The sequence below is a fragment of the Streptomyces sp. NRRL S-1022 genome, from assembly GCF_000720135.1.
In the GTDB taxonomy this organism is placed as follows: Bacteria; Actinomycetota; Actinomycetes; order Streptomycetales; family Streptomycetaceae; genus Streptomyces.
In genome coordinates, this window is record NZ_JOIU01000031.1 from 1 (window position 1) to 55,427 (window position 55,427).

General features: G+C 71.8%; 52 protein-coding genes and 1 pseudogene (1 of these 53 running past the window's edge). 29 read left to right on the forward strand and 24 right to left on the reverse strand.

From position 1 onward, the window contains the following. Together IG05_RS49610 and IG05_RS0134750 are read right to left on the reverse strand one after the other, a co-directional pair. Positions 1-571, reverse strand: a pseudogene (locus IG05_RS49610) (hypothetical protein); the annotation flags it as partial. 59 nt (positions 572-630) lie between these two features. Then, positions 631-1,041, reverse strand: a complete 411-nt coding sequence (locus tag IG05_RS0134750; RefSeq protein WP_030348063.1) for an ATP-binding protein — start codon at positions 1,039-1,041, stop codon at positions 631-633. 203 nt (positions 1,042-1,244) lie between these two features. Between IG05_RS0134750 and IG05_RS0134755 the strand changes: the two genes are divergently transcribed. The 3 genes from IG05_RS0134755 (at position 1,245) to IG05_RS0134765 (ending at position 3,837) form a co-directional block, all read left to right on the forward strand. After that, complete coding sequence (locus tag IG05_RS0134755) at positions 1,245-2,096, forward strand: helix-turn-helix domain-containing protein (RefSeq protein ID WP_030348064.1); 852 nt, start codon at positions 1,245-1,247, stop codon at positions 2,094-2,096. Positions 2,097-2,104: 8 nt separating this feature from the next. After that, complete coding sequence (locus tag IG05_RS0134760; RefSeq protein WP_030348065.1) at positions 2,105-2,302, forward strand: DUF397 domain-containing protein; 198 nt, start codon at positions 2,105-2,107, stop codon at positions 2,300-2,302. 188 nt (positions 2,303-2,490) lie between these two features. Beyond that, positions 2,491-3,837 (forward strand): M14 family metallopeptidase, encoded by a 1,347-nt coding sequence (locus IG05_RS0134765; RefSeq protein WP_030348066.1) that lies wholly within the window; start codon positions 2,491-2,493, stop codon positions 3,835-3,837. A gap of 3 nt (positions 3,838-3,840) precedes the next feature. On the opposite strand, the gene IG05_RS0134770 is transcribed toward IG05_RS0134765, so the two are convergent. The 5 genes from IG05_RS0134770 to IG05_RS0134790 all read right to left on the reverse strand — a co-directional run bounded on the left by IG05_RS0134770 (position 3,841) and on the right by IG05_RS0134790 (position 8,329). Beyond that, positions 3,841-4,395 carry a hypothetical protein gene (locus tag IG05_RS0134770; protein ID WP_030348067.1) on the reverse strand — a complete coding sequence of 185 codons (555 nt, stop codon included), beginning with the start codon at positions 4,393-4,395 and terminating at the stop codon, positions 3,841-3,843. 37 nt (positions 4,396-4,432) lie between these two features. Further along, the gene (locus IG05_RS0134775; protein ID WP_051790567.1) at positions 4,433-5,962 is read right to left on the reverse strand and encodes a GntP family permease; all 1,530 of its coding nucleotides are present in this window, start codon (positions 5,960-5,962) and stop codon (positions 4,433-4,435) included. Between the two features lie 116 nt (positions 5,963-6,078). Further along, positions 6,079-6,489 (reverse strand): RidA family protein, encoded by a 411-nt coding sequence (locus IG05_RS0134780; RefSeq protein ID WP_030348069.1) that lies wholly within the window; start codon positions 6,487-6,489, stop codon positions 6,079-6,081. Then, positions 6,486-7,250, reverse strand: coding sequence for an IclR family transcriptional regulator (locus tag IG05_RS0134785; RefSeq protein ID WP_030348070.1), 765 nt, complete (start codon positions 7,248-7,250; stop codon positions 6,486-6,488). Before IG05_RS0134785 ends, IG05_RS0134780 begins: the two co-directional genes overlap by 4 nt. Further along, the gene (locus IG05_RS0134790) at positions 7,247-8,329 is read right to left on the reverse strand and encodes a sugar kinase (protein ID WP_037815267.1); all 1,083 of its coding nucleotides are present in this window, start codon (positions 8,327-8,329) and stop codon (positions 7,247-7,249) included. The genes IG05_RS0134785 and IG05_RS0134790 overlap by 4 nt, the downstream gene beginning before the upstream one ends. 199 nt (positions 8,330-8,528) lie before the next feature. On the opposite strand from IG05_RS0134790, the gene IG05_RS0134795 reads away from it, so the two are divergent. Together IG05_RS0134795 and IG05_RS0134800 are read left to right on the forward strand one after the other, a co-directional pair. Next, complete coding sequence (locus IG05_RS0134795) at positions 8,529-9,824, forward strand: alanine racemase (protein WP_030348072.1); 1,296 nt, start codon at positions 8,529-8,531, stop codon at positions 9,822-9,824. A gap of 9 nt (positions 9,825-9,833) precedes the next feature. Beyond that, positions 9,834-11,444 carry an N-acyl-D-amino-acid deacylase family protein gene (locus IG05_RS0134800; RefSeq protein ID WP_030348073.1) on the forward strand — a complete coding sequence of 537 codons (1,611 nt, stop codon included), beginning with the start codon at positions 9,834-9,836 and terminating at the stop codon, positions 11,442-11,444. Between the two features lie 7 nt (positions 11,445-11,451). On the opposite strand, the gene IG05_RS0134805 is transcribed toward IG05_RS0134800, so the two are convergent. The 3 genes from IG05_RS0134805 to IG05_RS0134815 all read right to left on the reverse strand — a co-directional run bounded on the left by IG05_RS0134805 (position 11,452) and on the right by IG05_RS0134815 (position 13,966). Next, positions 11,452-12,315, reverse strand: coding sequence for a S1 family peptidase (locus IG05_RS0134805; protein ID WP_030348074.1), 864 nt, complete (start codon positions 12,313-12,315; stop codon positions 11,452-11,454). Between the two features lie 140 nt (positions 12,316-12,455). Then, the gene (locus IG05_RS0134810) at positions 12,456-13,034 is read right to left on the reverse strand and encodes a DUF1707 SHOCT-like domain-containing protein (RefSeq protein ID WP_030348075.1); all 579 of its coding nucleotides are present in this window, start codon (positions 13,032-13,034) and stop codon (positions 12,456-12,458) included. Between the two features lie 218 nt (positions 13,035-13,252). Continuing rightward, positions 13,253-13,966 carry a hypothetical protein gene (locus IG05_RS0134815; RefSeq protein WP_158839078.1) on the reverse strand — a complete coding sequence of 238 codons (714 nt, stop codon included), beginning with the start codon at positions 13,964-13,966 and terminating at the stop codon, positions 13,253-13,255. Between the two features lie 126 nt (positions 13,967-14,092). Here IG05_RS0134815 and IG05_RS0134820 point away from each other — a divergent pair, with 126 nt between their 5' ends. Beyond that, positions 14,093-15,304: a pyridoxal phosphate-dependent aminotransferase gene (locus IG05_RS0134820; protein ID WP_030348077.1), complete on the forward strand. Its 1,212-nt coding sequence runs from the start codon at positions 14,093-14,095 to the stop codon at positions 15,302-15,304. An 89-nt stretch (positions 15,305-15,393) separates the two neighbouring features. Continuing rightward, the gene (locus IG05_RS0134825) at positions 15,394-15,804 is read left to right on the forward strand and encodes a hypothetical protein (RefSeq protein WP_030348078.1); all 411 of its coding nucleotides are present in this window, start codon (positions 15,394-15,396) and stop codon (positions 15,802-15,804) included. Positions 15,805-16,201: 397 nt separating this feature from the next. On the opposite strand, the gene IG05_RS0134830 is transcribed toward IG05_RS0134825, so the two are convergent. After that, positions 16,202-18,025: a phosphoenolpyruvate carboxykinase (GTP) gene (locus IG05_RS0134830; RefSeq protein WP_030348079.1), complete on the reverse strand. Its 1,824-nt coding sequence runs from the start codon at positions 18,023-18,025 to the stop codon at positions 16,202-16,204. Positions 18,026-18,315: 290 nt separating this feature from the next. Between IG05_RS0134830 and trhA the strand changes: the two genes are divergently transcribed. From trhA to IG05_RS0134845, 3 genes are all read left to right on the forward strand, one after another. Then, entirely contained in the window at positions 18,316-19,029 is a 714-nt protein-coding gene (gene trhA, locus IG05_RS0134835; protein ID WP_030348080.1) for a PAQR family membrane homeostasis protein TrhA, read from the forward strand. A 124-nt stretch (positions 19,030-19,153) separates the two neighbouring features. Next, a complete protein-coding gene (locus tag IG05_RS0134840) occupies positions 19,154-19,786 on the forward strand; it encodes a TetR/AcrR family transcriptional regulator (RefSeq protein ID WP_030348081.1) in 633 nt (210 codons plus the stop codon). A gap of 33 nt (positions 19,787-19,819) precedes the next feature. Next, a complete protein-coding gene (locus IG05_RS0134845) occupies positions 19,820-20,542 on the forward strand; it encodes a Mut7-C RNAse domain-containing protein (protein ID WP_030348082.1) in 723 nt (240 codons plus the stop codon). Between the two features lie 37 nt (positions 20,543-20,579). Here IG05_RS0134845 and IG05_RS0134850 read toward each other — a convergent pair whose 3' ends face one another. Next, complete coding sequence (locus tag IG05_RS0134850; protein ID WP_030348083.1) at positions 20,580-22,613, reverse strand: thioredoxin domain-containing protein; 2,034 nt, start codon at positions 22,611-22,613, stop codon at positions 20,580-20,582. Between the two features lie 297 nt (positions 22,614-22,910). Between IG05_RS0134850 and IG05_RS0134855 the strand changes: the two genes are divergently transcribed. The 3 genes from IG05_RS0134855 to IG05_RS43925 all read left to right on the forward strand — a co-directional run bounded on the left by IG05_RS0134855 (position 22,911) and on the right by IG05_RS43925 (position 25,485). Then, positions 22,911-23,708 carry an AfsR/SARP family transcriptional regulator gene (locus IG05_RS0134855; RefSeq protein ID WP_030348084.1) on the forward strand — a complete coding sequence of 266 codons (798 nt, stop codon included), beginning with the start codon at positions 22,911-22,913 and terminating at the stop codon, positions 23,706-23,708. Between the two features lie 395 nt (positions 23,709-24,103). After that, a complete protein-coding gene (locus IG05_RS0134860) occupies positions 24,104-24,748 on the forward strand; it encodes a lysophospholipid acyltransferase family protein (RefSeq protein ID WP_234336144.1) in 645 nt (214 codons plus the stop codon). Continuing rightward, positions 24,745-25,485, forward strand: coding sequence for a 4'-phosphopantetheinyl transferase family protein (locus tag IG05_RS43925; protein ID WP_078894685.1), 741 nt, complete (start codon positions 24,745-24,747; stop codon positions 25,483-25,485). The genes IG05_RS0134860 and IG05_RS43925 overlap by 4 nt, the downstream gene beginning before the upstream one ends. Positions 25,486-25,630: 145 nt before the next feature. Here the strand turns inward: IG05_RS43925 and IG05_RS0134870 are convergent, their stop codons facing one another. The 6 genes from IG05_RS0134870 to IG05_RS0134895 all read right to left on the reverse strand — a co-directional run bounded on the left by IG05_RS0134870 (position 25,631) and on the right by IG05_RS0134895 (position 34,344). Beyond that, positions 25,631-27,850: an FAD/NAD(P)-binding protein gene (locus IG05_RS0134870; RefSeq protein ID WP_051790575.1), complete on the reverse strand. Its 2,220-nt coding sequence runs from the start codon at positions 27,848-27,850 to the stop codon at positions 25,631-25,633. Between the two features lie 31 nt (positions 27,851-27,881). Then, complete coding sequence (locus IG05_RS0134875) at positions 27,882-28,997, reverse strand: pyridoxal-phosphate-dependent aminotransferase family protein (RefSeq protein WP_234336146.1); 1,116 nt, start codon at positions 28,995-28,997, stop codon at positions 27,882-27,884. Next, the gene (gene aepY, locus IG05_RS0134880; protein WP_234336147.1) at positions 28,994-30,124 is read right to left on the reverse strand and encodes a phosphonopyruvate decarboxylase; all 1,131 of its coding nucleotides are present in this window, start codon (positions 30,122-30,124) and stop codon (positions 28,994-28,996) included. The genes IG05_RS0134875 and aepY overlap by 4 nt, the downstream gene beginning before the upstream one ends. Beyond that, positions 30,121-31,716 (reverse strand): isocitrate lyase/phosphoenolpyruvate mutase family protein, encoded by a 1,596-nt coding sequence (locus tag IG05_RS44160; protein ID WP_063760120.1) that lies wholly within the window; start codon positions 31,714-31,716, stop codon positions 30,121-30,123. The genes aepY and IG05_RS44160 overlap by 4 nt, the downstream gene beginning before the upstream one ends. 109 nt (positions 31,717-31,825) lie before the next feature. Next, the gene (locus tag IG05_RS0134890; RefSeq protein WP_051790577.1) at positions 31,826-33,415 is read right to left on the reverse strand and encodes an MFS transporter; all 1,590 of its coding nucleotides are present in this window, start codon (positions 33,413-33,415) and stop codon (positions 31,826-31,828) included. Continuing rightward, positions 33,412-34,344: a sterol desaturase family protein gene (locus IG05_RS0134895; RefSeq protein ID WP_063760121.1), complete on the reverse strand. Its 933-nt coding sequence runs from the start codon at positions 34,342-34,344 to the stop codon at positions 33,412-33,414. Before IG05_RS0134895 ends, IG05_RS0134890 begins: the two co-directional genes overlap by 4 nt. A gap of 380 nt (positions 34,345-34,724) precedes the next feature. Between IG05_RS0134895 and IG05_RS0134900 the strand changes: the two genes are divergently transcribed. The 5 genes from IG05_RS0134900 (at position 34,725) to IG05_RS0134920 (ending at position 38,879) form a co-directional block, all read left to right on the forward strand. Beyond that, positions 34,725-35,915 (forward strand): beta-ketoacyl synthase N-terminal-like domain-containing protein, encoded by a 1,191-nt coding sequence (locus IG05_RS0134900; protein WP_030348093.1) that lies wholly within the window; start codon positions 34,725-34,727, stop codon positions 35,913-35,915. Beyond that, positions 35,912-36,913 (forward strand): beta-ketoacyl synthase N-terminal-like domain-containing protein, encoded by a 1,002-nt coding sequence (locus IG05_RS0134905; RefSeq protein WP_051790580.1) that lies wholly within the window; start codon positions 35,912-35,914, stop codon positions 36,911-36,913. The genes IG05_RS0134900 and IG05_RS0134905 overlap by 4 nt, the downstream gene beginning before the upstream one ends. Before the next feature lie 115 nt (positions 36,914-37,028). Further along, positions 37,029-37,823 (forward strand): SDR family oxidoreductase, encoded by a 795-nt coding sequence (locus IG05_RS0134910; protein WP_030348095.1) that lies wholly within the window; start codon positions 37,029-37,031, stop codon positions 37,821-37,823. A 37-nt stretch (positions 37,824-37,860) separates the two neighbouring features. Beyond that, positions 37,861-38,115, forward strand: coding sequence for an acyl carrier protein (locus IG05_RS0134915; protein WP_030348096.1), 255 nt, complete (start codon positions 37,861-37,863; stop codon positions 38,113-38,115). After that, entirely contained in the window at positions 38,115-38,879 is a 765-nt protein-coding gene (locus tag IG05_RS0134920) for an SDR family oxidoreductase (protein WP_030348097.1), read from the forward strand. The genes IG05_RS0134915 and IG05_RS0134920 overlap by 1 nt, the downstream gene beginning before the upstream one ends. A 70-nt stretch (positions 38,880-38,949) precedes the next feature. Here the strand turns inward: IG05_RS0134920 and IG05_RS0134925 are convergent, their stop codons facing one another. Beyond that, on the reverse strand, positions 38,950-39,561 hold the full coding sequence (locus tag IG05_RS0134925; protein ID WP_158839080.1) for a lysophospholipid acyltransferase family protein: 612 nt from the start codon (positions 39,559-39,561) through the stop codon (positions 38,950-38,952). Between the two features lie 297 nt (positions 39,562-39,858). On the opposite strand from IG05_RS0134925, the gene IG05_RS0134930 reads away from it, so the two are divergent. The 7 genes from IG05_RS0134930 to IG05_RS0134960 all read left to right on the forward strand — a co-directional run bounded on the left by IG05_RS0134930 (position 39,859) and on the right by IG05_RS0134960 (position 48,517). Continuing rightward, positions 39,859-40,119: an acyl carrier protein gene (locus tag IG05_RS0134930; RefSeq protein ID WP_030348099.1), complete on the forward strand. Its 261-nt coding sequence runs from the start codon at positions 39,859-39,861 to the stop codon at positions 40,117-40,119. A 4-nt stretch (positions 40,120-40,123) separates the two neighbouring features. Beyond that, a complete protein-coding gene (locus IG05_RS0134935; RefSeq protein ID WP_030348100.1) occupies positions 40,124-41,332 on the forward strand; it encodes a beta-ketoacyl-[acyl-carrier-protein] synthase family protein in 1,209 nt (402 codons plus the stop codon). Next, on the forward strand, positions 41,332-42,459 hold the full coding sequence (locus tag IG05_RS0134940) for a beta-ketoacyl synthase N-terminal-like domain-containing protein (RefSeq protein ID WP_051790586.1): 1,128 nt from the start codon (positions 41,332-41,334) through the stop codon (positions 42,457-42,459). The genes IG05_RS0134935 and IG05_RS0134940 overlap by 1 nt, the downstream gene beginning before the upstream one ends. Beyond that, on the forward strand, positions 42,449-43,306 hold the full coding sequence (locus IG05_RS43935; RefSeq protein ID WP_053710288.1) for an alpha/beta fold hydrolase: 858 nt from the start codon (positions 42,449-42,451) through the stop codon (positions 43,304-43,306). The genes IG05_RS0134940 and IG05_RS43935 overlap by 11 nt, the downstream gene beginning before the upstream one ends. Positions 43,307-43,308: 2 nt before the next feature. Then, positions 43,309-44,046, forward strand: coding sequence for a DsbA family protein (locus IG05_RS0134950; protein ID WP_030348103.1), 738 nt, complete (start codon positions 43,309-43,311; stop codon positions 44,044-44,046). 97 nt (positions 44,047-44,143) lie between these two features. Then, positions 44,144-45,139: a beta-ketoacyl-ACP synthase III gene (locus IG05_RS0134955; RefSeq protein ID WP_234336149.1), complete on the forward strand. Its 996-nt coding sequence runs from the start codon at positions 44,144-44,146 to the stop codon at positions 45,137-45,139. 171 nt (positions 45,140-45,310) lie between these two features. Beyond that, positions 45,311-48,517 (forward strand): tetratricopeptide repeat protein, encoded by a 3,207-nt coding sequence (locus IG05_RS0134960; protein WP_030348105.1) that lies wholly within the window; start codon positions 45,311-45,313, stop codon positions 48,515-48,517. Positions 48,518-48,526: 9 nt separating this feature from the next. On the opposite strand, the gene IG05_RS0134965 is transcribed toward IG05_RS0134960, so the two are convergent. After that, entirely contained in the window at positions 48,527-48,775 is a 249-nt protein-coding gene (locus tag IG05_RS0134965) for a hypothetical protein (RefSeq protein ID WP_030348106.1), read from the reverse strand. Then, positions 48,768-49,628, reverse strand: a complete 861-nt coding sequence (gene mca, locus IG05_RS0134970) for a mycothiol conjugate amidase Mca (protein ID WP_030348107.1) — start codon at positions 49,626-49,628, stop codon at positions 48,768-48,770. The genes IG05_RS0134965 and mca overlap by 8 nt, the downstream gene beginning before the upstream one ends. Before the next feature lie 123 nt (positions 49,629-49,751). On the opposite strand from mca, the gene IG05_RS0134975 reads away from it, so the two are divergent. Together IG05_RS0134975 and greA are read left to right on the forward strand one after the other, a co-directional pair. After that, the gene (locus IG05_RS0134975) at positions 49,752-50,150 is read left to right on the forward strand and encodes a DUF4307 domain-containing protein (RefSeq protein ID WP_030348108.1); all 399 of its coding nucleotides are present in this window, start codon (positions 49,752-49,754) and stop codon (positions 50,148-50,150) included. A 189-nt stretch (positions 50,151-50,339) separates the two neighbouring features. Further along, positions 50,340-50,837, forward strand: coding sequence for a transcription elongation factor GreA (gene greA / locus IG05_RS0134980; protein WP_030348109.1), 498 nt, complete (start codon positions 50,340-50,342; stop codon positions 50,835-50,837). A 100-nt stretch (positions 50,838-50,937) separates the two neighbouring features. Here greA and IG05_RS0134985 read toward each other — a convergent pair whose 3' ends face one another. The 3 genes from IG05_RS0134985 to ilvA form a co-directional block, all read right to left on the reverse strand. Beyond that, complete coding sequence (locus IG05_RS0134985; protein WP_030348110.1) at positions 50,938-51,795, reverse strand: ABC transporter permease; 858 nt, start codon at positions 51,793-51,795, stop codon at positions 50,938-50,940. Then, positions 51,792-52,823: a daunorubicin resistance protein DrrA family ABC transporter ATP-binding protein gene (locus tag IG05_RS0134990; RefSeq protein ID WP_030348111.1), complete on the reverse strand. Its 1,032-nt coding sequence runs from the start codon at positions 52,821-52,823 to the stop codon at positions 51,792-51,794. The genes IG05_RS0134985 and IG05_RS0134990 overlap by 4 nt, the downstream gene beginning before the upstream one ends. A gap of 166 nt (positions 52,824-52,989) precedes the next feature. After that, a complete protein-coding gene (ilvA, locus tag IG05_RS0134995; RefSeq protein WP_030348112.1) occupies positions 52,990-54,219 on the reverse strand; it encodes a threonine ammonia-lyase in 1,230 nt (409 codons plus the stop codon). 161 nt (positions 54,220-54,380) lie between these two features. Here ilvA and IG05_RS0135000 point away from each other — a divergent pair, with 161 nt between their 5' ends. Both IG05_RS0135000 and IG05_RS0135005 read left to right on the forward strand, forming a co-directional pair. Next, positions 54,381-54,887 (forward strand): MarR family winged helix-turn-helix transcriptional regulator, encoded by a 507-nt coding sequence (locus IG05_RS0135000; protein ID WP_030348113.1) that lies wholly within the window; start codon positions 54,381-54,383, stop codon positions 54,885-54,887. 103 nt (positions 54,888-54,990) lie between these two features. After that, positions 54,991-55,427 carry the 5' portion of a sigma factor-like helix-turn-helix DNA-binding protein gene (locus IG05_RS0135005; protein WP_030348114.1) on the forward strand. Its footprint extends 67 nt past the window's final position, so only the first 437 of its 504 coding nucleotides appear in the window; its start codon is at positions 54,991-54,993; its stop codon lies off the right edge, out of view.

Sequence of the window (55,427 nt, forward strand, 5' to 3'; positions counted from 1 at the left end):
AGACCCTGCTCCAAGCCCTGCTCCCGCCCTTCTTCCCGTACCTGCTCGGCCAGCGGGTGTCGCCAGAAGTACTGGATCGCCGTCATCAATTCCCTCCACATCTGCTTCGCCTGGGGGTCGGCCAGGCAGGAGTCGACGAACTGCACGAAGACTGCGGCACTGTCGGGGTCGATGGTCCGCAAACGCGGCGGCCAGGGATTCCAGTATGGCCGGAGCCTGCGGCCCACGCCCGTGTGTCATCGCCGACAGCACCGCAAGAGGGACATCCCGCTCGGCCTGCCGCTCGTCCGCGATCACCGGCACGTTGTCCGGCCCCAGCACCAGCGGACGCACCGTCAGCGACTCCCACCCCCGGGAAACCGAGCCGGATCGGACGCGAGGCCCACGTCGCCGTGGCACTGCTCTGCGTGATCACGATCAGCACCGGCTCACACCGGTACTTCTCGTACAGGTACGACAGGTAGTACGGCCAACTGCCCCGCTTCCGGTCGTCCACCCTGCCCTGCGACTCCACCACGAACAGGTAGGCGCCCTCGTCCGTCTCCGCCCGCAACAGCGTGTCCATTCAACGCCGCGATTTCTGATCCTTCTGGAAGATCTGGTGCAGCGCCTCATGCGACGAGCCGACCATCACGCCACCCCCAGCTCGCACCACACGTACTTCCCCCGGTCCCCGAGCCGCGCCGACGGCTGCCAGCCCCAGTCCCGGGCGCACGCCACCACCAGGCCCAGCCCGCGCCCCGCCTCCGACTCCAGCACCTGCCCCAACGGCACCGGCGGCTCCGGCGGCTCCGGGTCCGTGTCCCACGCCCCGATCCACACCACCCCCTCCCGGGAGCGCCTCACCCGCAACGCCGCCGGCCCCTTGGTGTGCCGCACCGCGTTCGACACCAACTCCGTGGCGAGGAGTTCCGCCGTCTCCACCAACCCCGCCAGGTCGTGCATCGTCAGGATCGCGCGCAGGGTGCGGCGGCAGACGGTCACCGCTCTCAGGTCGTTGGGGATGTAGAGCGTGTAGTCCCAGGGTTCGTTCTCGGGCATGGCTCAGTAACTCCAGTCGGTGAGTGTGGTTTCCGCGCGCGGTGGCATTGCCGTAGCCGTCGTGGCAGGACGGCACGGTGCACTTCCGGTACGTATTCGATCTGTCACCGACGGTAGAGCATAAATTTTTGCTGACGCAAGCCGTCGCGTAATCTGTCGCCCCAACGAGGCACTGCGTCAGAGTCGTTGAGTGTGGAGGGCACGTGTCACCGAGGAGCCAACCCACGGCACGGCAGGTGCGCCTGGGGACAGAGCTGCGCAGGCTGCGGGAGTCGGCCGGCTTGAAGGCCCGGGAAGTGGCAGCGTTGCTCAGTTCGACCTCGGCTCAGATGAGCCAGGTCGAAGCGGGCCTGGCGGGCGTCAGCGAGGAGCGGGTACGGCGTCTCGCCGCCCACTACGCCTGTGCGGATGAGGAGTTGATCGACGCGCTGGTCGCGATGGCCACCGATCGCACACACGGCTGGTGGGAGGAGTACCGGGGAGTGCTCCCTCCGGTCTTTCTGGACGTCGCCGAGACCGAGCATCACGCCACGTTCCTGCGGGAGGTCGTCACCAGCCACGTCCCGGGCCTGCTCCAGACTCCGGACTACGCCCGCGCCGTCTTCGGTTACATGGTCCCGGAGCTTCCGAAGAGCGAACTGGAGCCTCGGGTGGAGCACCGGATGAGGCGCAAATCCGTGCTGGAGCGTGACGTTCCCGTCCCCTACGAGACGGTCGTCCATGAGGCGGCGCTGCGCATCCTTGTATCGGACCGCCAAGCCGCTCGGCACCAGCTCCAGGAAGTGTTGCGAGCCATCGAGCATGGGCATGTCACTGTGCGGGTCATCCCTTTCACGAAGGAGGGGTTCGCCGGAGCCGGTATCGAGATGGTGTACGTGGGCGGGCCGCTGCCCCGGTTGGACACGGTGCTGCGCGACGCGCCCCACGGCACCGCCTTCATCGATGCCGAATCCCAGCTGGCGCGCTTCCGGGACCTGCTCAATAAGGTGACGAAGGCAGCGCTGCAGCCCGTGGAGTCGCGGGATTTCATCCACCGCATGATCAAGGAACTGTGAGGCGCCCGATGAGCCAGGCCGTCCGCTGGCAGAAGTCGTCGTACTCCGGCGGAGGCGACGGCAACACCTGCGTGGAAGTCGCCCACCTCGGCACCCACATATCCATCCGCGACTCCAAAGCCCCCGCCCGGGCCACCCTCACCTTCCCGGCCCCTGCCTTCGTCTCCTTCATCGAGGCTCTGAAGGCGCGCCCCTCCGCCGGCTGAGGGAGTCGTCGGGCCGTCGCGTCGATTCCGGTCGTTCACGCGGTTCAGGCTTGACCTGATCACGTCAAGCACTCACCATGAGCGCCAACCCGCACAGCGGTTCCACAGGAAGCCCCACCCAAGGCCCCGGTGGACCGTACTCGCACGTCGCACGCGAACACCCCACCTCCACCCCACAAGGAGAGTTCATGCGACTTCGCATCCGCGGCTCCGGTGCGCGTGGCAGCAGACGTACCGCCGCTCTCGGCGCGCTGCTGGCCCTCGCCCTCGCCGCCCCCGTGTCGGCCACCGTCGGCCAGGCCGCCCGTGCCGACGGCGTCCGGAAGGCCGTACCCACCGATGACGACATCCGGCAGTACGAGATCCAGCGGAGCACGACTCCCGTGACGCGTACGGCCATCCAGGCGGCCGGCGTCACCGTCGACCAGGCCGACGAGGAGAGCGTCGTCGTGTCCGGGCGGGCGGAGCAGATCCGCAGGCTGCGCCGCATGGGGTACGACGTCCAGCCGTTGGGCGCCGCCCCGCAGCGGTCCGGGGCGCGGCTCTACGACTTCCCCAGCGCCGACTCGAAGTACCACAACTACGCCGAGATGAACGCCGAGATCGACCAGCGGCTGGCCGCCTACCCGGGCATCATGAGCAAGCGGGTGATCGGGAAGTCGTACCAGGGCCGGGACATCGTCGCCATCAAGGTCAGTGACAACGTCGGCACCGACGAGGACGAGCCCGAGGTGCTGTTCACCGCTCACCAGCACGCACGCGAGCACCTGACGGTGGAGATGGCGCTCTATCTGTTGCGTGAACTGGGCGCGGGGTACGGGTCCGACCCGCGGATCACCAGCATCGTCAACAGTCGCGAGATCTGGATCCTCCCCGATCTGAACCCGGACGGGGGCGAGTACGACATCGCCAGCGGGTCGTACCGGTCCTGGCGCAAGAACCGGCAGCCCAACTCCGGCTCCTCGAACGTCGGTACGGACCTCAACCGGAACTGGAACTACAAGTGGGGCTGCTGCGGCGGGTCGTCGGGGTCGACGTCCTCCGAGACCTATCGCGGGGCCGCCGCCGAGTCCGCGCCCGAGGTGAAGGTCGTCTCCGACTTCGTGCGCAGCCGGGTCGTCGGGGGCAAGCAGCAGATCAAGGCCGGGATCGACTTCCACACCTACAGCGAGCTGGTGCTGTGGCCGTTCGGGTGGACGTACAACGACACCGCCACCGGAATGACCGCGGACGATGCCGCCGCCTTCAAGGCCGTGGGCCAGAAGATGGCCACCAGCAACGGGTACACGGCGGAGCAGTCGAGCGACCTGTACATCACCGACGGGTCCATCGACGACTACCTCTGGGGCGTGCACAAGATCTTCGACTACACGTTCGAGATGTATCCGACGTCCAGTTGGGACGGAGGGTTCTACCCGCCCGACGAGGTCATCGAGCGGGAGACCTCCCGGAACAAGGACGCCGTGTTGCAGCTGCTGGAGAACGCCGACTGCATGTACCGGTCGATCGGCAAGGCCGCCCAGTACTGCAGTTAGCGGTCAGGCCTCCTCGAAGTAGGCGTCGAGCACCGCGTCGAGCTGCTCGTCCCACTCCTTGAAGCGCGCCCTGGCCGCCGCCTCGATCTCGATCGGGTACCAGCGGCGGTCAGGCGTGTGCACGGTGATCGTGTAGCGCTTGCCGAAGCGGGGCGACTCCGTCTCCACGGCGGCGATCTCGTCCCAGCGGAACTCGCAGGCCTCCTCGTCCAGGCTGAGGCGGACGCCCCTGCGGTCGGCCACTATCCTCGCCCGGCGGTCGGACGCCTCGAAGACCGGGCCGTCGCCCGGGGGTTCCTCGTCGTCCGCCGGTTCTTCGGCCGTCGGCTCCTCGGCCGCCTCGGGTGCCGACTCCTCGGCCGCCGGCTCCGGCGCCCCGTCCCCCGGCTCCTTCGTGACCGCACCCGAAGGCGCCGGACCCGAGGGCGTCGGTCCCGAAGGCGCCGGCCCCGTGATCCCCGGGATGAAGGCCGGGTCGAAACCGGCGCCCGTCACGGGCTCGGCCTTCAACGGCTCGCCCTCCGACGGCTTGCTGCCTGATCCTATGCGCTGCTCCACGGCGGCAGTATGGACGACTTCCCTGTGCCGGAACCAGTCAGCTCACGAACACGCCGGCCACCGCCGCCACCGCGAACCCCGCCAGTGACAGCACCGATTCGAGGACCGTCCAGGTCCGCAGCGTGTCCCGCTCGCTGATGCCGAAGTACTTGGCCACCATCCAGAAGCCGCCGTCGTTGACGTGCGAGGCGAAAATGGAACCCGCCGAGATGGCCATGATGACGAGGGCGGCGAAGGCCTGGGAGTGGTGGCCCTCCGTCAGCAGCGGGGCCACGATGCCCGCCGTGGTCACGATCGCCACCGTCGCCGAGCCCTGGGCGACCCGCAGCACGAGCGAGATCAGGTACGACAGGACGATCACCGGCAGGCCCACGTCGTGCAAGGTGTCCGACAGGGCCTGGGCGACCCCGCCGGCCTTGAGCACGGCACCGAAGACCCCGCCCGCGCCGACCACCAGCAGGATGTTGCCGACCGGCTTGAGCGAGGAGGTCGACACCGCCTCCAGGGAGGCGCGGGACCAGCCGCGCCGGATACCGAGGAGGTAGTAGGCGAGGAGCAGGGCCAGGGTCAGGGCGACGAAGGGGCTGCCGAAGAACTCCAGGACCGAGCGGCCCGGGGACGGGCTCAGGGCGATCGAGGAGAAGGTCGCGGCGAGGATCAGCAGCAGGGGCGTACCGATGATGGCGAGGACCGTGCCGAGCGGTACCGGCTCCTCCTGCGGTGCCACGCCCTGGGCGCGCTGCTCCTCCAGCACCGCGCGCCGCGCCTCCTGGGCCGCCTCGGCCATGTCCTGCGGTACCGCGACGAAGACGCGCCGGCCGATCCACGCGGCGTACGCCCAGGCGGCGAGTACGGCGGGCAGGCCGCAGACGGCGCCCATGAGAATGACCCAGCCGAGCTGGACGTGCAGCAGTCCAGCGGCGGCGACCGGGCCGGGGTGCGGGGGCAGGAAGGCGTGGGTCATGGAGAGGCCGGCGAGGAGCGGGAGGCAGTACAGGAGGATCGAGCGGCCGGAGCGCCGGGCTGCCGCGTAGACGATCGGGGCCAGGACGAAGATGCCGACGTCGAAGAAGACGGGGATGCCGAAGACCAGGCCGGTCAGGCCCATCGCGAGGGGGGCCCGGCGCTCGCCGAACAGGGCGAGCAGGCGCGAGGCCAGGACTTCGGCGCCGCCGCTGACCTCCAGGATCGCGCCGAGCATGGTGCCGAGGCCGATGATGATCGCGACGTGGCCGAGGATGCCGCCCATGCCGGACTCGATGGTGGAGACGGCGTCGGAGCGCTGCACGGTGCCGAAGAGTTCGGTGACCGACAGGCCGGCCAGCAGGCCCACGGCCACGGAGACGGCGAGCAGGGCGACGAACGGCTGGAGCCGCACCTTGATGATCAGGAAGAGGAGCAGGGCTATGCCGAGGGCGGCGACCGTGAGGAGGCCGGCGGTGCCGTCGAGGAGGAGGAGCAGGCCTCCGGTGTGCGGGGGCGGGGCGGGAGCGGGGGCCGTCGCGGCGAGCGGGAAGGACGGCGCCGGGAAGGACGGTGCGGAGAAGGACGGTGCGGAGAAGGACATACGGGGGTCCTCTACGTAAATGCATACTGCTTTCGGGCAGGGGGGAGCGCGGCACGGCGCCCCGGAGGGTGCCGTGCCGGACAGGGTGTGCGGGGAGTGCGGGGGGTGAGGGGCCGTCAGCCGAGTACGGCGAGGGCGTCGATCTCGACGAGGAGGCCGGCCGGCAGACCGACGTAGACCGTCGTGCGGGCGGCGGGCGGCTGGGTGAGGCCCTGCTCCTCGAAGTAGGCGTTGTAGATCTCGTTCATCTCGGCGAAGTGGGCCGTGTCGGTGAGGTAGACGCGGATCATCATCACGTCGTCCCAGCCGGCGCCGCCCTCCTCCAGGATCGCCTTGACGTTGGCGAGGGTCTGGAGGGTCTGCTCGCGCAGCGAGGGGCCGGCGGGCGTCGGGGGCCTGCCCTCCTCGGCGGGCAGGAAGCCGACCTGGCCGGCGACCTGGAGGATGTTGCCCTTCTTCACGCCGTGCGAGAACTTCGCGGGCGGGGTGGTGTGGGTCTTCGGGGTGAGGGCGATCTTGTCGGTCATACGGTGGGGTCCTTCACTGGAGTTCTTCCGGAGTACTCGCCGCTGATCGCGTCCGCCGTGCGGCGTACCAGCGGGAGCAGGCTGAGGAGTTCCTCGGCGGTGACGACCACGTTCGGCGCGGACACCGACATGGCGGCGACCACGCGGCCGTCGGCGCCGCGGACGGGGGCGGCGACGCAGTTGATGGACTCCTCGTGGCCACCGAGGTCGGCGGCCCAGCCCTGTTCGCGCACCGTGGCCAGTTCCTTCAGGAAGGCGTCGGCGTTCGGGGTCGAGCGGGGCGTGTAGAGGGGGTAGTCGAGCCGCTCGGCGAGGGCGCGGCGCTCGGGTTCGGGGAGGTCGGCGAGGAGCAGCTTGGCCACGGCGGCGACGGTGATCGCGACGGGTTTGCCGATCCGGGAGTACATGCGGACCGGGTAGCGGCTGTCGACCTTGTCGATGTAGAGGACCTCGCCCTCCTCGTGGACGGCGAGGTGGACGGTGTGTCCGCAGTCTTCGTTGAGCCGTACCAGGTGGGGGTGGGCGATCTCGCGGATGTCGAGGTTCTCCATCGCCTCCTGGGCGAGGGCGAAGAGGCGGGCGCCGAGCCGGTAGCGCTGGTCGGACTGGCGGTAGACCAGGCCGTGTTCGTTCAGGGTGCGCAGGAGGCGGAGGGCCGTGGACTTGTGCACGCCGAGGCGGTCGGCGACCTGGCCGAGGTCGGCGGGGCCCTCGGCGAGCAGCGGAAGGATGCTCAGGGCGCGGTCGACGGTCTGACTCATGGGGTGTTCGCCTCCTCGTGGGCCTGCTCGTGGGCCTGCTCGGCCTGTGTCCAGCCGGGGCCGAGTCGAAGTCTCCCCCATGCGTCGTCGCCGAGGGCGGCGAGGCGGTCGGCGTGGTCGCGGGCCGGGGGCGGGGCGAGGTCTCCGGGGGTGGCGAGGGCGGCGGCGGCGAAGAGGTGGCCGTGGCGCAGCCGTGTCCTGAGGGGGAGCCCGCGCAGGGTCGCCGACAGGAACCCCGCGGCGAAGGCGTCCCCGGCGCCGGTGGTCGCCACGACGGCCGCGTGCAGCGCCGGTTCGAAGGCGGAGGGGGCTGCCGTGGGCCGGGGGCCGGCCGCCCGGCCCGGCGCCGACGGGGTGCCGCCCCCCTCCGGGACGGGCGCCGCCCCGGAGGCGCGGCTGCCGGCGGCGAACGCCGTCGCTCCCCGCGCTCCCTCTTTCACCACCAGCACGTTCGGTTCCGGCAGCAGTCGCCGGACCGCTTCCGGGCCGCCCGTGACGCCCCACGCCTGCTCCGCCTCGTCGGCGCCCACGAACACGACGTCCGCGCGGCGGGCCAGGTCCAGCAGCACCCGGGGGCCCTCGTCATCGGCCCACAGGGCCGGCCGGTGGTTGACGTCGAAGGACACCAGCGGGCGTCCGGGGACGGGGGCGGTGAGGGTGTGCAGGAGGGTGCGGCACCCGGCCGACAGCGCGGCCGTGATGCCGGTCAGGTGGAGGACGCGGGCCGCGCGGGCCGCCGTGAGGTCGACGCCGGTCACGGACATCGCCGACGCCGCCGAGCCCGCCCGGTAGTACGCCACTTCGTGAGCGCCCGTACCCCGGTCGCCGGCGGTGCGGAAGTACACGCCGGTGGGCCGGGCGGGGTCCCGGCGTACGGCGGTGACGTCGACGCCGTACCCGGCGATCCGTTCCACCAGGTGGTCGCCGAAGCCGTCCGTGCCGACCCGGCCGATCCAGCGGGCGGTGTGTCCGAAGGCGGCCAGTGCGCAGGCCACGTTGGACTCGGCGCCGCCGATGGTCCGGTCGAAGGAGGGGACGTCGGCGAGGCGGCCGGGCCGGGCGGGGAGGAAGGTGACCATGGACTCGCCGAGCGTCGCCACGTCCACGACGTCCCACGGGTGCGCAACGGCCGGGGCGTAAGCAGCGTCGTTGATGATGGCTCCTGTCGGTACCCCGGTGTCCGCTTCATTGACCCGGTGTTCGGCGAGATGCTAGACACCAGTCAGCAACGCATGCAATGACCGTTGCAGAGGATGCAACGGTCGAGAGAGGGGCTCCATGAGCACCGAACCGCTCGCCCGCCCGGCCGCGGAACGCCTCGCCCGCCTCGCCGAGGAACGCGTCGACCACCGCTTCAAGGGCCTCCCGCCGGACGCCGACGGCCTCACCGTGGCCGAGCTGGCCGCCCAGCGGCGCAACCTCTTCCGGGACGGCGACGGCTTCACCACCCCCGTGCTCGCCCTGTCCGCCGAGCGCCTGGAGCACAACCTCGCGCTGATGGAGGCGTACACCTCCCGGCACGGCCTGGCCTTCGCCCCGCACGGCAAGACCTCCATGGCCCCGCAGCTCTTCCACCGCCAGCTGGAGCACGGCGCCTGGGGGATCACGCTGGCGTTGCCCCACCAGGTGCGGGTGGCCCGGGCGTTCGGCATCCGGCGGGTGTTCCTCGCCAACGAGCTGGTGGACGCCTCCGCCCTGCGCTGGATCGCCGGCGAGCTGGCCGCCGACCCGGAGTTCCGGTTCGTCTGCTACGTCGACTCCGTGCGCGGGGTGGAGCTGATGGACGCGGCGCTCACGGGCGCCGCCCGTCCGGTGGACGTGGTGATCGAGCTGGGCGCGGGCGAGGGCGCCCGCACCGGGGTGCGCACGGAGACCGAGGCGCTGGCCGTCGCGGACGCGGTGGCCGCCGCCGGGGCGCTGCGGCTGGTCGGTGTGGCGGGGTACGAGGCACAGGTGCCGGACGCCTCCCCGGAGCGGGTGCGGCAGTGGCTGGAGCGGCTGGTGGCGCTCGCCGTGGAGTGCGACCGGGCCGGGCGTTTCGCGGGGGCGGACGAGATCGTGGTGAGCGCCGGCGGCAGCGAGTGGTTCGACGCCGTCGCCGACGTCTTCGCCGGCCTGCCCGAACTCTCCCTGCCGGTGCTGAGGCTGCTGCGCTCGGGTGCCTACGTCTCGCACGACGACGTGCACTACAGCAGGCTGACCCCGTTCAACCGGGTGCCCGAGGAGGGCGCGCTGGAGCCGGCGTTCCGGCTGTGGGCGCAGGTGGTGTCCCGGCCGTCCCCGGCGGAGGCGTTCGTCAACGCGGGCAAGCGGGACGCCGCCTACGACCTGGACCGTCCGGTGGCGCACGTGGTACGCCGGGACGGCGGCGAGCGTCCGGCGACCGGGATCGAGGTGACCGCCCTGTCCGACCAGCACCTGTGGCTGCGCACCGGGCCGGACGCCGACGTCGAGGTCGGCGACTGGATCGGTTTCGGCCTCTCCCACCCGTGCACGTCCTTCGACAAGTGGCAGCTGATCCCGGTTGCCGAGGCGGACGGCACGGTGGTCGACTACATCCGTACGTTCTTCTAGGGGGCCCGTGTGGAGGACCTGGTCATCCGGGACGCCGACGTCGTCGACGGCAGCGGCGAGCCGTCGTACCGCGCCGATGTCGTGGTCGACGGCGGGCGGATCGTCTCCATCGTCAAGGAGGCCGCCGCGGCCGGCTGCCAACGGCCGCGCGCCATGCGGGAGCTCGACGCCGAGGGCCTGGTCCTCTCCCCCGGTTTCATCGACATGCACGCCCACTCCGACCTGGCGCTGCTGCGCGATCCCGACCACGGCGCGAAGGCCGCGCAGGGGGTCACGCTGGAGGTCCTCGGGCAGGACGGGCTGTCGTACGCGCCGGTGGACGACCGCACGCTGGAGGAGGTGCGCCGGGCGATCACCGGCTGGAACGGCTACGGCGACGACGTCGACTTCGACTGGCGGACCGTCGGCGAGTACCTCGACCGGCTCGACCGCGGGATCGCGGTGAACGCGGCCTACCTGATCCCGCAGGGCACGGTCCGGGCGCTCGTCGTCGGCTGGGAGGACCGTGTGGCCACCCCCGAGGAGCTGGGCCGGATGCGGCGGCTGGTGGCCGAGGGGCTGGAGCAGGGCGCGGTCGGGCTGTCGTCCGGGCTGACGTACACACCCGGGATGTACGCCGGGGACGCCGAACTGACCGAGCTGTGCCGGGTGGTGGCGTCCTACGGCGGCTACTACTGCCCGCACCACCGCTCCTACGGCGCCGGCGCCCTCGCGGCCTACACCGAGATGGTCGCCCTGACCGGGGAGGCGGGCTGCGCGCTGCACCTGGCGCACGCGACGATGAACTTCGGCGTGAACGAGGGGCGGGCGCCGGAGCTGCTCGCGCTGCTCGACCGGGCCCTGGACGCGGGCGCGGACATCACGCTGGACACCTATCCCTACACCCCCGGCTGCACCACGCTGGCCGCGCTGCTGCCGAGCTGGGCGAGCGAGGGCGGCCCGGAGCAGGTCCTGGCCCGGCTCGCCGACCCGGCGACGGCCGAACGGATCCGGCACGACCTGGAGGTCACCGGCTCGGACGGCTGCCACGGCGTGCCGGTGGAGTGGGACACCGTAGAGATCTCCGGCGTCACCGACCCGGCCCTGGCCGGCCTGGTGGGCCGTACCGTCCGGGAGGCGGCCGGCGCGGCCGGCGAGACGCCCTGGGCCACGGCCCGCCGGCTGCTGCTCGCGGACCGGCTCGGTACGACGGTCCTGCAGCACGTCGGTCACGAGGAGAACGTCCGCGCGATCATGCGGCACCGCGCGCACACCGGCGGTTCCGACGGCATCCTCCAGGGCGCCAAGCCGCACCCGCGCGCGTACGGCACCTTCCCGCGCTACCTCGGCCACTACGTGCGGGAGTCGGGGGTGCTGACGCTGGAGGAGTGCGTCGTCCACCTCACCTCGCGGCCCGCGGCGCGGCTGCGGCTGCCGGACCGCGGGCTGGTGCGCGAGGGCTACCGGGCCGACCTGGTCCTGTTCGACCCGCGGACGGTCGCGGCCGGCGCGGACTTCGCCGAGCCGCGCCGGCTGCCGACCGGCATCCCGTACGTCCTGGTCGACGGCCGGTTCGTCATCGAGGACGGCCGGCGGACGGACGCCCTGCCGGGCCGGTCCGTCCGCCGTACGCCGCTGTGAACCGCGCTTACGGCTTGGGCAGGGTGCAGCCGGACGCGCTCAGGTTGAGCTTGTTGCCCGTGGTGAAGCAGGCCGGGATGTTGTAGATCTCCTGCGCGTAGTTGATGCCCTGGCGGACGGTGACGTTGCCGTTCGCGTCGACCTCGCACGGGTTGTTCACCGTGCACCGCTCGCCGTCCTCGTTGCCGGTGTTGTTGACGGCGACGACCTTGCCCGTGGTGGTGTCGACGACCGGGGAGCCGGACGTGCCGCCGATGGTGTTGCAGGCGGAGGTGTAGCGGACCGAGTCCTTGAAGGTCCAGTCGCCCTCCTTCAGCCGGTACACGAAGCCGTCGATGTTGCAGCTGTAGATGCGCTTCCAGTAGCCGGAGACCACCTTGATGCCGGTGCCGGCGACCGGGTGGGTGTCCTGCACGGTGAGCGGGCTGATGCCGTACGTGCTCTTGATCGCCGCGTACGTGGTGGTGGTGCGGTAGATGGTGACGTCGGTGTCCGTCATGGTCGAGTAGACGACCTGGTTGGCGCGGAGGGTGCCGATCCTGCTGCCGGCGGAGTTCAGCAGGCCGAAGCTGCGGCTGGAGGACTGGCCGGTGATGACCTGGCCGGCGCTCGGCATGCCGGTCTCCAGGCAGTGGCCGTTGGTCAGCACGAGCGCCGGGTCGGTGTCGGCCGAGTTGGGGAAGCGGATGACGGAGCCGGAGCAGTTGCTGAGCGAGACGGTGCCGGCGAAGTCGACGGTCGCCTTGACGGCCTTGGTGGTGTGCGGGGAGGCGGTGTGCGGGGCGATGGTGTGCGGGGCGGCTATCGCCGGGGTCGCGCCCAGTCCGGCCAGGGCCAGGGAGGAGAGCGCGGCGACGAGAGGCTTCTTCATGTGGGGGTCCCCTCTTACGACTTGGGCGACCGGAGTGGTTCCGGCCGCCCGTTCGGTTGTCATGCGCATTGTCGGCAGCGCAGAGGGGTGGGGACAAGGAGTCGCGTCAGGTCATAGGGGTTTCCCTGTGCCGGGCGGGATCACCGCTTGCCCTGCTTCGACTTGACGACGACGGCACCGAACAGCGCGACCCCCTTCACGACGACGCGCGGCGCCCCCGGCCGACGCGTCCGGTGCGCCCCGCCCCCGCCGAACACGCCGAACAGGCCGAAGCCCCTCACCTCGACGTCGATGTCGTCCGGCACGACGATCCCGGTGCCGCCCCACAGCGCCACGGCCCGGATCACCGTCTCCTGGGCGGCGAAGCGGGCCTCGGTCAGGTCGAGCCGGCCGCCGCCCCACATCGACCAGGCGGTGAACCGGGGCGGCACCACCCACGCGCCGTCCCGCCGGAACCCGCCGAACAGGCCCAGCGCGAGACGGGAGGCGGGCGTACGGTCCACCACCAGCCGGTCCCAGGGTCCGAGTTCGGGCAGACCGTGCGCCGCGCTCCGCAACTCGCCCGGTGTCCGCGCGTCGTAGACCCGGGTGAGCCGGCCGTCCAGCTCGTCCAGCGGCAGGCTGCCGTCGGCCACGGCGGCCCGCACGCGCTCGACGACCCGCTCCCGGTCCTCTTCGGAGGCGAGGAGGTCACGGGGGGATCGGGCGAGTTCGGTCATGGCAGCACTCTCGCACGCCGGCCCCCGCCAACTACAGCAGAACACACAGGCGTTGGCCGGTCCGGCCGGTCAAGCCGGTCAGCGCGGACCCTTCGTCGCGCCGCGGACGTGGACGGGTTCGGTCAGGGCAGCGCCCCCGCACCCGGCCGGCCCGGTTCCGGTGTCCCCGCCGCACCCCGGCCCCCTCGACTCCAGGCACGCACACGAGCGTTGACCGGTCAGCGCGGTCCCTTCGTCGCGCCGTGGCCGTGTCCCCGGCCGCGCGGGCCGCCGGTCGCGGACGGACCGGCCGACGACGCCGCGGGCGTGGGCGTGGGCGAGGGCGAGGCCGTGGGCTCGGCGGGGGCCGAGGTCGTGGCCGCCGGGCCGCCGCCCGGCTCGGACGGGCCGGCGCCGGCGGGCGCGGCGCCGGACGGCGGGGCGGCCGCGCTGGACGGGGCTGCGGCGGCGGAGCGTACGGCGGCGGTGGCCGGAGCGGTCGTGGCCGGGCTCGCGGTGCCGCTCTCCGGGGCGGCGCTGCCGGTGCCGGGACCGCCGGCGACCCGGCCGCCGTCCGCCGGGCGGGACCCGCCCGGGGAGCCCGAGCCGGCCAGGGCGGCGATCACCGCGACGGTCCCGGCCACGCCGAGGACGCCGGCGGCGACCGCCACCCTGCGCCGGCCGCCCACGCGCCGCGCGGCCCGCCGGCGGCCGGACCGGCCCTCGCCGGGCTCGCGCGGCCCGGGACCGGCCGGACCGGCCGGCAGCGGGGGCAGCTCGCGCGTGGCGTCGTAGGCGTCCTGCCAGCCGTGCGCGGCGGCGGGGTCGGCGTACTCGTCGTACGCGGGCGCCGGAGCCGGCTGCGGGTGGTACACGTACGGCCGCACCCCGGGCGCACCGCCCTCCTCGTGCATGCCGTACACCCCCGCCTCGTACTCCCGTTCCGTGGACATGCCAGCGGATTGTAGGGACGCAAGACACTCCTGAGACAGCTGACGGCGATATCCGGGCAAAACTCCGTGTCTCACGTGGCGGAAAACACGACCCATGAGGCGTTACCGAGCCGTAAGCTCACGGACATGCAGGTGATCCAGTCGACCAAGCTCGCCAACGTCTGTTACGAGATCCGGGGCCCGGTTCTCGAAGAGGCCATGCGGCTGGAGGCGGCGGGGCACCGCATCCTCAAGCTGAACACCGGCAACCCGGCCGCCTTCGGCTTCGAGTGCCCCCCGGAGATCCTGGAGGACATCCTCCGCAACGTCTCCACGGCGCACGGCTACGGCGACGCCAAGGGCCTGCTGGCCGCCCGCCGCGCGGTCGTGATGCACAACCAGACCATCGGCATCGAGACGGACGTCGAGCACGTCTTCATCGGCAACGGTGTCTCCGAGCTGATCGTGATGGCGATGCAGGGCCTGCTGGACGACGGCGACGAGGTCCTCGTGCCGGCCCCGGACTACCCGCTGTGGACGGCGGCCGTCTCCCTCTCCGGCGGTACGGCGGTGCACTACCGCTGCGACGAGCAGTCCGACTGGATGCCCGACCTCGCCGACATCGAGCGCAAGGTGACCGACCGCACCAAGGCGATCGTCGTCATCAATCCGAACAACCCCACGGGCGCGGTCTACGACGAGGCGATGCTCAAGGGGCTGACCGACATCGCCCGCCGGCACAACCTGCTGGTCTGCTCGGACGAGATCTACGACAAGATCCTGTACGACGGCGCCACGCACACCCCGACGGCCGCGATCGCCCCTGACCTGCTGACGCTGACCTTCAACGGCATGTCGAAGGCCTACCGGGTGGCCGGCTACCGCGTCGGCTGGATGTCGGTCTCCGGCCCGCGCGCGCACGCCGACTCCTACATCGAGGGTCTGACGATCCTGGCGAACATGCGGCTGTGCGCCAACATGCCCGGGCAGCACGGGGTGGTCGCCGCGCTCAGCGGGCGCCAGACCATCCAGGACCTGGTGCTGCCGGGCGGGCGGCTGAAGGAGCAGCTGGACACGGCGTACGAGCTGCTCACGCAGATCCCCGGGGTGAGCTGCGTACGCCCCAAGGGCGCGCTGTACCTGTTCCCGCGGCTGGACCCCGCGGTCTTCAAGATCAAGGACGACCGGCAGCTGGTCCTGGACCTGCTGCGGCAGGAAAAGATCATGGTCGTCCAGGGCACGGGCTTCAACTGGCCGGAGCCGGACCACTTCCGGGTGGTGACGCTGCCGTCGGTCGGGGACCTCCGGGACGCGGTGACGCGCATCGGGAACTTCCTGGACGGCTACGGCCAGCGGTAGTCGACGGATCTCATTCCGTGACCCGGCTCAACTTTAGACGAAATCCAAGCTAGGATGGTTTCCTGTCAGCGCACAGGAGGCCATCCCCCATGTACGAACCGATCCGCACCAAGTCGGTCCACAGCACGATGGCCGGCACCTCCTCCGACTTCCCGCACCGCTCGCGCGAGGAGGAGCTGGACATCCAGCTCGCCGGGCACCTCGCCGCGCTGCTCGCGGTCACCGACGAACTGCGCGCGCTGACACCGTCCGCCGACCTGGACGCGGCGGCGGAGCTCCTCGCGGCACAGGTGGCCCGGCTGCGCGGCGGACGTGCGCCGCTGCGCGCGGCACCGGCCGCGGCCGGCGACCCCGCCGCCCTGCACCGTCGCGCGCACGCCCTCGCCGGCCGCGCGCTCGTGGTCGCGGCCTCGCGCGCCGACACCTCCGCGGCGATCCTCGCGGCCGAACGCATGGACGCCCACACCAGCGCCCTGAAGCCCCTCACGGCCACCCGCTGACCCCTCTCGGGGTCCCCCGATCGGCCCCGGTCCGCGCGCACCCGCAGCGACGCGCGGACCGGGCGCCACACACTCCGGCGCCCTCGACGGTCCTCGACGGTCCCACGGCGACGGTGCTCGGATGAACATGAAGAACAGGATCAGGATCACCATCGCCACCAGCAGCCACCACCCACCCATGCCGGTGGCCGGTGCGCGGGCGGTCCTCGGGTCCGCCACCGCGGGGCCTGTCCTCCCTGCCGGCACCCGGCCCCCGCCCGCCGGGATCCCGTCAGGGCGCAGGCGAAGGGCCCCGCACGCCGTTGTGCGGGGCCCTTCGGGGTTGTGCCACGGCCGGTCGTGACGATCGCTGGTCAGGGCACATCCAGGCCGGCCGTGGGGTCTTGGGCGGGGCGGGTCAGCCCAGGCGCTCCACCAGCGCCCGGTACTGGTCCCACAGCTCCTTCGGGGTGTGGTCGCCGAAGGTTTCGAGGTGCCCGGGGATCAGGGCGGCCTCCTCGCGCCACACCTCGTTGTCGACCGTGAGCAGGAAGTCCAGGTCGGACGCGGACAGTTCCAGGCCCTTGGTGTCGAGGGCGTCCCTGGCCGGCAGGACGCCGATCGGCGTCTCGACGCCCTCGGCCTTGCCCTCCAGCCGCTCCACGATCCACTTCAGGACGCGGGAGTTCTCGCCGAAGCCCGGCCAGACGAACTTGCCCTGGTCGTTCTTGCGGAACCAGTTGACGTAGTAGATCTTCGGCAGCTTGGACTGGTCCTTGTCCTTGGCGACGTCGACCCAGTGGGCCATGTAGTCGCCCATGTTGTAGCCGCAGAACGGCAGCATCGCGAACGGGTCGCGGCGCAGCTCGCCGACCTTGCCCTCGGCCGCCGCGGTCTTCTCGGAGGCGACGTTGGCGCCGAGGAAGACGCCGTGGTTCCAGTCGAAGGACTCGGTGACCAGCGGCACCGCGGTGGCGCGGCGGCCACCGAAGAGGATCGCCGAGATCGGCACGCCCTTCGGGTCCTCCCACTCGGGCGCGATGATCGGGCACTGCGAGGCCGGCACGGTGAAGCGGGCGTTGGGGTGGGCGGCCGGGGTCTCGGAGGCCGGCGTCCAGTCGTTGCCCTTCCAGTCCGTCAGGTGGGCCGGGGCCTCCTCGGTCATGCCCTCCCACCACACGTCGCCGTCGTCGGTGAGGGCGACGTTGGTGAAGACCGCGTTGCCCCACAGGGTCTTCATCGCGTTGGCGTTGGTGTGCTCGCCGGTGCCGGGCGCGACGCCGAAGAAGCCGGCCTCGGGGTTGATCGCGTAGAGGCGGCCGTCCTCGCCGAAGCGCATCCAGGCGATGTCGTCGCCGATGGTCTCCACGGTCCAGCCGGAGATCGTGGGCTCCAGCATGGCGAGGTTGGTCTTGCCGCAGGCGGAGGGGAAGGCGGCGGCGACGTACTTGGACTCGCCCTGCGGCGGGGTCAGCTTCAGGATGAGCATGTGCTCGGCCAGCCAGCCCTCGTCACGGGCCATGACGGAGGCGATGCGCAGGGCGTAGCACTTCTTGCCGAGCAGGGCGTTGCCGCCGTAGCCGGAGCCGTAGGACCAGATCTCGCGGTCCTCGGGGAAGTGCGAGATGTACTTGGTGGAGTTGCACGGCCACGGCACGTCCTCCTGGCCCTCCTCCAGCGGGGCGCCGAGGGTGTGGACGGCCTTGACGAAGAAGCCCTCGTCGCCCAGCTCGTCCAGGACGGCCTGCCCCATGCGCGTCATCGTGCGCATCGACACGGCGACGTAGGCGGAGTCCGTGATCTCCACGCCCAGCGCGGACAGCGGGGAGCCGAGGGGGCCCATGCAGAACGGGACGACGTACATCGTCCGGCCGCGCATGGAGCCGCGGAACAGGCCCTTGTCACCGGCGAAGATCTCCCGCATCTCGGCGGGGGCCTTCCAGTGGTTGGTCGGGCCCGCGTCCTCCTCCTTCTCGGAGCAGATGAAGGTCCGGTCCTCGACGCGCGCGACGTCGGTCGGGTCGGAGGCCGCGTAGTAGGAGTGCGGGCGCTTGACCGGGTCGAGTTTCCTGAACGTTCCCTTGGCGACCAGTTCCTCGCACAGTCGCTCGTACTCGGCCTCGGAGCCGTCACACCAGACCACGCTGTCCGGCTGCGTCAGTTCGGCGATCTCGTTGACCCACGAGATCAGTTCCCGGTGGTTGGTGGGGACGACGGTGGGAGCCGCGATGTCGCGCGCCACGATTGCTCCTAAGTGAGGGATTTTGTGTTTGTCCGCCCCGTGGGGGCCGCGACCCGGATGCTTCGTAGCCCGCTCATCCGGTGCCGACCGCACTCATTTGATCATCCGAGTCTAGTGCCCATCTGTCCAGGGGGCATCACAGGTGAGCAGCGTGAGGAATCACACGATTTCCACGACTTTTTGCGTCCACGTTGGGTTCAGCTGAAGGACTTTTTGCCGGACCACCCGGTAGGACGCGGATGACCATGGGCTGACGGTCGGCACACGGCGGTCTCGGTACCATGCCCCCCATGACTGCCTCCGCCTCCGACGCGCCCACGGACTCGCCGGCCGCCGGCCGCGGTCCCGTCGCGCTCCCCCTGCCGCACCCGGTCAAACCGCACCTGCGCGGCTGGCTGCACCTCGGCATGTTCCCGGCCGTACTCGTCGCGGGCCTCGTGCTCACCGCCCTCGCCGACTCGACCAGAGGCCGCATCGCCTGCAGCGTCTACGCCCTGACGGCCTGTCTCCTGTTCGGCGTGAGCGCGCTGTACCACCGCGGTAACTGGAGCCCCCGGATGGACGGCGTGCTGCGCCGCCTCGACCACGCCAACATCTTCCTGATCATCGCGGGCACCTACACGCCGCTGACGATGCTGCTCCTGCCCGGCGCCAAGGGCCAGTGGCTGCTGTGGGGCATCTGGGCCGCCGCGGCGGCGGGCATAGTGTTCCGCGTCTTCTGGGTCGGCGCCCCGCGCTGGCTGTACACGCCGTGCTACCTGGCGATGGGCTGGGCGGCCGTCTTCTTCCTGCCCGACTTCCTGCACGCGGGCGGCGTCGCCGTCCTGGTCCTGGTGGTCGTCGGCGGGCTGCTCTACAGCGCCGGCGGCGTGATCTACGGCATCAAGCGCCCGAACCCCTCCCCGCGCTGGTTCGGCTTCCACGAGGTCTTCCACTCGTTCACGCTCGCCGCGTTCGTCGTCCACTACGTCGGCATCTCGCTGGTGGCGTACCAGCACGCGTAACCCCGCTCGATCGGCTCCCCGCGGCCACGGCTCGTCCGAGCCGTGGCCGTTTTCCGTTTCCTGCGGCCGGCGCCGCGTCGGAGCAGCCCGGTGCCGCCACGGCCGATGCCGGACAATGACCGGCATGACGCCCGCACGTTCCCCCCTCTCCCCCGCCGGCCGCCCCCAGCTGGGCCTGCGGGAACGCAAGAAGATCAAGACCCGTGAGGCGATCCGCGCCGCGACCTACGCGCTGATCAAGGAACAGGGCTACGACGCCACGACGATCGAGCAGATCGCCGACCGGGCCGAGGTGTCGCCGTCGACCGTCTTCCGCTACTTCCCGGCCAAGGAGGACATCGTCCTCACGGACGAGTACGACCCGCTGATGCTGGAGGAGCTGCGCGCCCGGCCCGCGGAGGAGTCGTGGACGGACTCGGTGCGGTACGTGATGCACAAGGCCCTCGACGCGATGACGGCCGAGGACGCCGAGGTGGTCCGGGTGCGGGCGCGCCTCGCCGTCCAGGTCCCCGCCGTGCGTTCCCGGATGGCCGAGAGCATGGCGGAGACCGGGCGCCTGCTCCGCGTGGCCCTCGCCGAGCGCTCCGGCCTGGCCCCCGACGGCCTCGACGTGCGCGTGTACGTGACGGCCCTCGTCGGCGGACTGATGGAGGCCAACCTGACCTGGGCGGAGAACGGCTGCGAGGACGACCTCGGCGCCATGGTGGACCGCGCCCTGGACGTCCTGGAGCACGGCCTCCCCCTCGGGAAACCCTGAGGCCGCGGCCCGCTCCCGTGACATCCTGACCGGGTGAACGGTCCCGAGATCCACGTCGAGTTCGCCCCCGAGCTGGCCCTGTTCGTCCCGCGTGCGCCGCACCGGACACTCGTCACGGACGGCGTCTCGTCCCTCGGCCACGTCGTCGAGTCCCTCGGGGTTCCGCTCACCGAGGTCGGCACGCTGGTCGTGAACGGCCGCGCGGTCCCGCCCTCGCACGTCCCCGCGGCGGCCGAGCGGATCGTCGTCCGGCCGGTGGAGCGGCCCCAGCGGGTGCCCGGCGCGCCCCTCCGCTTCCTCCTCGACGTCCACCTCGGCACCCTGGCCCGCCGGCTGCGGCTGCTCGGCGTGGACACGGCGTACGAGTCGACGGACATCGGCGACCCGGCGCTCGCCGCCCGCTCGGCGGCCGAGAAGCGGGTCATGCTCAGCCGGGACCGGGGCCTGCTGCGCCGCCGGGAACTGTGGGCCGGCGCGTTCGTCTACAGCACCCGCCCCGACGACCAGCTCCACGACGTCCTCGACCGCTTCGCCCCCGAACTGCGCCCCTGGACCCGCTGCACCGCCTGTAACGGCCTGCTGAAGGAGGCCACCAAGGAGGAGGTCGCCGACCAGCTCAAGGGCGGCACCCAGCGGTCGTACGACGTCTTCGCCCAGTGCACGGCCTGCGGCCGGGCGTACTGGAAGGGCGCGCACCACGACCAGCTGGAGGCGGTCGTGGAACGAGCCCTGAGCATGCGCACCCGGAGCGGCTGAGCACGCCGGTCCGGTCCTCGGCCGCGCCTGACCCGCGTCAGCGGGCGGTCAGCTTCTCCCGGAGGGCCGACGGGTCCGTCACCGGCAGGTCGCAGACGAAGCCGCGGCAGACGTACGCGGTCGGTGCACCGCCGACGAGTGTGCGGCCGGCGAGCAGCGGGAACTCGTCGCTGCCGGGGGTGCCGCAGGCGACGACGGCACCCGGGGCATCACCCAGCAGCGCCGTACGGTGCAGGGCCGCCGTCCGCTCGTCGGCCGGGTCCGGTCCGACGACCGCCACCTCGCGCGGACCGTCGAGCAGCGCCTCCGCGGCGGCCAGCCCCCACCCGATGAACCGGGGCACCCGCGGCCCGAGCGTCTTCACGATCCCCAGCGCCCGCTCGGCGGCGCTCCGGTGCGCCTCGGAGCCGGTGTGGGCCGCGTAGCCCAGCAGCGCGCCGGCCGCGGCGGTCCAGCCGGAGGGCGCCGCGTTGTCGGTGGGGTCCTGGGGCCGGCGGATGAGCTGCTCGGCGTCGGAGGCGGTGTCGAACAGGGCACCGGTCTCCGGGTCGGTGAAGCGGGCGAGGACCTGGTCGAGGAGCAGCCCGGCGAAGTCGAGCCAGACGCCCTCACCGGTCACGGAGGCGAGTGCGAGGAAGCCCTCGGCGACGTCGGCGTAGTCCTCCAGCACGCCGGCGTTGGGGCCGACCCGGCCGTCCTTGCTGGTGCGGGCGAGCCGGGCGTGTTCGTCGAGGTGGACGCGGACGAGCAGGTCGGCGGCGCCGACGGCGGCCTCGGTCAGGTCGGGCCGGCCGAAGTACGCGCCGGTCTCGGCGAGCGCGGCGACGGCGAGCCCGTTCCAGGCGGCGACGACCTTGTCGTCCCGGCCGGGCGCGGCCCGCCGCGCCCGGGCGTCGAGCAGCCTGCGCTTGACGGACTCGACCTTGTCGGCTTCGAAGACGCCTTCCGTCTGCGGGAGCTGGAGCACGGACTGCCCGTGCTCGAACGTGCCCTCGTCGGTCACCCCGAAGTACTGGGCGGCGAGTTCGGCGTCCTCGCCGAGGACCTCGCGGAGCTGTCCGGGCGTCCACGCGTAGTACGCCCCTTCCACGTGCCGTCCGGTCCCGTCGTCGCTGTCGGCGTCGAGCGCGGAGGCGAACCCTCCCTCCGGGGTGCGCAGTTCGCGGACGAGGAAGTCGGCGGTCTCCAGCGCGACGCGCCGGGCGAGATCCGATCCGGTGGCCCGCCACAGGTGCGCGTACACCCGGCACAGCAGGGCGTTGTCGTACAGCATCTTCTCGAAGTGCGGCACGATCCAGTCACGGTCGACGGAGTACCGGGCGAACCCGCCGCCGAGCTGGTCGTAGATACCGCCCCGGGCCATCCGCTCGCACGTGTCCTGGGCCATCTGCAGCGCGCCCTCGGCGCCGGTGCGGGCATGGTGCCGCAGCAGGAACTCCAGCACCATGGACGGCGGGAACTTGGGCGCGCCGCCGAATCCGCCGCGCTGCGGGTCGTACTCGCGGGTGAGGCCGAGGAGGGCCTGGGCGAGTTCCTGCTCGCCGGGCGCCTCCGCGGCCTGCCGGACGATCTCCCGCTGGGCCAGGTCGCGGACGATCTTCCCGGCGACCTCGCTGACCTCGTCGTGCCGGGTGGTCCAGGCCTGCTGGACGCCCTCCAGCACCTGCCGGAAGGACGGCATGCCGTGCCGCGGGGCGGGCGGGAAGTAGGTGCCGAAGTAGAACGGTTCCGCGTCGGGCGTGAGGAAGACGGTCATGGGCCACCCGCCCTGCCCGGTGGCGGCCTGTACGGCCTCCATGTAGACGGCGTCCACGTCGGGCCGCTCCTCGCGGTCGACCTTGACGCTGACGAAGTGCTCGTTGAGGTAGTCGGCGGTGGTCCGGTCCTCGAAGGACTCGTGCGCCATGACATGGCACCAGTGGCAGCTGCTGTACCCGACGCTCAGCAGCACGGGTTTGCCGGTCCTGCGGGCCTCCTCGAAGGCCTCGACGGACCACGGCCACCAGTCGACGGGGTTGTCGGCGTGCTGGAGCAGGTACGGGGACGTCTCATGGGCCAGTCGATTCGCCATACCCCCATCCTGCCGCAGCCCGGCGCACCGGGGACGTCAGGCCCGGACGGCGACCTCGCGTTTCGCGACCGGCGGGCGCGGCGGTCCGGCCCTCCGGGGCGCGGGGCGGGAGGCGGGACCGGAACCACGCGAATCACCCCGGGCCGACGAATCGGGCGGCAGCCTGTGACCGGCCTGTAGGGCAACCTCTGGTCTTCCTCAAATTCCAGTCCATGGTTTGACCTCCACGTCGGCGCAGACCATGATCGCTGGACCTCCACGGGGGAGGATGGGTAATCCGAACGGGGGTCGGGGGACGTGAAATTCCTTATTCTTGGACCGGTTGAGATAGAGACTCAGGACGGTCGGCAGGTAGCGCCGAGGGCACTCAAGCTTCGTGCGCTTCTCGCTTATTTGTGCGCCCACAGCGGTGAAGTCGTATCGACCACCCGGCTCACCGAAGCCCTCTGGTCGGGCGCGCCGCCCAGAACGGCGCTGACCGCCCTGCACGTCTATGTGTCCAAGCTGCGGCAGTATCTCCAGTCGATCGGGCTGGATGCCGCCGCGGTGATAACGACACAGCCTCCCGGTTACCGATTCAACCTGGACGGCCACGACCTGGACCTGAAGCAGTTCGAGGAGATGGTGTCCCGGGCTACGGAACTGAACGCCCTGGGTTGCAAGGAAGAGGCCTCCGCCGCGCTGAACTCCGCGATGTCGCTGTGGCGCGGGCGGGCCGTCGACGACCTGCGTTCCATCTCGGCATTCGATGCCGTCGGACAGTGCCTGGACGAGCGGCAGACCTTCGCCCACACGCAGCGCTTCGAGATCGAACTCGAACTCGGCAACCACAAGGCGATCATCGGTGAGATCCACTCGCTGATAGCCGAGCATCCGACCTGGGAGAGCCTCTACGAGTACCTCATGGTGGCGCTCTACCGGTCGGGCCGCACGGTGGAAGCCCTCGCCGCGTACGGACGGATCCGCAAGGCGATGGTCCAGGACCTGGGGGTGGAGCCGGGGCCCCGCGTGCAGCGTCTGCACCAGGCCGTCCTCTCCCACGACCCCACGCTCGGCCTCGGCCAGGACGCGGGCTACCTGAGACTCACCTCGTGACGGACCGCCGGTAGACAGTGTCCACTCACGTGATAGACACTGTCTACCGGGAGGTGTCATGGGCGATGCCCTGGGGGAGCAGCTGCCGGCGTGCGCCCTGCAGATCGTGTCGGAGGACGGCGTCGAATCGGTCCCGCCGCGCGCCATCGGCCGTCGGGCAGGGGTTTCGCACACGTTGACGGTCCGGCGCGACCGCGCGGTCGCCGCGTGCGGAGCGGGCTCGACCGCGACGGAGCGGCTGCACGCGGCGGTGCTCGCCTACGTGGAGTTCGCGCCGGCCGCTGGAGGATGCTCTCGCCGCCGCTCCGAAAGCGTTCGGAATCGTTCCGGAACCCAAGAACCGACGGTCAGCGACATCAAGGAAAACAGTGCTGCTTCACTCTGTGGTGAGACTGGTGGCTGCCCCGCTGGTACGCCTTGTCTATCGGCCCGTGGTCGAGGGGAGGGAGAACGTCCCGCACAGCGGACCCGTCATTCTCGCCGCCAATCACCTCTCGTTCATCGACAGTGTCGTCATTCCCTTGGTGGCACCGCGTCCGGTCGCCTTCCTGGCAAAGGCGGAATACTTCCGGAAGAGAGGCGTCAAAGGCCGCATGACGGCGGCGGCGTTCGCGGCCCTCGGTGCGGTCCCCGTCGAACGCGGAACCCACCGCGCCGCAAAGGACTCCCTGGAGTTGGCGCGCCGCATACTGTCCGACGGAAAAGCCTTCGGAATCTACCCGGAAGGCAGCAGGTCGCGTGACGGAAGGCTTTACCGTGGGCGCACGGGGGTGGCCTGGCTCGCTTTTTCCACAGGTGCTCCAGTCGTACCCGTCGCCCTCGTCGGCACGGACCGCATCCAACCTGTCGGGGCCCGGCTGCCTCGTATCAGGCGAATCACCGTGCGATTCGGTGAGCCATTGCGGCCCGCGAGCCCCGGTCCTTCGGTCCCTGCCGCGCAGGCCCGGCGAATGGCCACCGACGAGATCATGAGTGCCATTCAGGCCCTCTCCGGCCAGGAGGCAATTGCCTGTTACAACGACATCGCGCCGGCCGCATGACCGCGCCGCCCGGTGCTCCCACGACAACCCTGGCCAAAGCTCCGGAAGTGCTGCTGGGCGCGCCACGCGCCGACTCCTTCACGGCTTTCGGCCGTCGTGTGGACATCTGGGTGGCGGAGATCGGCGCTCCGCCCGGTGCCGGCCGCCTGCGGTCGGGGGAACTGCTCTCGCGTGCGGACGCGGAGCGTGCGGCCCGGATCGCCGCCCCCGGCGGCCGGGCGCGGTTCACCGGGGGACGGGCACTCGCGCGCTGGGTGCTCGCCGTCCGCCTGGGTTGCCTTCCCGCCGAGGTTCCGATCGTCACCGGTCCGGGCGGACGGCCCGAACTGGCCGGCGGGGGCCGGTCACCGGCCCACGGACAGGCATCGGAACGAATCGACTTCAACGTGTCGCACTCCGGGAACCAGGTCGCGGTCGTCCTGGCGCGCGGGCTGCGGGTCGGGATCGACATCGAGCGGGTCGTCGAGCGGGACAGTGCGGCCGACGTGGCGGACCGGGTGTTCTCCGTGGCGGAGCGAGAGCTGCTCAGGCGCACGCCGAGGGCTGCTTACCCGGCTCGCTGGTACCGGATCTGGACCACTCGGGAAGCCTATGTGAAAGCGCGGGGCACAGGTCTGAGCGGCATCACGGCCGACCTGCCGGCGCTCGGCACGTCCTGGCTCGCCCACGGGGTGCGCGGCGTCCCACGGGACTACGCGGCCACCGCGGTGGCATGCCGCACGGACCCGCGGGTGTGAGGGAGAAGAGGCGTCGCGTGCCCTCGTCCGGTGCCTGCGAGCCCGGCGCACGAGCGCAGGCCGCCTCGCACGACGCGGTGGTGGCAGGGCGAGGAGGCGGCGGAGGACACGCGGTCCCCCGGTCGCCCCCGACCGTGCCGTGCCGCTACCCGCCGGCGGTTCCCAGTGTCTTCCAGAATCCGTCGAGCCAGGTCAGCGTGTCCCGCATGACGTAGTGGCCGGCGTTGGGGCGCAGCGCCGACAGGAGGAAGGAGCGGGCTCCCTCGGAGGGGAGCCCCAGCACGGTGATGCGGGGTTCGACGCTGCCGTCGGCGCGGACCGGATGGAAGTCCGCACTGAGTTCGAGGCCGCCGGGCACGAAGTCCTCCCCGTCGGCCGAGGCGTTGCGCCACAGCCGGACCGTGCCGCTGGCCAGGAGGTTGCGGTAGAGGGGGAGGATGTCCGCACGCGGGTCGAACGGGTGCATGCGGGCGTCGACCAGGACGTCGACCGGCCGCACGAACCCGGTGTGCGGACCGTCCACGACGACGCGCCCGGTCGGCTCATCGGGGCGCACGCGCGCCTCCGGGCCGGCTCCCACGTCGAGCAGGCCGTGGTCGATCAGCGCCACGATCTTCGCCATGATCTCGGGGGCGGCTCCGTTGGCCAGCCGATTGTGGTGGCGTACGTAGCGGTTGAGGAACGTCCGCTGGGAGACGGCGGTCAGCCCCGCGTCGTCCACCGCGTACGAGATGACCGAGCGCAGGTCGCGCCAGACTCCGTCGGAAGCCGCCTTGTGCGGGTTCAGCCGGTTTCCCTGGCGCGCCCAGCGCTGGTCGCGGCCCATGAACTGCCGTACGGCGTCGCGGAACCGCCGCGGACCGGGCTGCGGGCTCACCGGGGCGACGGCGTCGTCCCAGCTGAACCGGTTGGCGGTGACGGCGCTGTCGAGGGCGGACGGCGAGGTGCGACCGTCCAGTGCGAGCTTCGGCGGCCGTGCCTGGTCCAGACAGTGCCGCACCTCCAGCTCCGCGTCCGCCCCGAAGACCACCCGGGTCCAGTGCAGCAGCACCTCCCGCACGGGCCAGGACACCGAGGACTGGGCCTCGGCGGCCGTGCGGGTGCCGCGCAGCACCGCGTCCAGGACCTCGGTGAGCTGGTCGACCGCTGTCTCCAGCCTCGCGACCAGGCAGTCGCGGTCCGTGCCGGAGGCCAGGGTGCCGGACAGGAACGCGAGGTAGTCCGGCATGACCCGCTGGGTCAGGAGCATGGTGGCCCCGGGACCGAACAGGGTGACGTAGTACAGGTGGGCCATCTCCAGGATCACCAGCGGCAGTACGTCCTTCTCGAAGTCGAGCTGCGGCTGCCGTTCGGTTTCTCCGCCCGGGTAGGGGCTGCCGACGTTGGCCCGGAGCTGGCGCACGGCTTCGTGCGTGAGGAAGGTGCCCTGGTGGTCACCGGAACCGTCGCTCGGCTTGTGGTTGTCGGGCCGGGCGAAGGTGAACAGGCCGGATCCGCTGAAGGCGACGATGCCCGCCGGCTCGGCACCACTGGGCCGGTACACCAGGCCATCGCCCGGCACCGGTTCGAACCGGCCGCCGCGTCCCTCGGTCAGGTGGAGGATGGCGTCGATGGCGGTGAGGCCCATGCCCACGCAGCCCACGACCTTCTCGGGGCCGCAGCGGTCGGGGCCGAGCCGCCGGTCCATCGGATACGGATGGGCGACATGGTGGGCGCCGCCGAAAGCGGCGCACTTGGCGAGCCGCCGTCCGGTCGGGCTCCGCTCCGGGTCGTGGTGGGAGTGCCCGGTGAGCAGCAGCACCTCGTCGGCGGGGTGGCGCTCGCCGTCGGCGGTCACGACGGTGAGCCCGTCCTCGCACGACTCGACCTCCACGACCTCCGCCTGGTGCAGGCGGAGGCCGGCCGCGGGGTGGCGGCGCAGGTCCTCGGCGAACGTGTCGAACATGTCGCGCAGGGCGAGCCCGTGCACGTACCGCCTGGGCCAGTCCTCCGGTGCCAGGTCGAAGTCCGGGTCGCCGGTGGCCTCGAAGCGGCTGCGGCACCACTCGTGGAGGGTGGGCCGCTCCGCCGCCGGTCGCAGCGGCCCGGCCCCGGCGACGGTCTCGTCGGCCGCGAAGCTCACCTGGGAACCGATCCGGTTGAGGTAACTGGTCCGGGCCTGTGCGGGGCTGTGCGCCAGCCCCGCGCCGAACTCCCCGGTCCGTTCGAAAACCGCTACCTCCAGCCCCTGTCCGGGGCCCAGCCTGCCGATCGTCGCCGACAGCCGCTCCAGGGCGTACGTCGCCCGCGGGCCGCCGCCGACGAGGGCGAGCCGATAAGGGCGCCCGGCCGGCGCGGCCCGGCCCGATACGTCAGGGGTGGTCACCAGTTACCTCATTCAGTCAGGCGGAATCGGTTCAGACTCGGGACGGGAGGAGAGCGGCCAGCACGACGAGGAAGCGGTCGATGTCCGACTCCGTCATGCCGCCCATGGTGGACAGCCGGAAGAAGTCCCGGGCCAGCCGCTCCTGGGCGCTGTAGATGACGAACCCTGCCGCTCGCAGCGCCCGGTGGAGTTCGGCGTAGCTGCTGTCCGCGGGGATGCGCACGGCGGTGAGCCCTGCCGCGCGCTGCCCGGGCGGCAGCAGGAGTTGCAGGCCGAGCGCCTCCAGGCCGGTGCGCAGCCGCTCGGCGAGGGCGGTGTAGCGGGCGTGGCGTGCCTCCCACCCTTCGGCGAGCGCGAGATCGAGCGCCGTGTCGAAGGCGTAGTAGGCGGGGATCCCGGGGGTGAAGGCGGGGGCCGCGGCCTTTTCCTGGGCGGTGTAGTGCCGGTAAAGGTCCAGGTAGTACGTGCGTCCCTGGGCGCCGCCGAGCCCTTCGAAGGCACTCCTCGCCGCGCTGACGAAGGCGAGGCCGGGGGCGCCTTCCAGGCACTTGTTGGCGGATCCGGCGAGCCAGTCGATGCCGTCCCCGGCGAGGGAGAGGCGTTCGGCACCGATGGTGCTGACGGCGTCGACGATGACCTGGCAGCCGTACGCGTGGGCGATCCGGGCGACCGCGGCGACATCGTTGAGCATGCCGCTGCTGGTCTCGTGGTGCACCACGCCGACATGGGTGAGCTCCGGGTCCGCGGCCAGCGCCGCCTCGACCCGTGCGAGGTCGAGGGCGGTGGCCCAGCCGAATGCGAGGCGACGGGTGCGGATGCCGTGGGCGGCCGCGATGTGCTTGAAGCGCTCGCCGTAGTGGCCGTTGTCGAGGACGAGCAGCGCGCCGCCGGCGGGTACCGCCGAGCTGATGGCGGCCTCCACCGCGCTCGTACCCGACCCGGTCAGGATGACGGAGGTGTGCTGCTCGCCGCCGCCCGCGACCAGCGTGGTCTTGTGGCGTACCCGGGTGAGGAGTTCGGAGAACTCCGGCTCGCGATGGCACATGTCGGGGCCGGCGAGTGCCGCGCGGACCCGGTCGTCGGTGATGACCGGCCCCGGGTTCATCAGCACCAGCCGGGTGTGCGGGGCGCCGTTGACGTCGTTCACCGGGAGACCGCCTCCATGAACCGGGCCGCTGACTGTGGTGGGCGCAGGGCCGGGCGGCCCAGGCGCGGGTCGGAGCCGGAGGCGATGCGGACCCGGATCAGCTGTGGGCCACCGTCCTGCTGCGCCTGCCGCACCGCGGCACGCAGCCCGCGCGCATCGGACACGTCGTACGTCGCCCGGTAGCCGCAGGCCGTCGCGATCGCGCAGAAGTCCACTCCGGCCGACGCGGTGGGCTGACCTCCGGTGGACTCGTACGCCTCGTTGTCGAGCAGGATGTGGGTGAGGCCGGTGGGCTTCTGGCGGCCGACGGCGGCCATCGCCTCCAGCCGCATGAGGGCGGCCCCGTCCCCGTCGAGGACGGCGACCGGGCGTCCCTCGGTGTACAGCGCGACGCCGAGCGCGACGCTGGAGGCGCACCCCATCGACCCGACGACGTAGAGGTTCTCGGGCCGGTCGAAGTCGCGTTCCAGTTCCCGGGCGGTCTTGCCGGTGGTCGCGACGAGCAGGGTCCTCGGATCCATCGCCTCGACGACCTGGCCGATCGCCTCGGCCCGCAGCATGAGCCCGGGGTGGCGGGCCGCGGGTTCGGCGGTGGGGTGCGGGTAGGGGGAGATGGCGCCCTTGGGAACGACGAAGGCGAACGGCAGGCCGGTCGCCGCCATGTGCTCGGCCGCCGCGTCGAGGCGCTCGGCGAAGCGGGCGGGGTCGTCGGGGAGAAGCTCGTTGCGGATGCCCATGGTGGTGAGCAGGCCCGGGGTGATCTCACCCATCAGCTCGTGCTGCGGCTCGTCCGGACTGCCGGGGCGGCCCCGCCAGGTGACGAACAGCAGCACGGGCAGGCGAAGGGTGTGGCAGAGCGACGTCAGCGGGTTGACCGTGTTGCCGAGCCCCGAGTTCTGCAGGATGACGACGGGACTGCGGCCGGCCAGGTGCGCGCCGGCCGCGATGGCGACGGCCTCGCCCTCGTTGGCGGCGATGACGTAGTCCTGCGGGTGCTCGGCCTCCAGGCAGGTGATGACCGGCCCGAGGAACGAGCAGGGCACTCCGGTGAACGGGCCGAAGCCGCGCTCGCGGAGCAGGTCCACCACGGCACTGGGCGCGAGACCGGCTGTGGTCGCGGTGGTCAACGGACCTCCTCCTGACCGGTGAGCAGTCCGGCGGCGTGTTCGGCGTCGGCCACGGTGCGCAGCTCCATCCACCCGGAGCCGATCTCGACGGCGCCCACCTGGTGGCCTCCCTCGACGAGGTCTATCAGCAGGTCGGCGAGGGTGGCGGTGCTGCCGTTGGCGCGGCGCTTGTCCGCGGCCTCGCGCAGCGCGGCGAAGCCCTTCGGGGAGAACACCGCGGCACCGGCGAACTCGCCGCAGGCGTCCTGCCCCCCGACACCGGTGACCCGGCTGCCGTCACCGGTGGACAGCCTGCGGCCCTCGTGCGCGCGGGAGTCGAGGTGCAGCGGCACGGCGTCGGCGCGGTGTCGTCCGACGGCCACGTCCGCCAGGACGGTCACATCGCCGCCGGCGGCGAGCAGCCGGGTCAGCGGCTCGCTCTGGACGTACGCGTCGGAGGAGAGCAGCAGCGTGGCACTCGACTGGCTGGCGGGCAGTTCGAGGACGGCACCGGCCGCGTCGGTGTGCCCGGCGAGCACCGCCGTGTCCTGCGGACGCTGCGCGGGCAGGTCCCCGGACGTGGCGAGGGACACCGATTCGATGCCCGAGCGGCGCAGCTCCGCGGTCTGCCGGTCGAGGAGGACCGCCGTGTGCGCGGAGGGCGCCTCGGCACCCGGTACGACGGCGGCGCGCGCCCGGCTCTCGAAGGGGGTGATGAACTCGGCCTCGTGGCGCTTCTGCGTCGCCATGCCCTGCAGGTCGAAGACGGTGGCCAGCGGAGCGATGCGGTCCTCGACGCCGGTGGTGCGGTCGTGCCGCAGGATCGTCCGGAAGGTGTCGTCGACGGCGGTGATGCCGGCTCGCAGACCGTGGTTGGCGTAGATCACCAGTTTGGCGCCCGCCTCGCCGAGTTCGGTCGCGGTGATCGTGTGGTACGTCGTGGGGACGACCACCACGGGGGTGGGCAGCTGCCACTCCCGCAGGAACTGCAGGACGGGTTCCGGGGAGGCGCCCTTGGCGTGGATGAGCACGGCGTCCGCTCCGGCCTTCGCGTAGGCCTCGCCCCGGCGCAGTGCCTCGTCCATGCCCCAGCCCGCGATGAGCGCCTCGATGCGGGCGATGACCATGAGGCCCGGGTGGCGCTGGGCTTCCTTGGCCGCCGCGAGCTTGCCGCAGAACTCGCCGACGGGGGCGAGTTCCTGCCGACCCGGTATGAAGCTGTTGACCTTGGGGAAGCGTTTGTCCTCGATGGACACCGCGGCGATGCCCGCCGCCTCGTAGCGGCGGATCATGTTCATCACGTTGTGGGCGTTGCCGTACCCGGCGTCGCAGTCGGCGACGACGGGTACGTCGACGGCGGCGGCCATCGAGGCGGCCACGCCCAGCAACTCGCTCATCGTGAGGATGTCGGTGTCGGGGACGCCTTGCGAGGCGGAGACCTCCAGGCCGCTGGACCAGACACCGTCGAACCCGGCACGTTCGGCGAGCCGGGCTCCGAGCGGGTTGTGGGCGCCGGCGATACGGACCACGCCGGGCCGTGCGAACAGTTCGCGCAGACGGTCCGCCGCGGAGCGGACGCTCACCGGACTTGCTTCTGTCGTCGCGGCACTCATGCCGATTCTCCTAGTGCGTGAGGGGGCGGCGCAGCGTCGTTGGGGCAGCCCACCGGGTGTGGTTTCGGTGTGGTTGACGGGAGGAGGGCCCGGGGGGCGGGCCGCCCGGTCACTGGTGCTTCGCGGTCTTCCCCGGACCGATGGCGAGACCTGCCAGGGCTCCCGCGGCGGCCACGGCCGCGGTGGCCAGCAGCGCGTACTGCATGCCCTCCAGGAAGACCGACCGGCTGACCCGGGCCAGGAGTTCCTGCGCGGCGCCGGGCAGGCCGAGGTCGGGGGACAGCCCGACGGCAGCCTTGCGGGCGGCCGCGTCGGCTTGCTCCGGGGACAGGGCGAGACCCTTGGCGGCGAGCCGTCCGGACAGCACCGACGCGGTGTGCGCGGCGATGACCGTGCCCGCGGTGGCGACACCCAGGCTGCCGCCGATCTGCATGGCGGTCTGTTGCATGCCGCCCGCGACGCCCGACAGTTCCATCGGAGCGCTGCTCATGACGAGTTTGGTGCCGCCCACCATGACCGGGCTGAAGCCGACGCCCAGGAGGAAGAAGTAGAGCGTCATCTCCACGGTACCGGTGTGGGCGTCCAGTTGGGCGAGCGCGGCCATGGCGGCAGCGATGGCACCGAGCCCCAGGACGACGGGGGTGCGCGGGCCCGAACGGCTGATCCACAGGGCGGCCGGGGGCGCACCGACGATCATCAGGAGGGTCAGCGCCAGCACCCGTACGCCCGACTGGGCCGGGGTCAGCCCGAGCACGTTCTGCAGGTAGAACACCAGCACGAACGGGGCGGCGACCATCACGAAGCCCATGACGACCATGGTGAAGACGCCGACGGAGAACCGTACCGACCGGAAGATCCGCAGGGGCACCAGCGGGTCGGCCGCACGCCCCTGCCACCAGACGAATCCGGTGAGGAGTACGGCGGCGGCCGTCAGCGCGAGCAGGGTGACGGTGTCCGCCCAGCCGCGGTGCGGGACTTCGGCCAACCCCCAGACGAGCGAGCAGAGGGCGCCCGCGAGGACCACCGTGCCGGTGACGTCGAACCTGCCGACGGCGCCGTCGGCGCGCACGTCGCGCAACACGGTGAGCCCGAGTACCAACGCGATCGCGCCGAGCGGCACGTTCAGGAAGAACACCCAGCTCCAGTCGGCGTGTTCGACGATCAGGCCGCCGACGACCGGGCCCGCCGCCGTGGACGCCGCGATGACCGCGCTGCGCACGGCGATCGGCATGTTGAGCCGCTCGGCCGGGAAGGCGCTGCGCAGCAGCCCCAGTGTGGCCGGCTGCATCAGCGCGCCGAAGGCGCCCTGGGCGATGCGCAGACCGACGACCCAGCCCAGGCTCCCGGACAGTCCGATGGCCACCGACGTCGCGGTGAACCCCGCGACTCCGGCGAGGAAGACGTTGCGGTGGCCGAAGCGGTCACCGAGCCTTCCCGCGGTGATGAGCAGCGCGGCGACGGTCAGGAGGTAGCCGTTGGTCACCCACTGGATGCCGGTCAGGTCGGCCCCCAGGGCGTCCTGCATCGCGGGCTGGGCGACGGCGACGATCATCCCGTCCAGCGAGACCATCATCGCGCCGACCGACAGCGTGATCAGGGTCAGCCACGCGTGTCCGCGCACAGTTCGCCGGGCCGGCCGGGCAGGCTGCCGCTCGGCCGGCCCGTCCGGGCGCGGCCTCGGGCGGAGGTCCTCAGTCATGCGAGAGCTTCACTGGTCCTCCCGGCGCCGGCGTCGGCCTGGCCCGGCCCGCCGTGGCCCTGCTCCGGGGTCCGTTCCTCGGCGGGCTTCCAGCCGGGCGGTCCGAAGACGTAGGCGAGCTTGTGCCTGACGGTGCGGGCCTGGCGCACGTCGCGGAACATGGTGGCGAACTCGTGCACCTGTACGTGCCAGATGCTGTAGCTGTCGATCTGCTTGGTCAGACCGTACGTCGGGCGCTGCACCTCGGGCTGGAAGGTGCCGAAGAGGCGGTCCCAGATGATCAGGATGCTGCCGAAGTTCTTGTCGATGTACTCGGGTTCGGTGCCGTGGTGCACGCGGTGGTGGGACGGCGTGACGAAGACGTACTCGATGAACCGGGGCAGCTTCCCGATCTTCTCCGTGTGGGAGAACAGCCCGTACAGCAGGTGGATCGAGTGCATGGAGAAGACGAGGGCGGGGTGCACGCCGAAGAGGGGCAGCGGGAACCAGATCGCCTTCTCGAACCACTGCGCCCACTTGCGGCGCAGCGCCGTGGAGAGGTTGAAGTACTGGCTGGAGTGATGGACCTGGTGACCCGCCCAGATCAGCCGGATGGCGTGGGAGGCCCGGTGGTAGACGTAGAGCAGCAGCTCGACGGCGAAGAAGACGAGGACCAGGGTCATCCAGTTCGTCGAGGACAGGTGCCACGGGGCGAGGTACTCGTAGACGAGCAGGTAGAGAGCGAGGGCCAGGGTGCGCAGCAGGGTGGAGGAGATCAGCGAGCCCAGGCCGGTGAGGATGCTCGTCCGGTGGTCCCGCAGGTCGTACCCGGTCTGCTCCTCGTCGTCGCTGAACTTCATCGCCACCAGCTCGATGACGATCAGCAGTGCCATCGCGGGAAGGGCGTAGACCGCCGGGTCGTGCAGTCGGTCCATCACCTTGTCGAGCATCGGTAACTCCTCTGGATCATGCGCCCCTGCCGGATGTGTCCCGTGGCTTTACGGAAACGCCCCACGGTGCCTTCCTGTTGTCACTCGGAACCCTAATGCGGGCCCCTAAAGCGGAACTTAAAGATCGCCATTCCCGCCTGATTGGCGAGCCGTTCCCGGGTGGGCAAGTCGCAGACCAGCGGCTCCTTACCGGGTATTAAGCGGAGTTTTAGCGGCCGCCCTGTATGCTCACGTCGACCTGGTCGAATGGCGCGTATCGCGATTGCGGGGCGCATGAGAATTGAAATCTCCGGCCACATTCGTCTTCTCGCGGTGACCGAGCGCCGGCCCCTGCCGATCGTCTCCGCCTGCGACAGCCGCCCCATGAGAGGGAGCCGAGCATGCACTCCCCTGACCCCCCGGACGTCCTGGTGACCGGAGTCGGCGCCGTGAGCTGCCTGGGGCCGGGCACCGAGGAGTTCTGGGCCGGGCTCAAGGCGGCCGACAGCCGTCCGCACCCCGTGCCCGGACTGACCGAACGCGTTCCCGATGCCCTCGCCTACCAGGTGACCGCGGCGGGTCCGTGGTCGTCGGCCCCCGCCGGACGACGGGACCGGGCCACGGAGTTCGCGCTGCACGCCGCCAGGGAGGCGGTGGCCGACGCCGGCCTGACCGACGCCGAGATCACCGACATGGCCGTGGTGATCGGTACGGCAGGAGGTGCGACCGGGGAACGTGACCTGGGTTTCGGCCCGGACACCGCGGCTGGCCGGACGGGCGACTGGCAGCCCCTGTTCACGCTGTCCTCCGCGGTCGCCGACGCCTTCGGCGCGTTCGGCACCAACCTCAGCGTGAGCAATGCCTGCGCGGCCAGCGGCTACGCCCTGACCCTCGCCATGGGCATGGTGCGGCGGGGCGAGGCCGACACGGTGCTGGTCGGCGGGGCGGACGCGCTGGGCACGGTGCCGCTGTCCAGTTTCAGCCGGCTCGGCGCCAACGACCCCAAGGCCTGCCGCCCGTTCGACGAGAACCGCCGCGGCACCGTGTTCGGTGAGGGCGCGGCCATGCTCGTGGTCCAGTCCGCGCGGGTTGCCGGTGGCCGCCGCCGCTACGGCCGGCTGCGCGGCAGCGCCTGGAGTTGCGACGCCCACCACCCCACCGCGCCGGACCCCGAGGGCGGCCAACTGGTGCGGGTGGCGCGGGAGGCGCTGCGCGAGGCCCGGACCCGGCCCGAGGACATCGGCCTGGTCATCCCGCACGGCACCGGGACCGAGCAGAACGACGCACTGGAGTCCCGGGTCCTGCGTGAGGTGCTCCGGGAGCACCTCGACCGCGTGCCTCTGTTCAGCCTGAAGGCGTTCATCGGTCACAGCGCGGGCGCCGCGGCGGCGTTCGCCGCGGTCTGCGCCGCGCTGATCGCCCGGCACGGGCAGGCACCGGCGAACGTGCCCCTCGACCGGCAGGACGCCGGCTGTGACGTCTGGCTGCCGCAGCGGGGACCGACGCCGGTGCCCGGAGCGAACACCCTGCTGAGCGCGTACGGATTCGGCGGGGCCAACTTCTCAATGGTGTTCGGGGGTGACGCGCTGTGACAGGCCGGACCACGGTGGCCGAGGCCGTCGTCGCAGGCGTGGGGCTCGTGGTGCCGCCTGCCGGATCCACGCCCGGCACCCCCTGGTTCGACCACCGCACCCGGCTCGGGCCGCGCGGCTACAAATACCTTCCCGGTGCCTGCCAGTACCTGCTGGCCGCCGCTCGCGAAGCCATGACGAGCCCCGGGTGCGAGGACGGGACGGAACGTTTCGCCGCGGAACGGCGGGCGGCCGTCGTGGGCACGAACAGTGCCGTGGCCTCCCTGCACGCCGAGATCGAGGAGACGGTACGGCAGGACGGGATCCGGCTGCTCAGCCCGATGACCACCCCGTTCTTCTCGGTCAACCTGGTCGCCGCGAAACTGTCCACCGAGCACGCGATCAAGGGCTTCAACCTGACGCTGACCTCCGAGCGCGTCGCCGGTTTCGAGGCGCTCCACGTGGCGGCGCAGGAGCTGTCGGGTGGCCGCTGTGACGTCGTCCTCGCCGGAGCGACCGAGGCGGCCGACCCCTGGTGCGGCACGGCCGCTCCCGAGGAAGGCGCCGCGCTGTTCCTGCTGCGCCCGCGGGGGGCCGGGGCCACGGCGGACGGTGTGTCGCTGCGGACCGCCCTGTGCTTCCTGCCGCCCGCGGCGCTGGCGGGGGCACCGGGCCGTGAGCGCGCCCGCCACGCGGTGCGCGAGGCCTTGGACGCGCTGCACGCCGTCGGCCCGACCGCGTCGGGTCCGGCCTCCGTGCGGCTGGTCACCGACGCCTCGCCCGTGGCCGCCCTCGTCGAGACCTCGGTGCGCGCCTGGTGCGGCTCCCGGGTTGCCGTGACCACGGAGGTGTCCGAACCACGGGCGGGGGCGCTGGCGCCGGTGGCACTGCTCGCCCGGGCGCTGCGCGCGGACGGCCCCGGCACCCACGTGGTGGTCGTCGCCGGCCGCTCGGGCCACGCCGCTCTCGCGCTGATCCGGACACCGGACACCGCGGACCCCACCGCCCCACGGCCCTGAACCCCTGGAGCCGTACGGCGCGACCGGTGTGCGCACAGCTCGTGCCCGCACCGGAGTGCGTCGCCCGTCAGACGGACCCCGAGCACGGCATACGTGCACAGACCAAGAGGTGGAAATGCTGTCATCTGTCAAGGGAACGTGGTGCCTGATCCTCGGCGCCTCCAGCGGTATGGGCCGGGCCACCGCCCTGGCCATGGCGCGCGAGGGCGCGAACATCTGCGGCGTCCACTTCAGCACCGCCGCCCAGGAGGACGCCGTCGACGAGCTGGTCGCGGAGCTCCGTGACACCGGCGTCCAGGTGTCCTTCCACAACCGCAACGCGGCCAGCGCCCAGAACCGCGCCGAACTGGTCGCCGAACTCGCCGAGCTGACCGGTGGCCAGGGAGTGCGGGTGCTGCTCCACTCGCTGGCCTTCGGCAGCCTGCTCCCGCTCATCCCGCGGGACGGGGAACCCGACGTGATCACGCAGCGCCAGATGAACATGACCGCCGACGTGATGGGGCACAGCCTCGTCTACTGGGTCCGCGACCTGTACGTGGCGGGTCTGCTCCCCCGTGGTGCCAGTGTGTTCGCCCTGACCAGTCGCGGTGACGAGCACGCCATGCCGAGCTACGGCGCCGTCGCCGCCGCGAAGGCCGCGCTGGGGGCCCACGTCCGCCAGCTGGCCGTCGAACTCGCCCCGGCGGGCGTGTCCGTCAACGCCCTGCGGGCCGGCATGACCCCGACCCCGGCCATGCGGCGCATCCCGGGCAGCGACGAGCTCGCCCGGCGTGCCGCCGAGGGGAACCCGCACGGCCGTACGACGACGCCCGAGGACGTCGCCGAGGCGATCGTGATGCTCTCCGCCAGCGAATCGTCCTGGCTGACCGGCAACACCATCGCCGTCGACGGCGGCGAAGGCCTCGTCTGATCCGCACGACCACACCGACACAACCGAGGAGAAACCCATGCCGCAGACGGCACCGGTCCTGGACCTGGAGGACCTCCGCAGCACCATCGCCGAGGTCATCGACATCGACATCGCCGAAGTGACCGACACCGCCGACTTCAAGGAGGACCTCGACGTCGACTCCCTCCTCGCCATGGAGATCCTGGTGACGCTGGAGCGCAAGTACCAGGTGACGGTCAACGAGTCGAACCTCCAGGACGTGCGCTCCCTGAAGTCCGTCCACGACCTCCTCGCCGCGAAGGTGGCAGTGTGATGACCGAGGCCGGCGGCAACGCCGCGAACGACCCGCGGGTCGCGCTCGTCACCGGCGGGTCGCGCGGCATCGGCCGGGCGGTGGTGGAGCGTCTGCTCACCGACGGGTACGACGTCGGCTACTGCTACCGCAGCCGTCCGGCAGACGCCGGCCTGATCGAGCGGCTCGCCGAGAAGCACGGCCGCCGGGTGTTCGATGCGGCGGTGGACGTGACGGACGCCCAGGCCATGGCGGACTTCGTGGCCGCGACCGAGAAGGCGCTCGGCCCGCTGGGCGCGGTGGTGACCAGCGCGGGCATCGTCAGCGACTCCCCGCTGGCAACGATGAGCCCCGACGCCTGGCACAGCGTCATCGACACCAACCTCACCGGCACCTACCACGCGTGCCGGGCGGCGGTCTTCCCGCTGATCAAGCAGGAGGGCGGTGCCATCGTCAACATCTCGTCGGTGACGGGGGTGCACGGCAACGCCACGCAGTCCAACTACGCGGCGTCGAAGGCCGGGATCATCGGCTTCACCAAGTCGCTGGCCAAGGAGGTGGCCCGGTTCGGTATCCGGGCCAACGTCGTGGCGCCCGGTCTGATCGCCACGGACATGACCGACGGTATGAACGACAAGGCGCGGACCAAGGTGCTGCGGCAGATCCCGCTCGGCCGGGCGGGTACGGCCGCGGAGGTGGCCGACGCCGTCGCCTTCCTCGTCTCCGAGCGGTCCGCGTACATCACGGGCCAGGTGCTCCAGATCGACGGTGGCATCAGCGGCTGAGCCGAGTCGGGTCCGGGCCGCCGGCGGCGGGGAGAGGTGAGGCTCTTCCACGAGGAGGAGCCTCACCCCGTCAGGCGAGCCGGCTCTTCGCGGTCTCCGCGTACATGCCGGCGTATTCCTGACCGGTGAGCGCCCCGATCTCCTGGACGATCCGGTCGGTGACCTCTCGCCGCACCCTGCGGTCGGACTCGCGGCCGTGGTGCTCGGTGAAGCGCAAGGGCTTGCCGTACCAGACGTCGAACCGGGCGACGTACAGCCGCCTGGCTCCCTTCGGATGGACCCGTTCCGTGCCCCGCACCCCGCACGGGACGACCGGCACGCCGCTGCGCAGCGCCAGCCAGGCGGTACCGGTGTTCCCCTTGTACAGACGCCCGTCGGGGGACCGGGTGCCCTCGATGTGGATGCCCAGCCCGTGGCCGCGGCCGAGCAGGCGCAGGGAGGTCTCCAGACCCGCCATCGTCGTCGAACCGCTCCCGCTGTCCACGGACACCATTCCGACGCCCCGGAAGAACAGGCCCTGCACCTTCCCCTTCAGACCGGGCTGTTCCAGCCAGCCCTGCTTGCCGACGAAATACATGCGCCGGGGCGCGAGCAGCGAGATGAAAATAGAGTCGAAGAACGACAGATGATTAGCCGCGACAATGAACGGCCCCTCCTCGGGTATATTCTCGATTCCTTCCACACGCGGGCGGAAAATGACCCGCAGCGGAACAACGAAAATCCACCTCAGTAGCGTCCACAGCATGCGCACCACCTGTCTTCCTGTCAGTACGCGGGGGCCGGCTCGCCTCCCCGCAGGAGCTTTCGTCGCGAATCCTGATTCGTCCCGGGCGCAATCGCAAGCCGCCTTAAGGGCGGCTGCCGGTCGCATGAAAGTCGCGCTTTAGCGGGTGATTAGCGGGATACCGTTACGCTGCTTCTCACATATTGTTCCGGTCACCCGACAAATCATCGAGGACCACGTACATCGGAGGCTGACATGTCCCAGACCCTGCAGGTGCAGCGTCTCGAAGAACTCCGGGAGCTCGCCGCGGCGGCCCTGGAGATAGAGCCCGAGGAACTGGGCGACGACGACCGGTTCATCGAGGACCATGACGGCGACTCGCTGCGCGCCATCGAACTGCTGGCCCGCATCGAGAAGAAGTACAAGATCGAGCTGCCGCAGTCGGAGCTGCCGAACATGACGAGCCTCACCGCCGTCTACCAGGTCGTCGCCCGCGTCGCGAACTGGCAGGACTGAGCCCGTGGACCGGCGCGTCGTCATCACCGGGCTCGGACCGGTTACCAGTATCGGGATCGGGATCGCCGCCTTCGGTGCCGGGCTGCGCGCCGGGCACAGCGGAATCTCTCCCATTTCCAGCTTCGACACCACCGGCTTCCCGCACGTCATGGCGGGCGAGGTCCGGGGTTTTGCCGCCGAGTCGGTCCTCAAGCGGCTCGACCCCGCCGAGTGGGGGCGCACCAGCCTGTTCGCGGCGGCCGCGGCACGGCTCGCCGTCGAGGACGCGGGGATCGACCCCGAGCTGATCACGGGCCCCCGGTCCGGCGCCAGTGTGGGCACCTGTACGGGCGAGGCGCTGCACGTCCAGCACCTGACCGAGGACTGGGTGCGGGACGGCTTCGACGACCTGTCCGGCGCGGAGTTCGCCCTGACCCCGGCGTCCCGTATCGGCGCCGCGGTCAACCGTGAGCTCGGCTTCACCGGTGACTCCATGATGCTGTCGGCGGCGTGCTCGGCGAGCAACTACACCATCGGCAACGCCTACGACATGATCGCGGGCGGCGAGCTCGACTACATGATCGCGGGCGGCGCGGACTCCATCGTGCGGTGGGGGCACGCGGGCTTCTACCGCTGCGGGCTGATGGCACAGGACGCCTGCTCCCCCTTCGACCGGGACCGCACCGGAGTACTGGCCGGCGAAGGAGCGGCGGCGCTGTTCCTGGAGACCCTGGACTCGGCACGCGAGCGCGGCGCCAGGATCTACGCCGAAGTGCTCGGCTACGGCCTCAGCTGCGACGCCCGCCACCCGGTGGCACCGGACGCCGAGGGCATCGCCCGCTGCATCCGCAGGGCCCACGAGAACGCCGGGATCTCCCCGTCCGACGTGGACTACATCTGCGCCCACGGCACGGGCACCCCGGCCAACGACCTCACGGAGACCACCGCGGTGCGGGACGTGTTCGGTGCGACCCCGCCGCCGATGAGCTCCATCAAGTCGATGCTGGGACACACCATGGGCGCGGCGAGCGGCCTGGGTGCCATCGCGTCCGTACTCGGCATCAAGGAAGGGTTCATGCCGCCCACCATCAACTACGCCACCCCGGACCCGAAGCTCGCGGGCATCGATCCGGTGCCGAACACCGCGCGGCCGGCCCGGCTGCGGATCGTGCAGAACAACGGGTTCGCCTTCGGCGGGAACAACGCGGTCACCGTGTTCGGGGAGGTTGCCTGATGCCGGCCACACTCGCCGTCACCGGCTGGGGGGTGCTGTCCCCGCTGGGGGCGGGCGCGGACGAATTCTCCCGGGCGCTGGCCGCCGGCAGGAGCGCACTCGCCGACGTGAGCGGCATGTTCGACGAGCCGCTGCCGCAGGACAAGGCGTGCGCGATCGTGGACTTCGACGTACGGGAGCACCTGGGCCGCAAGCGCACCGCCAGCCTGGACCGCAGCACCGCGTTCGCCGTGACGGCGTCCGGTATGGCGCTGGCCGACGCGGGCCTGGTCGTGGACGATGACAACCGCGACGAGGTCGGGGTGGTGCTGGGCACCACGTTGGGCAGTCTGCGCGCCACCGCCGAGTTCGACCGGGAGACGCTGGTCAACGAGCGCCCGTACATGGTCGAGCCGCTGCTGTTCCCCAACGCCGTGATGAACTGCGCGGCGAGTCGCTGCGCCATCTGGTACCAGCTCCGTGGTGTCAACTGCACCGTACCGGCGGGCGAGTTGTCGGCCGTGTCGGTACTGCGCTACGGCCGCACCCTGATCAGCCGCGGGCATGCCGGCACCCTGCTGCTCGGCGCGACGGAGGAGTTCGGCGCGCACCGCGCCTGGGGCGACCACCACACCCGGGCCGGCGATCCGACCCGGGCTCCGCTCGGTGAGGCCGCGGTGGTGCTGGTCACCGAGGACGCGAGGGCCGCCCGGGCGGCCGGCAGGCCGATGGACGCGGAGATCCTGTCCGTCGAGTCCGGCCACTGCGACGGGGACGGCGCCGGTCTCGCGCGGGCCCTGGCCGAACGGATCCGGGCCGCACTGGGCGCGGCGGGCGTCACCTCGGACCAGGTCGCCGTCGCATCGACCGGCGAGGGCGGCACCACCCGCCTCGACACGGCCGAACAAGCGGCCCTGCGAGAGGTCTTCGGCCCCGGTGGCCCCGAGCGGCTGCGGGTCAAGGAGTCCGCCGGGGACTGCGGCGGCGCCGCGGGCATGGTCCAGATCGCCGCTGTCCTCGCCCGGCACCGCGCCGGCTCCCGGCACGACGACGAGGTGTCCCTGGTGACGTCCGTTTCGCCGGACGGCGCAGTCGGCGCCGTGGTGCTGCGCGGCTGGAGCAGGAGGGGGAGCAACGGTGGCAGGTGAGCGCAGGCGTCCGCAGGACGTCCCCGAGACGGCTGCCCGGGAGACGGGCGGACACCGGGTGGGCGTCCGTGTCCTGGCCGACGGCAGCGGGCCGCTGGTGGTCGCGGTGCACGGAGCCGAGGGCGGCTGGCGCGAATGGCAGCCGCTGGCCCGGGAGCTGGCGGGCGACTACCGGCTGGTCGCGCTCGACCTGCCGTGGCGCGCGGGCAACGACTACGGCTGGGGTGACGCGGGAACTCCCGGGACGTGGCTGCGCGGCGCCCTGGAACTGCTCGACGGTCCCGTGCACTCGCTGCTCGGCCACTCGCTGGGCGGGAACGCGGTGCTGGAGCTGCTGTGCGCACCGGATGCCCCGGACCTCGCGGCGGCCATGCTGTTCGCACCCTTCTACCGCCCGGTCGAGGACACGGTGGACGACGCGTTGGAACGGGAGTTCCGCGCGGCCTTCCGGTTCGCGGTCGCCGACGGCATCCGCATCTCCCTGGGCACCCGCTACGACGGCATGGACGAGGCGCTCTTCGAGATGATCGTGGACACCACGCTCGACCGGATCGGTCCGGCCGGGATCCACTCGCTGTACCTGCGGTTCGCCGCCACCGGCACCTTCCCCGTGGCCGCGATACGCACGCCGACCCGGGTGCTGGTCGGCGAGAGCGACCCGGCACTGGTCGAGCGACGGGCTACGGCGCTGTCCGGGGCGGCACGGGCGGTGACGGTGTCGCACCGGCCTGGCTACGGCCACTGTTTCCACGTCAGTCACGCGGCCGAGATCGCGGCCGAGTTCACCGGTTTCCTGGCCGGGGCGGCCGGTGCCGGCGTCCTCACCGGTGCCCGAGGGGGTGCATGAGCATGCGCAGGCGTCCTCGGCTGTACTTCAGCCTCCGCAGCCCGTACAGCTGGATGGCGGTGGAGCAGCTGGAACGCCGCTTCCCGCGGGCCACCGAGCTGATCGACTACTACCCGTTCTGGGAGCCCGAACCCCGGCTCCGGCAGGCACTCCACGACCGGGGCGCCGAGGTGCTGTACACGCCGATGAGCAAGGCGAAGCACCTGTACATGCTGGGGGACGTCAAGCGGACGGCGGCTCGGTTCGGCCATCCGCTGGTGTGGCCGGTCGACCAGCAGGGGCAGGAGTGGGAGCTGCCGCACCTGGCCTGGCTGGCAGCCCGCCGGCGGGGCGAGGAACACACCCTGTACCGGGCGCTCGTCGAGGCGCGCTGGCACCGTGGGGAACGCATCTACGACGAGGACGTCTTCATCAGGGTCGCCGACGCGGCCGGGCTCGACGGTGCCGCGCTGCGGGCCGCCGAGTTCGATCCGGCGGTCCGGACCGAAGCGGTGGACGTCCTTGAGGCGGCGTGGGAGGACGACATCTTCGGATTCCCCTACTTCCGCATCGGCCGGGAACGGCTCTGGGGCCTCGACCGGCTCGACGACTTCGTCACGGCCCTGGAGGAGGTCTACGGCGAGCACTCCTCCCCCGCTGCCGCGCCGGCCGCCGAGAACGACCCGCTGGACGGCGTACCGGCCCTGCTCGCCGGCCGGATCGGTGCGTACGACCGGGACACCGCAGGCGGCTGCGGCTGACCTGGACCGGACGTCGCTCCGGGCACCGGACGCCACGCGGCGCCCCCGCGAGCCGATATGACGAACGACTCGGTTCAACCCGCGAAGAGAGAGGGACATGGACGGCATGGACAACCCGGGCACAAGGCTCCGCTCGGTCAGCGGCTCCCCGCACACCCGGCTGCTCGGCCTGGGCAGCGCCCTGCCCGAACGGGTGGTGTCCAACCACGATCTGGCGGCCGTGCTCGACACCAACGACGAGTGGATCCGGACCAGGGTCGGCATCGTCAACCGCCGGTTCGCGGGCCCCGAGACCTCGGTCGCGGACCTCGCCGTGGAGGCGGGCGGCAAGGCCCTGGCCGACGCGGGGGTCGACCCGTCCATGGTGGACACCGTGATCGTGGCGACCTGCACGATGCCCGCCCCGATCCCCAACGCCGCCGCACAGGTGGCCGACCGGATCGGTATCCGCGCCAGTGGGGCGTTCGACCTCAACGCGGCCTGCGCGGGCTTCTGTTACGCCCTCAACACCGCGTCCGACCTCGTCCGGTCGGGTTCGGCGGGCCATGTCCTGGTGGTCGGCGCGGAGAAGCTCACCGACTGGGTGAACCCGTCCGACCGCAACACCGCCATCATCTTCGGTGACGGGGCCGGGGCCGCCGTCGTCGGCCCGTCGCACGAACCCCGGATCGGGCCCGTCGTGTGGGGCAGTGCGGGCGACCGGGTTTCGACCGTCGGCATCTGGGATCGTGCGTACATCGAACAGGACGGGCTGTCGGTGTACCGGTGGGCGACGGAGACGGCCGCCCCGGTCGCCGCGCGCGCTGTCGAGCGGGCCGGGCTGCGGCTGTCCGACATCGACGCGCTGGTGCCACACCAGGCCAACCTGCGGATCGTGGATTCCATCGCCAAGCAGCTGAAGGCGGAGGGCGCACGCCCCGACCTGGTGGTCGCCGACGACATCGCGGAGTCGGGCAACACCTCCTCCGCGTCGATCCCGCTCGCCCTGGACCACATGCGCGCGGCCGGGCGGATCGCCGCCGGGGACGTGCTGCTGCTCGTCGGATTCGGCGCGGGTCTGAGTTACGCGGCGCAAGTGGTGATCTGCCCCTGACCGGAGCGGGCAGGCCCGACCGGCCGGCTTCGACCAGGACCGCGTGCGGCGGCTCGCCGGCGCCGGTCGAAGGCGAGCCCCGGCACCCCGCTGATCGTCACCCCCTCGCCATCCCGTCTCCCCCGAAGGACACTCGTACGCGAAGGAGTTGCCGCCGGAGGGGGACGGGACATGCGGGACGGTCATCGGGCGGAAGCCGAGCGGTTGCTGGTGCGGGCCGTGGAGGAGGAGGTGCGGCGGTCGGGCGGGCGGGTCGACGGCCAGGTGCTGCTGGCCCGGGCGCGCGGCGCGCTGGACGCGATGGCGGGGGCGGCCGGCGAGGAGTACGCGGACTACACGCGCGCGCTGGACGAGGCGGAGGCCGGGCGGCTGACCTTCGGGCAGCGGTACGCGCGGGCGGGCGCCGGAACGGCGCTGCTGGTGGCGGCCGTTGCCGCCGTGGCCGCCGCCCTCGCCGATCTGTCCCTCGGCACGGGCGCCGGCACGGCCCTCGGTGCGGGTACCACCGCGGCCGTGGCGGGCGCCGCGGCCACGGTGGTGAAGGTGGCCGGTACGCATCTGCCGGCCGCCCACCACCGCGCGGGCGCGGCCGGCCAGCCCGGCGGCCCGGAGCAGCTGCGCTTGCAGTGGCTGACCGCGCTGGAGGTGCGGGGCATCCGCCCGTTCCTCGACCAGCAGCGGGTGCTGAGCGCCTCCACGGGCGCGAAGAAGACCGGCGGCGGCCCGGCGCTGCGCGGCACGGACAAGAGCGCGGCGGCCCGCAGGCGCTCGGTGCTGGAGCAGTCCTTCGGACAACTCCCCGAGGCCGGCGGCGTCTTCGCGGGACGTCGGACGGAGCTGGGGCGCATCAGGCAGTGGGCGCAGGCGGCCCGCGCCGCCACCGAGACCCGGCCGACGGTGGTCGTGCTGCACGGCGAGCCCGGCTCCGGCCGGACCACGCTGGCGGTGCGCGCTGCGCACGAGCTGCGCGACCACTTCCGGGGCGCGGTGGTGGTGGACCTGCGCGGCGGCAGCCGGGAGGAGGCGCCGCTGTCCACGCGGGAGGCGCTGCTGCACCTGCTCAACCGGCTGGGCGCGCCCCGTGAGCAGTTGCTGTTCCGGGAGCGGTCCTCCCCCGACCAGCAGGTCAAGCGGCTCGGCGAGCTGTACCACCGGCATCTGACCGGTCTGCCGGTGACGATCGTGCTGGACGACGCCTCGGACCCGGAGCAGGTACGCGCCCTGGTGCCGGAGCACTCCGACAGCCTGGTCCTGGTCACCGCCCGCACGCCTCTCGACCTGCCCGCCGACCTGCCGGCCCGGGTGCACGAACTGCCGGTCCCGGCGCTGGACGCGGCGGGCGCCGAGGAGCTGCTGAGCGCGGCGGCGCAGGACCCCTCGGGGCCGTACGACGCCGAGTCCGCCGACCGGATCCGCGAGCTGTGCGGGGGGCTGCCGCTGGCGCTGCGGACCGCGGGCTCCGCGCTGGGCCCGCGCTCACCCCGGCAGCTGGCCGCGGACCTGGGCGCGTACGGCCCGGTGGATCCGGTGGAGCGGGCGCTGTGGCTGCGCTACAGCGACCAGCCGGAGCCCGCCCGCCGGCTGCTGAGGAGGCTGGCGCTGGCGGGCCGGGCCTCGCTGGGCGCGGCGGCGGCGGCCTCCCTGCTCGCCACCGACGAGGCCGAGGCCACCCGGCATCTGGTGGCGCTCGCCGGGGCCGGCCTGATCGACCACGTGCGCGGCAGCCGGTACCGGCTGCACGACCTGGTGCGGGCCTTCGCGCACGCCCGGCTGCTGGACGAGGAGGACCCGGCCGAGCGGGCGGCGGCCCAGGAACGGCTGATCGTGAACTACGCGGAGCTGGCCGACGCGGTGCTGCGCCTGGTCGACGGGAACATGTCGACGCGGTCGAACCAGTTCGGCTCGCACGGCTTCCCCTCCCTCGACGAGGCGCTGCGCTGGCTGGACGACGAGTCCAGCTTCATCACGGCGGCCCTGCGGCACGCGGAGGGCGTGGACCAGGCGGCGGTGCTGAACCTGCTCGGCGCGCTGTGCGACTACTGCCTGCTGCGCGGCGACCTGTACCGGCTCGGTGAGATCAGCGAGCTGGCGCAGTCGGTGGACCAGGGGCTGCTGGTGCGCTCGGTGCAGTGGCGTACCGGTATCGCGGCCCGGCATCTGGGCGAGCTGGACAAGGCGCGCACCACGCTGGCCTCGGTGGTCGACCTGTACCGGGAGGCCCACCACGACGCGGGCGCGGCCCGCGCCCTGACCTCGCTGGGAATCACCCTGCACCACCAGGGCAACCTCACCGAGGCCGCCGCCAGGCTCCAGGAGGCGCTGGACCTGCAGGCCGCGCCGGAACTGGCGACGGACCGGGCCTGGACGATGCACGCGCTGGCGGCCGTCCAGCGGGACCGGGCCCGGCTGGCCCAGGCGCTGGACCTGCTCACCCGCTCCCTGGTCCTGCACCGCGAGGGCGGCTCGGTGCACGGCGAGGCCTGGGCGCACTTCCAGCTGGGCCAGCTGGCGCTGCGGCTGGGGGACGTACCGCGCGCGGAGACGGAGCTGCGGGCGGCCCTGGAGCGGTACGGCCGGACGCACGACGCCCGCGGGGAGGCGTGGGCGCTGACCCAGCTGGCCCGGGCCCGGCTGGTGGACGGCGACGCCACCGCCGCCCTGGAGGGCCTGCGCCGGGCGGTCGTCCGGCACCGGGACAACGAGGACGCGCGCGGCGAGGCGTGGACGCTGTACTACCTGGGGCAGGCCCTGGAGGAGACCGGCGAACTGGACCGGGCGGTGCGCGAGCTGGAGCGGTCCCGGACGATGTTCTCCCGGATGCGGGACGTCTACGGCCTGGCCTGCGCCCGGCACCACTCGGCGCGGGCGACCCGGGACCAGCGGGCCGCGCAGACCGGGTCGCTGCGCAATTCCGGTTTCGCCCGGCAGCTGCTGGTGGACGCGCGCGCCGACTTCCAGCGGATCGGCGTGGCCCACGGCGAGGCCTGGACCTGTCTGGAGCTGGCGGTGGTGGACGCGGGCAACGCGCGCACCCAGCAGGCGCTGGCGTTGTGCGACGAGGCGCTCACCCTGTTCTCGTCGTACGGCGACCGGCGCGGCGAGGACTGGGCCCGCTTCCTGCGCTGCACCCTGCTGCCGTACGCGGCGCCGGGCGGGGTGGAGGTGGGCACGGCGGTCGCCCAGGAGGAGCTGGCCCAGCTGGCCCGTGCCACCCATCCGCTGCGGGACGAGAAGCTGGACGACTACGTACCGGCGTACGCCCTGCTGCTGGAGCGGGGCGTGCAGCTGGAGGCCGGCTGGCAGGCGTGGCGCCTGCGCATGACTCCGGACCGCCACGCCCGGGAGGTGATGGGAGTGGCGGTACCGGCAGGGCGCTGACCTGTGCGGTCAGCCCTGCTGGGCCGGGGAGTCGGCCTTCTGCCGGGCCTCCTCCGCGGCGGCGTCCGGAGCCTCCTTGAAGTCGACCTTCTGCATGTGCTTGCTCATCGACTTCATCAGACCCCACACGGCCAGGGCCATCACCGCGAAGACGATGAAGCCGAGGACACCGGGGGTGACCTTGTTCTCGTCCACCTCCTTGGCGAGGGGGACGAGGTGCGTCACTGCCAGGCTCACGCTTGCGCTCATGTCAGGCATTGTCCCGGATGCCCGCGAAGAGGTCGTCCTCGGGGATGGCGGTGTCGACGAGGGACTTCGCCAGCTCGTACTCCTCCGTCGGCCAGACCTCCTTCTGGAGCTCCAGCGGCACCTTGAACCAGCCGCCGTCCGGGTCGATCTGCGTGGCGTGCGCGATCAGCGCCTTGTCGCGGATCTCGAAGAAGTCCGCGCACGGGACGTGGGTGGTCAGGGTGCGCTCGGTGCGCTCCATCTCGTTCCACCGCTTGAGCCACTCGCCGTAGGGCGACTCCAGGCCGCGGTCGAGCATGGCCTGGTGCAGGGCCTCGGTGCGCGGGCGGTTGAAGCCCTGGTTGTAGTAGAGCTTCAGCGGCTGGTAGGCGGGCCCGAACTCGGCCTCGGGGTACTTCTCGGTGTCCGCCGCGCCCTCGAAGGCCACCATGGAGATCTTGTGGGTCATGATGTGGTCGGGGTGCGGGTAGCCGCCGTTCTCGTCGTAGGTGGTGATCACCTGCGGGCGGAAGGAGCGGATCTGCCTCACCAGCTCGCCGGCCGCCTTGTCGACGTCCTCCAGCGCGAAGCAGCCCTCGGGCAGCGGCGGCAGCGGGTCGCCCTCCGGCAGACCGGAGTCGACGAAGCCGAGCCATTCCTGCTTGACGCCGAGGATCTCCCGGGCCTCGTCCATCTCCTTGCGGCGGACCTCGTGGATGTGCTCCTCGATGTAGGTGTCGCCCTGCAGCTTGGGATTGAGGATGGACCCGCGCTCTCCACCGGTGCAGGTCACCACCAGCACGTCCACCCCCTCGGACACGTACTTCGCCATGGTCGCCGCACCCTTGCTCGACTCGTCGTCGGGGTGCGCGTGAACGGCCATCAGTCGCAGCTGGTCAGTCAAGACTCAATCCTTGGTCAGTCGGCGCCCCGCGTCTTGGGGTGCGATCGGCGGCTTCTATAGTGACCGAATCGGGGGGCGAATAATTCCGCGGAGAGGACGATCATGAGTACCGCGAGCACGCGGCTGCCCGAGGGCCGCTACGGCCGTCCCTCGGATCAGCGCGCCGACCGCAAGCTCAAGATCGCCGGTTCGGTGCTGGGCGCGTTCCTGCTCGCACTGATCGGCTATTTCGCCTACCACTACGTCGCGCAGAACGAGATCAGCGCCGAGGTCATCGCCTTCGACGCCTCCGACGGCGCGGTCAAGGTGCATCTGGAGGTCCGCAAGGACGCCGGCGCCTCCGGCTACTGCACCCTGCGCTCCCAGTCGGCCGACGGCGCCGAGGTGGGCCGCGCCGACTTCCGTTTCTCCGGACCGGCCACCCGGATCGACAAGGTCGTCACGCTGCGTACGACGGCGCAGGGGACGACGGCCGAGCTGCTGGGCTGCCACACCGGCTGATCAGCCCGGGACACCGCCCGGTTCATCCGGAATACGCAGGCCCTGACCTGCGTTGATGCGATTCTGATGGCTTATGTCCTCCCCCTTCAGCCATTGAATTGTTAGGCTCGTGGTTTCGCCCATCCAAGAGGGAACATGCTTCTGGGTAGGGCGATGCTTTGTATTCCCAGTACCGACGAGGAGCACCCTGTGACCCAGACCAGCGAGAACGTCACCTGGCTGACCCAGGAGGCGTACAACAAGCTCAAGGACGAGCTTGAGTACCTTACTGGTCCTGCGCGCACGGAGATCGCCGCCAAGATCGCGGCCGCGCGCGAGGAGGGCGACCTGCGCGAGAACGGCGGGTACCACGCGGCCAAGGAGGAGCAGGGCAAGCAGGAGCTCCGTGTGCGCCAGCTGACCCAGCTCCTGGAGAACGCCAAGGTCGGCGAGGCGCCGGCCGCGGACGGTGCCGTCGCGCCCGGCATGGTCGTCACGATCGCCTTCGACGGTGACGAGGACGACACCCTGACGTTCCTGCTCGCCTCGCGCGAGTACGCGAGCTCCGACATCGAGACGTACTCCCCGCAGTCCCCGCTCGGCTCGGGAGTCATCGGCCACAAGGTCGGCGACGACGCGGAGTACGAGCTGCCGAACGGCAAGAAGGCCTCGGTGCGGATCCTGAAGGCCGAGCCGTACACGAGCTGACCGGAGCCCCGGGTTCACTTCGGGCCCCCGGCGCCCTCAGGGCCGCCGGGGGCTTTGTCATGCCCTGGGCCGTGTCGCGGCCGGCGCCCGGCCGCCCGGGTCAGGCGGTCGCGGAGCGGTACTTGCGCACCGCGAGGGTGCGGAAGACCACGATGATCAGGACCGACCAGATCAGCGAGGCCCACACCGGGTGCTCCATCGGCCAGGCGCCCGAGGCGGACTGCCCGGGGTTGGCGAACAGCACGCGGGTCGCCTGCACGGTGGCGCTGAAGGGGTTCCACTCCGCGACGTGCCGCAGCCACGGCGTCATGTTGCCCGTGTCCACGAACGCGTTGGATATGAAGGTCACCGGGAACAGCCAGACCAGTCCGCCGGAGGTGGCCGCCTCGGGGGTGCGGACGGTGAGGCCGATCAGCGCGCCGATCCAGGTGAACGCGTACCCGAGCAGGAGCAGCAGGGCGAAGGCGGCGAGGACCTTGCCGGCGTTGGTGGGGCCGTCGGAGCCGGCCCGCCAGCCGACGAGCAGCGCGACCACGGCCAGGACCAGCAGGGTGAGCGCCGTCTGCACCAGGTCGGCGAGGGTGCGGCCGGTCAGCACCGCACCGCGCGCCATGGGCAGCGAGCGGAAGCGGTCGATGAGGCCCTTGTGCATGTCGTCGGCGATGCCGGCCCCGGAGCCGGCGGTGGCGAAGGTGACGGTCTGCGCGAAGATGCCGGCCATCAGGAAGTTCTTGTAGTCGAGCGCGCTCGTACTGGCGCCGATCTTCATCGAACCGCCGAACACGTAGGTGAACAGCACCACGAACATGATGGGCTGGATCAACCCGAAGATCAGCATTTCGGGGATGCGGGACATCCGGATCAGATTGCGTTTGGCAACGATCAGCGAGTCGCGGACGGACCGGCCGACGGGGTTGCCGGGCGCCGTGGCGGGCACGGCCTGGGTGACGGCGCTCATTTCACGGCCTCCTTGCCGGTCTGCTTGCCGTTCTGTTCGGCGGTCTGCTTGCCGTTCTGCTCGGCGGTCTGCCGGTCCGGGCCGGCGGTCTCGGCCGCGTGACCGGTGAGGGAGAGGAAGACGTCGTCGAGGGTGGGGCGGCGCAGCCCGATGTCGTCCATCTCGATCCCCCGCGCGTCCAGCTCGCGGATGACCTCGGCGAGCAGCTTGGCGCCGCCGGTGACGGGCACCGTGAGCCTGCGGGTGTGCTCCTCGACCGTGGTCTCGCCCTTGCCGAAGCCGCGCAGCACCTGCACGGCGGTCGCGATGTGCTCGCGCTCGTGCACCACGACCTCGACGCGCTCGCCGCCGGTGCGGGTCTTGAGCTGGTCGGAGGTGCCCTGGGCGATGACCCGGCCGTGGTCCACGACCGCGATGTCGTGGGCCAGGTGGTCGGCCTCCTCCAGGTACTGCGTGGTGAGCAGCAGCGTCGTGCCGCTGGAGACGAGCTGCTTGATGACCTCCCACAGCTGCTGGCGGTTGCGCGGGTCGAGGCCCGTCGTGGGTTCGTCCATGAACATCACCGGCGGGGAGACCACGAGGGCCGCGGCGAGGTCCAGCCGGCGGCGCATGCCCCCGGAGTAGGTCTTGGCGGGGCGGTCGGCGGCGTCGGCGAGGTCGAACTGGTCCAGCAGCTCCGCCGCGCGGGTCCGGGCCGCCTTCGCCCTCATCTGGTAGAGCTGTCCGACCATCTGCAGGTTCTCCCGGCCGGTCAGGTACTCGTCGACCGCCGCGAACTGGCCGGACAGACCTATGGAGCGGCGCACCGCGTCGGGGTGCCGCAGCACGTCGACGCCCGCGACGACCGCCTTGCCGCTGTCGGGACGCAGCAGGGTGGTCAGGCAGCGGACGGTCGTCGTCTTGCCGGCACCGTTCGGCCCGAGCAGGCCGAGGACCGTGCCCTCGGGCACGTCGAGGTCGACGCCGTCGAGTGCCCTTACGTCGCCGAAGGTCTTGACCAGACCTTCGGCATGGATGGCGCCTGGCATATGTCTGTCTCCACCTCGTCGGGGATCCGGGGAGCGGGTTCACCGCACAAGAACCATAACGCGATGTATCGCGTCTCTCAATACACTTCACCCGGACGGGTGGCGGCATCGCCGTGGACCGGCATCACCGTGGGCCCGGCATCGCCGTGGTCCCGCGGCGTCCGTGTCAGGCGATGACGGTGTAGCCGGCGTCGCGCAGCGACCGGCCGACCTCGGCGCAGTGCGCCGGTCCCTTCGTCTCCAGGTGCAGCTCCACCTCGGCCTCGGTGAGCCCGAGCCGCGGGTCGGTACGGACGTGGCTCACGTCGAGGACGTTGGCGTCGACGGCCGACAGCACCCCGAGGAGCGTGGCGAGCGCCCCCGGCCGGTCCGTCAGCCGCAGCCGTACGGCCAGGTAGCGGCCCTGCGCGGCCATGCCGTGACGCAGCACCCGCTGCATCAGCACCGGGTCGACGTTGCCGCCGGAGAGCACCGCGACGACCGGGCCCTCGAAGGCGTCCGGCGCGCCCAGCAGCGCGGCCACCGGGCTGGCCCCGGCCGGTTCCACGACCAGCTTGGCCCGCTCCAGGCAGAGCAGCAGCGCCGCCGACAGCTGGTCCTCGCTGACCGTACGCACCTCGTCGACCAGCTCGCCGACGATCCCGAACGGCACCAGGCCCGGCCTCCCCACCTTGATGCCGTCGGCCATCGTCGCCGGGTTCTCCAGCGACACCGGGCGCCCGGCGGCCAGCGACGGCGGATAGCAGGCGGCCCCCTCCGCCTGGACGCCGACGATCCGGACGTCCGGCCGCAGCGCCTTCACCGCCACCGCGATACCGGCCGCGAGCCCGCCGCCGCCCATGCCGACGACGATCGTCCGCACCTGCGGGCACTGCTCCAGGATCTCCAGGCCGACCGTGCCCTGACCGGCGATGACGTCGGGGTGGTCGAAGGGGTGGATGAACACCGCGCCCGTCTCGGCGGCGTACTCCTGGGCGGCGTGCAGCGTCTCGTCGACCACCTGGCCGTGCAGGCGCACCTCGGCGCCGTACTCCCGGGTGGCGCTGATCTTCGGCAGCGGCGCACCCTTCGGCATGAACACCGTGGAGTGCACGCCCAGCAGCGAGGAGGCCAGTGCCACGCCCTGCGCGTGGTTGCCGGCGCTCGCGGCCACCACACCGGCGGCCCGCTCCTCCGGCAGCAGTCCGGCGATCCGCACGTAGGCGCCGCGCAGCTTGAAGGAGCCGGTCCGCTGGAGGTTCTCGCACTTGAGGTGGACCGGCGCGCCGACCAGCTGGGACAGGTGCCGGCTGCCTTCCATCGCCGTCGCGCGCGCGACGCCGGAGAGCATCTTCTGGGCGCCTCGCACGTCGTCGAGGGTGACGGAGCGCAAGGAGTCGGCCGTGCGGTAGCTCATGGCTCCAGCATCGCAGTTCACGTTTGCGCACGACGGGTGTGACCAAGCTGCGAGACCGGTTTGCGCAGCGCCGGTACGGCTTGGCGCCGGGCCGCGTACCCTGTCCCCCAACCCAGCAGCCTTCATGAAGCGAGCCTCCGGCCATGCCCACAACACCTGAAATGTCGATGGACATGACGACCGTCGGTGACACCGGTCTCCTCGACACCCTCCAGCACGAGGTGGCGGTGTTCGCCCGCCGTGCCGAACAGACCCGGCTCGGCGGCGTGGGCCAGGTGCGCAACTCCATGGACCGCGCCGCGTACCTGCTGCTCAACCGCCTCGACAAGGAAGGCCCGATGGGCGTCAAGGCGCTGGCCGCGAGCATGGGGATCGACTCCTCCACGGTCACCCGGCAGGTGGCGCCCCTGGTCGACACCGGGCTCGTCAAGCGCACCTCGCACCCGGAGGACGGGCGTGCCGTGGTGCTCCAGCTCTCCCCGCGCGGTGCCGCCCGGCTGGAGGAGGTGCGCTCGTCCCGGCGTCAGCTCATGGCCGAGCTGACACACGACTGGGCGCCGGAGGAGCGCGAGCAGTTCTGCACGCTCCTCACCCGCTTCAATGTCGCGCTCTCCGCGCGGATGTCGGTGCAGGGCGTACCGGCGGTGGAGCAGCCGCCGGCCTCCTGAGCCGCGCACCGCACGGCAGGGGTCCGCACCTCTTGACCCGGGGGCCGCCGCTGGCCTCATATGAGACCGGGCCCGCACAGGGTCCCCGTCGGGGGGAGGCGTGGTGCGTGATCGGCGAGCGGCCCGTGACACCCGCCGGGCCCGGGATTTCGAGGCGTTCGCCGCGGGCGCGGCCGGGCGCCTGCTGCACGCCGCCATGCTGCTCACCGCGGAGGCTCCGGAGGCCAACCCGCGCGCGCGGCGCCTGCTGACACTCGCGCTCGCCCACACGTACGCCCGCTGGGACCGGCTGCGCGGCGAGGACCCGTACGACTGCGCCCGGCAGTACCTCGCCACGCGCTTCGCGCGCACCACCTGGCACCAGTACGGCGCCTTCGGCCGTGCCCGGCCGGATCCGCGCAGTCCGCTCGCCGCGCTCACCCCGCGGGAACGGCTGGTCCTGGTGCTGCGGCTGTACGAGGGGGTGGCCGAGGAACAGACCGCGGCCCTGCTCGGCCTGCCCGCGGAGCGCGTCCACACCATCTGCGACCGTGCCACGGC

Excerpts from the sequence above, each read along its gene's own strand:
- IG05_RS0134900 (WP_030348093.1), top strand. The coding sequence starts at position 34,725 with ATGCACTCCCCTGACCCCCCGGACGTCCTGGTGACCGGAGTCGGCGCC.
- IG05_RS0134805 (WP_030348074.1), bottom strand. The coding sequence starts at position 12,315 with ATGAAGAAGCCTCTCGTCGCCGCGCTCTCCTCCCTGGCCCTGGCCGGA.
- IG05_RS0134815 (WP_158839078.1), bottom strand. The coding sequence starts at position 13,966 with ATGTCCACGGAACGGGAGTACGAGGCGGGGGTGTACGGCATGCACGAG.
- IG05_RS0134750 (WP_030348063.1), bottom strand. The coding sequence starts at position 1,041 with ATGCCCGAGAACGAACCCTGGGACTACACGCTCTACATCCCCAACGAC.
- IG05_RS43925 (WP_078894685.1), top strand. The coding sequence starts at position 24,745 with ATGACCGCGCCGCCCGGTGCTCCCACGACAACCCTGGCCAAAGCTCCG.
- IG05_RS0134895 (WP_063760121.1), bottom strand. The coding sequence starts at position 34,344 with ATGCTCGACAAGGTGATGGACCGACTGCACGACCCGGCGGTCTACGCC.
- IG05_RS0134965 (WP_030348106.1), bottom strand. The coding sequence starts at position 48,775 with ATGCCTGACATGAGCGCAAGCGTGAGCCTGGCAGTGACGCACCTCGTC.
- IG05_RS0134780 (WP_030348069.1), bottom strand. The coding sequence starts at position 6,489 with ATGACCGACAAGATCGCCCTCACCCCGAAGACCCACACCACCCCGCCC.
- IG05_RS0134950 (WP_030348103.1), top strand. The coding sequence starts at position 43,309 with ATGCGCAGGCGTCCTCGGCTGTACTTCAGCCTCCGCAGCCCGTACAGC.
- IG05_RS0135000 (WP_030348113.1), top strand. The coding sequence starts at position 54,381 with ATGTCGATGGACATGACGACCGTCGGTGACACCGGTCTCCTCGACACC.
- IG05_RS0134915 (WP_030348096.1), top strand. The coding sequence starts at position 37,861 with ATGCCGCAGACGGCACCGGTCCTGGACCTGGAGGACCTCCGCAGCACC.
- IG05_RS0134765 (WP_030348066.1), top strand. The coding sequence starts at position 2,491 with ATGCGACTTCGCATCCGCGGCTCCGGTGCGCGTGGCAGCAGACGTACC.
- IG05_RS0134825 (WP_030348078.1), top strand. The coding sequence starts at position 15,394 with ATGTACGAACCGATCCGCACCAAGTCGGTCCACAGCACGATGGCCGGC.
- IG05_RS0134910 (WP_030348095.1), top strand. The coding sequence starts at position 37,029 with ATGCTGTCATCTGTCAAGGGAACGTGGTGCCTGATCCTCGGCGCCTCC.
- IG05_RS0134775 (WP_051790567.1), bottom strand. The coding sequence starts at position 5,962 with ATGTCCTTCTCCGCACCGTCCTTCTCCGCACCGTCCTTCCCGGCGCCG.
- IG05_RS0134785 (WP_030348070.1), bottom strand. The coding sequence starts at position 7,250 with ATGAGTCAGACCGTCGACCGCGCCCTGAGCATCCTTCCGCTGCTCGCC.
- IG05_RS0134955 (WP_234336149.1), top strand. The coding sequence starts at position 44,144 with ATGGACGGCATGGACAACCCGGGCACAAGGCTCCGCTCGGTCAGCGGC.
- IG05_RS0134920 (WP_030348097.1), top strand. The coding sequence starts at position 38,115 with ATGACCGAGGCCGGCGGCAACGCCGCGAACGACCCGCGGGTCGCGCTC.
- IG05_RS0134990 (WP_030348111.1), bottom strand. The coding sequence starts at position 52,823 with ATGCCAGGCGCCATCCATGCCGAAGGTCTGGTCAAGACCTTCGGCGAC.
- IG05_RS0134820 (WP_030348077.1), top strand. The coding sequence starts at position 14,093 with ATGCAGGTGATCCAGTCGACCAAGCTCGCCAACGTCTGTTACGAGATC.
- mca (WP_030348107.1), bottom strand. The coding sequence starts at position 49,628 with ATGGCCGTTCACGCGCACCCCGACGACGAGTCGAGCAAGGGTGCGGCG.
- IG05_RS0134795 (WP_030348072.1), top strand. The coding sequence starts at position 8,529 with ATGAGCACCGAACCGCTCGCCCGCCCGGCCGCGGAACGCCTCGCCCGC.
- IG05_RS0134940 (WP_051790586.1), top strand. The coding sequence starts at position 41,332 with ATGCCGGCCACACTCGCCGTCACCGGCTGGGGGGTGCTGTCCCCGCTG.
- ilvA (WP_030348112.1), bottom strand. The coding sequence starts at position 54,219 with ATGAGCTACCGCACGGCCGACTCCTTGCGCTCCGTCACCCTCGACGAC.
- IG05_RS0134850 (WP_030348083.1), bottom strand. The coding sequence starts at position 22,613 with ATGGCGAATCGACTGGCCCATGAGACGTCCCCGTACCTGCTCCAGCAC.
- IG05_RS0134890 (WP_051790577.1), bottom strand. The coding sequence starts at position 33,415 with ATGACTGAGGACCTCCGCCCGAGGCCGCGCCCGGACGGGCCGGCCGAG.
- IG05_RS0134985 (WP_030348110.1), bottom strand. The coding sequence starts at position 51,795 with ATGAGCGCCGTCACCCAGGCCGTGCCCGCCACGGCGCCCGGCAACCCC.
- IG05_RS0134840 (WP_030348081.1), top strand. The coding sequence starts at position 19,154 with ATGACGCCCGCACGTTCCCCCCTCTCCCCCGCCGGCCGCCCCCAGCTG.
- IG05_RS0134810 (WP_030348075.1), bottom strand. The coding sequence starts at position 13,034 with ATGACCGAACTCGCCCGATCCCCCCGTGACCTCCTCGCCTCCGAAGAG.
- IG05_RS44160 (WP_063760120.1), bottom strand. The coding sequence starts at position 31,716 with ATGAGTGCCGCGACGACAGAAGCAAGTCCGGTGAGCGTCCGCTCCGCG.
- IG05_RS0134960 (WP_030348105.1), top strand. The coding sequence starts at position 45,311 with ATGCGGGACGGTCATCGGGCGGAAGCCGAGCGGTTGCTGGTGCGGGCC.
- IG05_RS0134760 (WP_030348065.1), top strand. The coding sequence starts at position 2,105 with ATGAGCCAGGCCGTCCGCTGGCAGAAGTCGTCGTACTCCGGCGGAGGC.
- trhA (WP_030348080.1), top strand. The coding sequence starts at position 18,316 with ATGACTGCCTCCGCCTCCGACGCGCCCACGGACTCGCCGGCCGCCGGC.
- IG05_RS0134790 (WP_037815267.1), bottom strand. The coding sequence starts at position 8,329 with ATGGTCACCTTCCTCCCCGCCCGGCCCGGCCGCCTCGCCGACGTCCCC.
- IG05_RS0134930 (WP_030348099.1), top strand. The coding sequence starts at position 39,859 with ATGTCCCAGACCCTGCAGGTGCAGCGTCTCGAAGAACTCCGGGAGCTC.
- IG05_RS0134975 (WP_030348108.1), top strand. The coding sequence starts at position 49,752 with ATGAGTACCGCGAGCACGCGGCTGCCCGAGGGCCGCTACGGCCGTCCC.